General features: G+C 51.9%; 39 protein-coding genes and 10 tRNA genes. 6 read left to right on the forward strand and 43 right to left on the reverse strand.

Features of this window, described 5'->3' with window-relative positions:
• Positions 1 to 371 precede the first annotated feature (371 nt).
• From BMX45_RS22770 to BMX45_RS22790, 5 genes are all read right to left on the reverse strand, one after another.
• Positions 372 to 1,439 carry an AI-2E family transporter gene (locus tag BMX45_RS22770; RefSeq protein ID WP_090912087.1) on the reverse strand — a complete coding sequence of 356 codons (1,068 nt, stop codon included), beginning with the start codon at positions 1,437 to 1,439 and terminating at the stop codon, positions 372 to 374.
• A gap of 159 nt (positions 1,440 to 1,598) precedes the next feature.
• Positions 1,599 to 1,808 carry a hypothetical protein gene (locus tag BMX45_RS22775; RefSeq protein ID WP_015734058.1) on the reverse strand — a complete coding sequence of 70 codons (210 nt, stop codon included), beginning with the start codon at positions 1,806 to 1,808 and terminating at the stop codon, positions 1,599 to 1,601.
• Between the two features lie 11 nt (positions 1,809 to 1,819).
• On the reverse strand, positions 1,820 to 2,341 hold the full coding sequence (locus BMX45_RS22780) for a PRC-barrel domain-containing protein (protein WP_009592754.1): 522 nt from the start codon (positions 2,339 to 2,341) through the stop codon (positions 1,820 to 1,822).
• A gap of 138 nt (positions 2,342 to 2,479) precedes the next feature.
• Positions 2,480 to 3,625 (reverse strand): cysteine desulfurase family protein, encoded by a 1,146-nt coding sequence (locus BMX45_RS22785; RefSeq protein WP_090912089.1) that lies wholly within the window; start codon positions 3,623 to 3,625, stop codon positions 2,480 to 2,482.
• Positions 3,626 to 3,642: 17 nt separating this feature from the next.
• Positions 3,643 to 4,062, reverse strand: coding sequence for a cysteine metabolism transcriptional regulator CymR (locus BMX45_RS22790; protein ID WP_015734056.1), 420 nt, complete (start codon positions 4,060 to 4,062; stop codon positions 3,643 to 3,645).
• Between the two features lie 299 nt (positions 4,063 to 4,361).
• Between BMX45_RS22790 and mnmA the strand changes: the two genes are divergently transcribed.
• Positions 4,362 to 5,471 carry a tRNA 2-thiouridine(34) synthase MnmA gene (gene mnmA / locus BMX45_RS22795; protein WP_139212486.1) on the forward strand — a complete coding sequence of 370 codons (1,110 nt, stop codon included), beginning with the start codon at positions 4,362 to 4,364 and terminating at the stop codon, positions 5,469 to 5,471.
• A gap of 74 nt (positions 5,472 to 5,545) precedes the next feature.
• On the opposite strand, the gene nrdG is transcribed toward mnmA, so the two are convergent.
• Both nrdG and BMX45_RS22805 read right to left on the reverse strand, forming a co-directional pair.
• Positions 5,546 to 6,049 (reverse strand): anaerobic ribonucleoside-triphosphate reductase activating protein, encoded by a 504-nt coding sequence (nrdG, locus tag BMX45_RS22800; RefSeq protein ID WP_090912091.1) that lies wholly within the window; start codon positions 6,047 to 6,049, stop codon positions 5,546 to 5,548.
• On the reverse strand, positions 6,046 to 8,280 hold the full coding sequence (locus tag BMX45_RS22805) for an anaerobic ribonucleoside triphosphate reductase (RefSeq protein ID WP_254778193.1): 2,235 nt from the start codon (positions 8,278 to 8,280) through the stop codon (positions 6,046 to 6,048). Before BMX45_RS22805 ends, nrdG begins: the two co-directional genes overlap by 4 nt.
• 184 nt (positions 8,281 to 8,464) lie before the next feature.
• Between BMX45_RS22805 and BMX45_RS22810 the strand changes: the two genes are divergently transcribed.
• Positions 8,465 to 8,872 (forward strand): nuclear transport factor 2 family protein, encoded by a 408-nt coding sequence (locus tag BMX45_RS22810; RefSeq protein ID WP_254778194.1) that lies wholly within the window; start codon positions 8,465 to 8,467, stop codon positions 8,870 to 8,872.
• 103 nt (positions 8,873 to 8,975) lie between these two features.
• Here the strand turns inward: BMX45_RS22810 and BMX45_RS22815 are convergent, their stop codons facing one another.
• Positions 8,976 to 9,512 carry a PCYCGC domain-containing protein gene (locus BMX45_RS22815; protein ID WP_175495183.1) on the reverse strand — a complete coding sequence of 179 codons (537 nt, stop codon included), beginning with the start codon at positions 9,510 to 9,512 and terminating at the stop codon, positions 8,976 to 8,978.
• 62 nt (positions 9,513 to 9,574) lie between these two features.
• Complete coding sequence (locus BMX45_RS22820) at positions 9,575 to 10,882, reverse strand: replication-associated recombination protein A (RefSeq protein ID WP_090912095.1); 1,308 nt, start codon at positions 10,880 to 10,882, stop codon at positions 9,575 to 9,577.
• A gap of 235 nt (positions 10,883 to 11,117) precedes the next feature.
• On the opposite strand from BMX45_RS22820, the gene BMX45_RS22825 reads away from it, so the two are divergent.
• A complete protein-coding gene (locus tag BMX45_RS22825; RefSeq protein WP_090912097.1) occupies positions 11,118 to 11,399 on the forward strand; it encodes a hypothetical protein in 282 nt (93 codons plus the stop codon).
• A 304-nt stretch (positions 11,400 to 11,703) separates the two neighbouring features.
• Here the strand turns inward: BMX45_RS22825 and BMX45_RS22830 are convergent, their stop codons facing one another.
• The 9 genes from BMX45_RS22830 to BMX45_RS22865 form a co-directional block, all read right to left on the reverse strand.
• Entirely contained in the window at positions 11,704 to 13,881 is a 2,178-nt protein-coding gene (locus BMX45_RS22830; protein ID WP_090912099.1) for a HelD family protein, read from the reverse strand.
• A gap of 305 nt (positions 13,882 to 14,186) precedes the next feature.
• On the reverse strand, positions 14,187 to 14,942 hold the full coding sequence (locus BMX45_RS22835) for a tRNA threonylcarbamoyladenosine dehydratase (RefSeq protein ID WP_009592791.1): 756 nt from the start codon (positions 14,940 to 14,942) through the stop codon (positions 14,187 to 14,189).
• Between the two features lie 35 nt (positions 14,943 to 14,977).
• Entirely contained in the window at positions 14,978 to 16,756 is a 1,779-nt protein-coding gene (gene aspS, locus BMX45_RS22840; RefSeq protein ID WP_090912101.1) for an aspartate--tRNA ligase, read from the reverse strand.
• Between the two features lie 44 nt (positions 16,757 to 16,800).
• Positions 16,801 to 18,054 (reverse strand): histidine--tRNA ligase, encoded by a 1,254-nt coding sequence (gene hisS, locus BMX45_RS22845; RefSeq protein ID WP_090912103.1) that lies wholly within the window; start codon positions 18,052 to 18,054, stop codon positions 16,801 to 16,803.
• A gap of 786 nt (positions 18,055 to 18,840) precedes the next feature.
• Positions 18,841 to 19,290 (reverse strand): hypothetical protein, encoded by a 450-nt coding sequence (locus tag BMX45_RS22850; RefSeq protein WP_009592790.1) that lies wholly within the window; start codon positions 19,288 to 19,290, stop codon positions 18,841 to 18,843.
• Positions 19,291 to 19,367: 77 nt separating this feature from the next.
• Positions 19,368 to 19,874, reverse strand: coding sequence for a type 1 glutamine amidotransferase domain-containing protein (locus BMX45_RS22855; protein ID WP_009592768.1), 507 nt, complete (start codon positions 19,872 to 19,874; stop codon positions 19,368 to 19,370).
• 216 nt (positions 19,875 to 20,090) lie between these two features.
• The gene (locus tag BMX45_RS31420) at positions 20,091 to 20,258 is read right to left on the reverse strand and encodes a hypothetical protein (protein ID WP_009592793.1); all 168 of its coding nucleotides are present in this window, start codon (positions 20,256 to 20,258) and stop codon (positions 20,091 to 20,093) included.
• A gap of 100 nt (positions 20,259 to 20,358) precedes the next feature.
• The gene (gene dtd / locus BMX45_RS22860) at positions 20,359 to 20,802 is read right to left on the reverse strand and encodes a D-aminoacyl-tRNA deacylase (protein ID WP_090912105.1); all 444 of its coding nucleotides are present in this window, start codon (positions 20,800 to 20,802) and stop codon (positions 20,359 to 20,361) included.
• A gap of 122 nt (positions 20,803 to 20,924) precedes the next feature.
• Positions 20,925 to 23,102 (reverse strand): RelA/SpoT family protein, encoded by a 2,178-nt coding sequence (locus BMX45_RS22865; RefSeq protein ID WP_009592739.1) that lies wholly within the window; start codon positions 23,100 to 23,102, stop codon positions 20,925 to 20,927.
• Between the two features lie 302 nt (positions 23,103 to 23,404).
• Between BMX45_RS22865 and uraA the strand changes: the two genes are divergently transcribed.
• Positions 23,405 to 24,703: a uracil permease gene (gene uraA, locus BMX45_RS22870; protein WP_090912107.1), complete on the forward strand. Its 1,299-nt coding sequence runs from the start codon at positions 23,405 to 23,407 to the stop codon at positions 24,701 to 24,703.
• Between the two features lie 94 nt (positions 24,704 to 24,797).
• Here the strand turns inward: uraA and BMX45_RS22875 are convergent, their stop codons facing one another.
• The 6 genes from BMX45_RS22875 to BMX45_RS22900 form a co-directional block, all read right to left on the reverse strand.
• A complete protein-coding gene (locus BMX45_RS22875) occupies positions 24,798 to 25,313 on the reverse strand; it encodes an adenine phosphoribosyltransferase (protein WP_090912109.1) in 516 nt (171 codons plus the stop codon).
• Positions 25,314 to 25,339: 26 nt separating this feature from the next.
• Positions 25,340 to 27,742: a single-stranded-DNA-specific exonuclease RecJ gene (gene recJ / locus BMX45_RS22880; protein WP_090912111.1), complete on the reverse strand. Its 2,403-nt coding sequence runs from the start codon at positions 27,740 to 27,742 to the stop codon at positions 25,340 to 25,342.
• A 55-nt stretch (positions 27,743 to 27,797) separates the two neighbouring features.
• Positions 27,798 to 28,763, reverse strand: coding sequence for a cation diffusion facilitator family transporter (locus BMX45_RS22885; protein ID WP_090912112.1), 966 nt, complete (start codon positions 28,761 to 28,763; stop codon positions 27,798 to 27,800).
• A gap of 146 nt (positions 28,764 to 28,909) precedes the next feature.
• Positions 28,910 to 29,827: a protein translocase subunit SecF gene (gene secF / locus BMX45_RS22890; protein WP_090912114.1), complete on the reverse strand. Its 918-nt coding sequence runs from the start codon at positions 29,825 to 29,827 to the stop codon at positions 28,910 to 28,912.
• A complete protein-coding gene (gene secD, locus BMX45_RS22895; RefSeq protein ID WP_090912116.1) occupies positions 29,817 to 31,067 on the reverse strand; it encodes a protein translocase subunit SecD in 1,251 nt (416 codons plus the stop codon). Before secD ends, secF begins: the two co-directional genes overlap by 11 nt.
• Before the next feature lie 131 nt (positions 31,068 to 31,198).
• Positions 31,199 to 31,456 carry a post-transcriptional regulator gene (locus BMX45_RS22900; protein WP_090912118.1) on the reverse strand — a complete coding sequence of 86 codons (258 nt, stop codon included), beginning with the start codon at positions 31,454 to 31,456 and terminating at the stop codon, positions 31,199 to 31,201.
• A gap of 188 nt (positions 31,457 to 31,644) precedes the next feature.
• Between BMX45_RS22900 and spoVB the strand changes: the two genes are divergently transcribed.
• Positions 31,645 to 33,246, forward strand: coding sequence for a stage V sporulation protein B (spoVB, locus tag BMX45_RS22905; RefSeq protein ID WP_090912120.1), 1,602 nt, complete (start codon positions 31,645 to 31,647; stop codon positions 33,244 to 33,246).
• On the opposite strand, the gene BMX45_RS22910 is transcribed toward spoVB, so the two are convergent.
• A complete protein-coding gene (locus tag BMX45_RS22910) occupies positions 33,243 to 34,028 on the reverse strand; it encodes a YetF domain-containing protein (protein ID WP_090912122.1) in 786 nt (261 codons plus the stop codon). The genes spoVB and BMX45_RS22910 overlap by 4 nt on opposite strands.
• A gap of 193 nt (positions 34,029 to 34,221) precedes the next feature.
• On the opposite strand from BMX45_RS22910, the gene BMX45_RS22915 reads away from it, so the two are divergent.
• Positions 34,222 to 34,611, forward strand: coding sequence for a TIGR04086 family membrane protein (locus tag BMX45_RS22915; RefSeq protein WP_090912124.1), 390 nt, complete (start codon positions 34,222 to 34,224; stop codon positions 34,609 to 34,611).
• A gap of 122 nt (positions 34,612 to 34,733) precedes the next feature.
• On the opposite strand, the gene yajC is transcribed toward BMX45_RS22915, so the two are convergent.
• From yajC to BMX45_RS23005, 18 genes are all read right to left on the reverse strand, one after another.
• Complete coding sequence (gene yajC, locus BMX45_RS22920) at positions 34,734 to 35,042, reverse strand: preprotein translocase subunit YajC (RefSeq protein WP_015734037.1); 309 nt, start codon at positions 35,040 to 35,042, stop codon at positions 34,734 to 34,736.
• Between the two features lie 47 nt (positions 35,043 to 35,089).
• Positions 35,090 to 36,229 carry a tRNA guanosine(34) transglycosylase Tgt gene (gene tgt, locus BMX45_RS22925; RefSeq protein ID WP_090912126.1) on the reverse strand — a complete coding sequence of 380 codons (1,140 nt, stop codon included), beginning with the start codon at positions 36,227 to 36,229 and terminating at the stop codon, positions 35,090 to 35,092.
• A gap of 21 nt (positions 36,230 to 36,250) precedes the next feature.
• Positions 36,251 to 37,282 carry a tRNA preQ1(34) S-adenosylmethionine ribosyltransferase-isomerase QueA gene (gene queA / locus BMX45_RS22930; protein ID WP_090912128.1) on the reverse strand — a complete coding sequence of 344 codons (1,032 nt, stop codon included), beginning with the start codon at positions 37,280 to 37,282 and terminating at the stop codon, positions 36,251 to 36,253.
• A gap of 5 nt (positions 37,283 to 37,287) precedes the next feature.
• A complete protein-coding gene (locus BMX45_RS22935; protein WP_090912131.1) occupies positions 37,288 to 39,378 on the reverse strand; it encodes a SpoIID/LytB domain-containing protein in 2,091 nt (696 codons plus the stop codon).
• Between the two features lie 63 nt (positions 39,379 to 39,441).
• On the reverse strand, positions 39,442 to 40,449 hold the full coding sequence (gene ruvB, locus BMX45_RS22940; RefSeq protein ID WP_009592741.1) for a Holliday junction branch migration DNA helicase RuvB: 1,008 nt from the start codon (positions 40,447 to 40,449) through the stop codon (positions 39,442 to 39,444).
• 33 nt (positions 40,450 to 40,482) lie between these two features.
• Positions 40,483 to 41,100: a Holliday junction branch migration protein RuvA gene (gene ruvA / locus BMX45_RS22945; RefSeq protein ID WP_009592777.1), complete on the reverse strand. Its 618-nt coding sequence runs from the start codon at positions 41,098 to 41,100 to the stop codon at positions 40,483 to 40,485.
• On the reverse strand, positions 41,097 to 41,600 hold the full coding sequence (gene ruvC, locus BMX45_RS22950) for a crossover junction endodeoxyribonuclease RuvC (RefSeq protein WP_009592782.1): 504 nt from the start codon (positions 41,598 to 41,600) through the stop codon (positions 41,097 to 41,099). Before ruvC ends, ruvA begins: the two co-directional genes overlap by 4 nt.
• 214 nt (positions 41,601 to 41,814) lie before the next feature.
• Positions 41,815 to 42,528: a BofC C-terminal domain-containing protein gene (locus BMX45_RS22955; RefSeq protein ID WP_090912133.1), complete on the reverse strand. Its 714-nt coding sequence runs from the start codon at positions 42,526 to 42,528 to the stop codon at positions 41,815 to 41,817.
• A 147-nt stretch (positions 42,529 to 42,675) separates the two neighbouring features.
• A tRNA-Pro gene (locus BMX45_RS22960) sits at positions 42,676 to 42,749 on the reverse strand.
• Positions 42,750 to 42,757: 8 nt separating this feature from the next.
• A tRNA-Leu gene (locus tag BMX45_RS22965) sits at positions 42,758 to 42,837 on the reverse strand.
• 39 nt (positions 42,838 to 42,876) lie between these two features.
• Positions 42,877 to 42,953, reverse strand: a tRNA-Arg gene (locus BMX45_RS22970).
• 4 nt (positions 42,954 to 42,957) lie between these two features.
• Positions 42,958 to 43,032 (reverse strand) — tRNA-Gly (locus BMX45_RS22975).
• A gap of 41 nt (positions 43,033 to 43,073) precedes the next feature.
• Positions 43,074 to 43,149, reverse strand: a tRNA-Lys gene (locus BMX45_RS22980).
• A 132-nt stretch (positions 43,150 to 43,281) separates the two neighbouring features.
• Positions 43,282 to 43,358: transfer RNA gene (locus tag BMX45_RS22985), tRNA-Asp, on the reverse strand.
• A gap of 30 nt (positions 43,359 to 43,388) precedes the next feature.
• Positions 43,389 to 43,465 (reverse strand) — tRNA-Met (locus tag BMX45_RS22990).
• Positions 43,466 to 43,552: 87 nt separating this feature from the next.
• Positions 43,553 to 43,628: transfer RNA gene (locus BMX45_RS22995), tRNA-Val, on the reverse strand.
• A gap of 141 nt (positions 43,629 to 43,769) precedes the next feature.
• Positions 43,770 to 43,844: transfer RNA gene (locus BMX45_RS23000), tRNA-Glu, on the reverse strand.
• 17 nt (positions 43,845 to 43,861) lie between these two features.
• A tRNA-Ser gene (locus BMX45_RS23005) sits at positions 43,862 to 43,953 on the reverse strand.

Genomic DNA, 43,953 nt, shown 5'->3' on the forward strand with positions numbered 1-43,953 from the left:
AACACAAAAAACGCCCCTGAATTTAATTCAGGGACGAATGTTCTCGCGGTACCACCCTGGTTATCGTCCATTCATCCTCCAGCATGTCTTCCTGGGATAACGAATACGACGATCGCCTCGTAAGAGCTTGATAACGGGAGCTGCCCGGTGAATTTGAATCACACTCGAAAATTAGCATTCGGCTAGGGACGCTTCAAGGTTCTCGCAGCCAGCCGGAAATTCTCACGGCAGGAACCTGTTCTCTGGGCAAGGTGCACAAAGCCTACTCGATTTTGTCATCGATTTTACGGTTATAGGTTGATCATTTCAAGTATATATAGGGGGAATCCATCTGTCAATGCAGGAACATGCCTGGTTATCGACCGAAGGGGTCAACCGGATTTCTTCCTGACATAATAAGCGAACACATGCTGCAGAAGCACTTTGATGACGGCAAAGACCGGAACAGCCAGAATAAGGCCCACGGTTCCTGCCACCTGTCCGCCGACAAGGAGCGCAAATATGATCAGAAGCGGATGCATATGCAGCTTCTTGCCCACCACTTGCGGTGAGATGACATTGCTCTCCAGCGTCTGGCAGACCATATTGACCGCCGCCACCAGCAGCACCATCCTCCAGGAAATCGTGGATGCCATCACGAGCGCTGGAGCCGCCCCGAGAAATGGGCCTAGATACGGGATGATGTTAAACACCGCCACGATGCTGGCCAGCAGCAGCGCGTACGGCATGCCCACGATTATGTATCCCACGTAAGCGAGAACGCCGATGATCAGGCATACCAGAAATTGTCCGCGGACATAATTCCCGAGGGCCGTGTCGATCTCTTTCAGCAGCGTGACAATCGACTTGCGGCGGCTCCGCGGCAGATAGGATACGGCGGTTCGCTGGAACACCTCAAAATCTTTTAATATGTAGAAGATCAGGAACGGAACGATTAACACATTAAACAGGATGTTGATGGTGTTGCCGATATTGTCCATGAAATCCGAAATTCCACCGGCCAGCCTCGACTCCATCTGCAGGAACCAGCTGTTGACGCCTGTCCTTACTCCCGGGGGCAGCAGCCTGCTGTCCAGATTGGTCATCAAGCTTTGGGCGTTCATCGATAATTCAGGCAAGTGCTCGTTGAGCTCCTCCAACTGCCGGATCAGCATCGGAATCATATTGATCAGAATGACGGCCAGCGAAGTCAGGAAGACGGCATAAATGAGCAGCACTGCAATGCTCCGCGGAACTTTGCGGTCAGAGAGCGTGCATACAATCGGATTCAACACATACGATATGATCATGGCAACCAAAAATGGAGCCAGGACGGCCTTAAGAAAACGATAGACATCCAGAAACAGCGGGCGCAGCAGCCAGACAAAATAAAGGGAGATGAGTCCAAGCATCAACCAAACCAACAACCGAAACCATTTGTTCTCGGTCAGCTGTTCCACACAGGCACCCTCCTTTTTTCGAAAGCTACCCTGTAGTATATGTACAAGCTTCCAGAAATAAACTAACATTTCCGCCGGCCAACATGAAAAAGACTCCTGCCATTCAGCCGCACAGGCTTTAAGCAAGGAGTCGTTGAGCTTATGCTATGTACGCGTTCTTCAGGAAGACGCGTGCATCTGTGGAAAATCCGGCTGCATGTCATCGCCGAAGAACAAATCATCCAGCGAGCTGAGCGTGCCGTCCTCTTCTACCTGGTATACGGACATTTTCTCTCCGTTAACCGTCAATTCGATAAAGCAACCCCAGCAATAAAACTGGTGGGAGCCGATTTTTCCGATATCTTTGGAACTACAGTTTGGACATTTCATCCTACCTCACCCTATCCGTTCACAGAATTAATGGCTTTTTCCAGACGCTGTTCGCTCATCGGGGGTACCATGACGGCACTCTCGCCGATAGCCATTTCCGCTGTGCAAGGCAGCCATTTGCGACCTTCGATCAAATCCGAGACAAATCCATCGGATATTTCCAACCCTAGTATTGTATTGCCCTGTTCCTGCTCAAAATAAACATCCGATATACGACCGAGCAGGACACCATCCTCTGTCAGGACCTGCATCTCTTTCAATTTGCGCTTGCCCAAAAGGTACGTAAGCGGTATATCGTTGGCGCCCAATTTGCGGACAGCCTCTTGGCTCCGGATCATGACGGCATCTTCCCCGTAGGCTACGATATCTTCCCATGAGACGCTTTTCACATGCGAGGAAAACAAAGCCTTGCCTTCAAGCTCCAATCCGGTAATCAACCAGTTCTCATCTAGTATAAAATCGTGGATTTTGCCGATTTCCTTACCGTTCTCCACGTCGAATACAGCCAGTCCGATCATTTCTTGAAGTTTCATAACCGTGGACACCTCCTCATCCTTCATGGTTTGAAATCAACCGCGGTTCCCAAAAAACGCTGACCGACGGGCAATTTCCAAGGATGAAATGGACGAACGCATACCCCCTATTCCGTAGAAGGAGAAATCCCTTAACATCTATTTACGTAACCGATTAAGGATGGTTCCAATTTTTTGGGCAGTGTACTCCATTTCTTGAGTAGTATTACCCAAACCGAAACTAAAACGAATCGCGGAGCGCAAAACAGGGTCAGAAAGTTTCATTGCTCGGAGTACATGGGATATTTCCAGGGATCCCGACGTACAAGCCGAGCCGCTTGCCGCCGCAATTCCTTCCATATCGAGGTTCATCAGCATCGTCTCCGTATCGGCACCGGGAAAGCTGATATTCAGGATGTGAGGTAGGTAATGTTCCGGGTTTCCATTGATCACAAAAGAATTCTCGCCAATCTCCTGACGAAGCCCCTCAAGGAGGGTCGATCTCAGTTCGGAATAATGCTGGATTCGCGTCTCCATATTCTGCACGGTCCATTCCACTGCCGCCGCAAAACCGGCGATTCCGGCCATATTCTCTGTTCCGGCCCGGCGCTTCTTCTCCTGCAGCCCTCCGAACAGACGGGGAGAGACGCTGAGTCCCCTACGGACGACCAAAGCGCCAACGCCCTGCGGCCCGTTGATTTTGTGGGCGGAAAAGCTCCACATATCCACCGGCAGCTCGCGGCAGTTGATCGCCTCCGAGCCCAATGCCTGAACGGCATCGGTATGGAATACGATTCCGCGGCTCCGGCATAACTCGCCGATTTCGGCGATCGGCTGAACGGTGCCTACTTCATTGTTCCCGTACATGATGGTCACCAGCGCCGTGTTGTCCTGAATCGCGCCCGCAATGTCCTCTACAGAAACACGCCCTGTAGGGTCCACCGGGACATAGGTAACCTGGCAGCCCCGCCGTTCCAGCTCATGGCAAGTGTGGAGCACCGCATGGTGCTCCACCGCTGACGTAATCACATGTCTGCCGTCCACGCCCAAGGACCCCAGCAGCCCCAGAACAGCCAGGTTATCGCTCTCGGTCCCGCCTGCGGTAAACACCAGCTCGTCCGAATGGCATCCTAACCAAGAAGCTATCCGATCACGCGCCCCGTTCACGATCTTCTTCGCTTCCCGTCCAAAAGCATGGACGCTCGAAGCATTGCCGTATTGGCTCGTCATGACATTCATCATCCGCTTGGCAACCTCCGGATGAACCGGGGTTGATGCGGCATGATCCAAGTATACTGATTTCATCTCCGTCGTCACCCTTATTAAATATAAAACATATAGTTGTCTGCAGCAGACTGTTCATGGTAATTGATCAGATAGTCCAGCGTGGTGGAATCTAACACTTCAGCGATGCTGTCGCGGATCCGGAGCCAGAGATCACGCTTCGCCGGATCGTCCTCTTCCGTAAAATCGACGGGGGATATCGGCCCTTCCAGCACGCGGATGACGTCGCCTGCCGTGATGGATGCAGGGTCCCGGGAAAGGATGTATCCGCCATATGCACCGCGGATGCTCTTAACCAAGCCCGCATTCCGCAGCGGCGCGATCAGCTGCTCAAGATAATGTTCCGACAGCTGGTTCTTCTCGGCTATGCTCTTCAGCGAGGTCGGCCCTTCACCGAACTTGGCGGCCAGCTCCATCATAATCGTTAATCCGTATCTTCCTTTTGTTGATATCTTCAAAGGTGACACCTCTTTCGGCAATTTGTATATTATGTCCATCCTGTACATGAGTTGTAGGTGGCGGGCAAGCGATAAATACGTCGTAATCCATGAGTAAAGCAGCTTATCCTGTATTTTTCTCCGTATTCCGATCATTACCCTCAGCTTATCGTAACATATCCTGGACCCTAATGGGTAATATTCCAGCTGGAAACTCGAAAAATGTTCACCCTGAGTGGACAAAATGAAGCGTGTGAACCTTGTTCCAATATGTTAAAATACCTCCATGGGCACAATTCAATATGAAAATGGTGATAACGATGTCAAAAGAAAAACATAACACTCGTATCGTTGTCGGCATGTCGGGAGGAGTCGACTCCTCCGTAACAGCGCTCCTGCTCAAACAGCAGGGCTATGAAGTGATCGGCATCTTTATGAAAAACTGGGATGATACCGATGAGCTTGGCTACTGCACAGCCGAAGCGGACGCTGAAGACGTGCGCCGCGTGTGCGAGCAGCTCGACATTCCCTACTATACCGTCAATTTCGAGAAGGAATACTTCGATAAAGTATTTTCCTATTTCCTCGATGAATATAAAGCCGGGAGAACGCCGAACCCCGATGTCATGTGCAACCGCGAGATCAAATTCGGCGAATTTCTGAACAAGGCCATGGACCTGGGAGCCGACTACGTCGCTACAGGCCATTACGCCCGCGTCATCGAGGAGGACGGACAGTACCGGCTGCTGCGGGGTGTGGACAGCAACAAAGACCAAACCTACTTCCTCAATGCGCTGAGCCAAGAGCAGCTTTCCAAGGCGATGTTCCCGATCGGGCATCTGCCGAAACCGGAAGTCCGCCGACTAGCTGAGGAGGCCGGGCTATATACCGCTAAGAAAAAAGACAGCACCGGCGTTTGCTTCATCGGCGAGCGGAATTTCAAAGAGTTTCTCGGACAATATCTCCCCGCCCAATCCGGCGATATGGTGGACATTGTCACCGGTGAAGTAAAGGGCCGCCATGACGGCTTGATGTACTACACGCTGGGGCAACGCCAAGGCCTCGGGATCGGCGGATCCGGCTCCGGGGAGCCTTGGTTCGTAGCCGACAAAGATTTGACCAACAATATTTTGTACGTTGTTCAAGGCGATCATCCGAGCTTGTATTCGACCGGACTCGTTGCCTCCGGAATGAATTGGATTGCAGGACAAGACGCTATGCCCAAAGACGCCTACACCTGCACCGCCAAATTCCGCTACCGTCAGCCGGACCAGGAAGTAACCATAACCCCGCGCGAAGACGGAACCGTTCATGTCGCGTTTGCGAAGCCTCAAAAAGCGATCACGCCGGGACAAGCCGTCGTCTTCTATCAAGGGGACGAATGCCTTGGCGGGGGAACGATCGAAACGGCGGATAAAGTTCCTTATTAATCCGCTGAATGATACGCGAAGAGCACACACTTGATACGGAATGTTCCGTAAAGCGTGTGCTCTTTTTTTGCGTGCTAGCGAAGAATATACTCCACGGTCACTCCCTGCTCCATGCTGGCGGCTACATCGATGAAACGCTGATTCGAGCTGCCCCGGAAAGGAAGCGAGACATCCCTGCGCTCCAACTCGAATTTGCCGTCAACGATGACATCGCACAGCAGGGCCAATTTGTGCAGCTTCGGCTGCCTCATCAGCGCTTCGAAGGTGAACCCCGTGTAGGCCCATACGTTTTTGGCGGGACAGAGGGTCTTGAGCCTGCGTACGAATGCCGCACATTCTTCCGGGGAGAAGAAGGGGTCTCCACCGCATAAAGTCACGCCATCCAGCAAAGGGTTGTCTTGGATATCCTGCAGTATCGCCGCTGACATTTCTTCGGTAAAGGGCTCCCCGGCTTCAAAGTCCCAGGAATCCGTATTAAAACATCCGGCGCAGGCATGGCGGCAGCCGCTCACGAATAGAACCGCACGAAGTCCAGGGCCTTCATTGATGCTCTCGGGGATGTATCCGCACACATTCACAGATGTTTCACCCGATCCCGAACCTCGGCCTGCTTGGCGGAATTGAAGCGCTCCGTATAATTGCCCGTTAAATACCCCGTTACCCTCCGCAGCCGCTGGAAGTTTCCATCCGCCTCCAAGGCGCCGCATCCAGGGCACGCACTTCCGATAATGCCTTCGTAGTTGCATGCCGGGCACCGGTCGACGGGATGGTTAACGGAGAAATATCCGATGTTCTGCTGCAGGGCAAACTGCACGATGTCCCGGAAAGCAGCCGTATTCTGCCTTGCGTTGCCGTCCAGCTCCACATACGAAATCGCTCCGGCATTGCACAGCTCATGGAAAGGTGCTTCGGAACGGATTTTGCGGTAGGCGGCCATCGGATAGTACACGGGTATATGAAAAGAATTCGTGTAATATTCACGGTCCGTCACACCCTCGATCACCCCGAAGGTTTGCCGGTCCAGCTTCGTGAATTTTCCGGATAACCCTTCTGCCGGCGTGGCAAACAGCGTAATGTTCAGGTTATACCTTTCACCGGCTGCATCACAAAACCGGCGCATATGCCGGATGATCTCGATCCCCAGCCCACGGCTGTCCTCATCCTCGCCGTGATGCCGTCCGGTCATCGCCTTCAGGCATTCGGCCAGCCCGATAAATCCAAGCGCCAGGGTGCCGTGCTTGATCAGCTCGCGCACCTTGTCCTCCGGCGCCAGCGCCTCTCCGCCTTCCCACACGCCCTCCCGCATCATGAAATCGGACGCTTTGGCCGGTTGGTCGGCCTGCAGCTCGTAACGGTGAATCAAGCCCTCCACCGCAATTCTCATATAATGATCCAACTGTTGATAGAAACGGTTCAGGTCCGGCACTTCCCGCTTCCCTTGGACGATGCCATGTTCAATCCCGAGCCGGACCAAATTGATCGTATTAAAGGACAGGTTGCCCTTGCCGCTCAGGCGGTTTCGCCCAAAGCGATCCGAAATCGTGCGGGTCCTGCAGCCCATGGTGGCAATAATCGTGTCCGGATCCCCCGGGTTATAATAGACGAGATTAAACGACGCGTCCACGTTGACGAAATTCGGGTAGAGCCTGCGGCTGGAGCACTCGACGGCTTTCAGGAACAGATCGTAGTTCGGCTCGCCTTCCGCCTGGTTGACCCCCTGCTTGCACTGGAAAATATGCTGCGGAAATATCGGTGTCTCTCCCCCGCCGAGCCCCTTCATCGTGGCATCCAGCAGGGCGTGGGATACCAGCCTTCCTTCGGTTGACGTGCACATGCCGTAATTCAGCGAAGTGAAAGGAATTTGTCCGCCGGCCCGGCTGCTCATCGTATTCAAATTATGGATCAAGGATTCCGCGGCCTGTTTTGCTTCATTCACCGTTTCTTGATAGGCGTAATGATATACTCGCGGGTATATGTCCTTCAGCTGCTCATTGTCTATGTATATTTCGTGATCCTCAAGGGCTCGTTCATACGGCTGATCCTCTCCCAGCCCCGCTTCTCCGAAGTAGGCCAGCCCTTTGCGAAAATGCCGACGAAACGATTTGCCGACATACGGAGCGAGATCCCAATCGATTTTGCTGCCGGACACGCCGCCGAATTGGCTGTTCTGCTGGGATTGAAAGATGATGGCTACCAGCGCCATGGCGGTCATGATGCTCTGCGGCGGCCTGACCGATCCGTTACCGGTATTGAAGCCCTTGGCCAGCAGCCGGCCGAACGGGATGAAGATGCAGTTCGTGGTTCCCAGCGCATACTGGTCCAGATCATGAACGTATACATACCCATCCCTCACCGCTCTCGTGAGCTCTGTGGGGAGGATGAATTTGCTTGCCATCCATTTGGCGTATTCGGAGCCGATCCGGCTCATTTTTCCGCTGAAGGATTCCCCGTTCAGATTCGCGTTCTCCCGCAGCAGTTCCAGATTCGTTACCCCAATCACATCCCTGCTGATCTTGTAGAGCTCTCCCCGCCGCATCCGCTCCAGGTCACGGGCTTCCCTGTAATGTTGATAAGCTGCCGCGGCCTCTGCATAACCGGTGCTGCGCAAATGCTCCACAACGATATCTTGGATTTCCTCCACACTCACCTGCTCCATCCCCGCGGTGGCGCGGGCAACCGCCTCACCAATCTGCAGGGAAGCCTCCTTGTAGGACGCACCCTCAACCGCTATAAAAGCTTTATCCACTGCCTTCACAATCCGGCTTATCTCAAAATCCACCAAGCATCCATCTCTCTTCATCACTTTCACGAACTCGATCAGCTCCTTGTGATTTCATAAAACTATTTCACTATATATAGATTTATAATGTAAATTTATATCAATATATAGTGTTTATCTGTGAGAATAATCACAATTTAATAAATATTGCAGGACATATGGGGAGTTTGATCGAATCGTTATTTATGAATCTTAGAAAGGATGTAGATGCTGCTTGACAGAAACATTGGAATATGCCGTCGCTGCCTTTACCGACATGCATGACAGTTACATTGCCGATTGGAACGAGGCTATGATCTCAGGAGACACTTCAAAGCTAGAACGTATGGGTGTGAATTACTACGTTACTTTTTTCGGCAGTGCCAAGGACAAGCCTGTCTTCTACTCTAAAGACGAGGCCATTTCAGGAATGAAGCTATCGGTAGAACAATTGCTCGGCGCCCAGAAAAAATTTGAGAACCGGGTGATTAGGCTCAGAGATAATAAAAATGCAGTTGTGTTCTTCGAGTTAGTGATCGAGAAGGATGGGCAGGCGCTGGCCAGGCTATTCACCACGGAATATTGGGAACGAGTCGATAACCAGTGGCTGCTTGCCAGGGAAACGGAACAGCCCATTAGCTAACTCAGTACATAAAGGCAATGTTTGATCGAAAATTGAAAAGGGTATAGCTCAGGTTACCGAACAGTAACTTAAGCTATACCCTCTTCTCCATTCATATCAATGCTTAGCTCCCCACTGGCGGCATCGGAGTCGGTGTTGGCTTCGCATAATCCGTGCCGTACTTCTCATCAATCGCGGTCCGGATATCCGTTAAGCTCATGCCCTCGCTGCTCATTTTGGCAGATTCCACGGCAATGTCCAAACAAACCCCGCAGCGGGTGCCGTGATCGTCCCACACTACCGTGCCGTCCTCCTGAATCTCATCGATAAAACAGTTCAGGTTGCTCTCATGACCGGCGCTTTCCCCACAGCCGCAATAACAAGGAATGTATTTCAGGACATCACTCACCTGCGCGGACAAAGCATAAATCGTTTGGAGCTCGCTGGTCTGGCTCTTCAAAAAGGTCGGCAGCTCATCGATCGATGACGTCGCCTCCTGGATATCCCCGTTGGACAGCTGCGTCTGATGTCCGTGCTCATGCGCCGCCTCGGCTGCCTGTCCACTTGCGCCCTGCTCCTGGGCGCTTTTTCCCGAACAGCCGCTCAGCATAAGGCCGGCGGACAACAGCAGGATGACAAACAATTGTTTCCCTAATTTCATCATTCATTTCCTCCAATTAACTTAACTAAAGGCCTTGATGAACCCCGTTATCGCTAATTTCCTTATTCTTCGCGCCGCAATCGCTGGTTGTGTGCGATCTTGGCTTCGTTCCCCTGCTCCGTGGCCTGATAGAACACCCGGCGGGAAAGCTCCTTCGGCAAATACTCCTGTTTCACGTAATGGCCCGGATAATCGTGCGGGTACTTGTAGCCGACATGTCCCAGCTTCACCGCCCCCGAGTAATGCGCATCGCGCAGATGCAGCGGAACCTCCGCCGATTTCATCTCATCCATGGCGGACATCGCACGGGATATGGCGGATACAACGCCATCGGATTTCGGGCTCTCCACGGCGAACAGGATCGCCTGGGCGATGTTCAGCTTGGCTTCCGGCCAGCCGTTGTTCCGGTAGGCATCCAATGCGCTTACCGCCTGCACCATCGCTTGCGGATTGGCCAGCCCAATATCCTCGCTGCTGGCAGCAATCAGCCGGCGGATGAACACCATCGGGTCCATGCCCAGCTTTTCGACCGCATACAAAAACCAGAACAGCGCCGCATCGCTGGAGCCCCGAATGCTCTTGTGAAAGGCGGACAGCACATCGTACTGCGTAGACTCGTCCGCACGCACAGTAGGCCGGCGAATCGATTCCTCCGCCACCTCGAGCGTGATATGGACCGTACCGCTTGCGTCCGGCGGCGTCGTCATCGCTGCCAGCTCCAACGCATTGAGTGCACGCCGGATATCCCCGTTCGCCATGGCGGCAATGTGCTCCAGCGCTTCCTCATCGGCCTTGAGATCCATGAATCCAAGGCCTTTGTCTTGATCGGTCAGCGCGCGCCGCATCGCGATCATGGAGTGGTCCTTGGTCAGCGGCTGTAGCTGGAACAAAGTGGACCGGCTCATTAGAGCCCCGTTGACATAATGAAAGGGGTTCTCGGTCGTCGCGCCGATAAATATGATCGTGCCGTTCTCCACGGCAGGCAGCAGCGCATCCTGTCTGGAGCTGTTGAAGCGGTGCACCTCATCCAGGAACAGGATCGTTTTGGTGCCGTACAGGCTGCGGTTGCTCTGGGCTTGCTCAATGACTTCCCTAACGTCCTTGACCGTGGCTTCCACCGCGTTCAGCCGAACGAAATGCCCCTTCGTTTGCTGGGAGATGATATGCGCAAGCGTTGTTTTGCCGCATCCAGGCGGGCCGTACAATAAAATCGACGAGACCTGGTCTGCCTCTATGGCCCGCCGGAGCAATTTGCCCGGTCCGATAATATGCTCTTGTCCTATATATTCATCCAGCGACGAAGGGCGCATCCGATCGGCCAGCAGCCGGGAGTCCCGGTCCCCTTCACGCCCGATACTGAATAAATCCATGGCTACACTTCCTTGTCTGATATCGATGCAAAAATAAGTCGTTTCAATCCATCACGCTCTATCATATCATATTCGAATTCGCCGTGCCTGCGCTGCGGCAACTTCCTGTCCTACGCTTCAATCGTCCCACCGTTCGGATATTGCAGCTTATTTTGATCATATCCAACTTTTATCGAACCCAACGCGTTTTATATAATAGGGAAACGTTTGAAAAACCTGATCTGGGGAGAATGTTATGACGACTCGCAAAAAATCCGTACGCAAAATGTATAACGCGGTTATCCATATGACGTTCAGTATACTGGGGCTCTACCTTCATGCCAGTACCTATCATCTTTTACAAGAAACATTCGGCCCCGGTTACCTCGACGATGAGAGACTGGCGATGTACCTGCTGTATGCCGTTCTCATCCTGCAGTTCCTGCTCGGCTTGTACGTATTCATACGTTCAGCCATCATCCTTTACGAGTACAGGCAGGGAATCCGGAGCGAGGACGACGACGAGGTCTTGTTATGAAGGTGTCGCATAAACACTATGCACGAAGGGAGACTATGGAATTGAAAAAACGAAAGCCTAAGCGAAAAATGTCCCTCTACATCCTACTGGCAGCTGCCTGTTCCATCCTCGCTGTCTGGACTTTGATCCGGTTTATCGAAAATCTGGGCTCCTCCTACCAAATGCTTGGTTAAGCCCCTAGCAAGCCCCTGTGCCACAAAAAGTCCCGCAGAGGCTAACACATGCTGCCATGTGAATCCCTGCGGGACTTCCGTTTCTCTCTATTGACATTCCGGGAACCGACAGCAGCTGCGCAATCGAACGATTACTCCGCTGGCCAACCGCTAGCCATGATCTCTGAAGTCTCTGCCATGATATACGAAGGCAGCGGCTCCCCATGCAGCAGCCACAGCTCATGCAGTGCACGCGTACAGCCTACATACATTAACTTGGCATCCCAAGCTTTCTCCGCGTAATGAACCCGGTCCGCATCTGCCACCACAACGGCATCGAACTCAAGCCCTTTGGACAAGTACACGGGGAGCACGGAATATCCGCCCTGATACGTTCCCTTGCTGCCATCGATCAGATTCAGCATCGGCCAGGACGGGCTTAACTCCTCATGCAGCTCTTTCGCTTCCCGCAAGGTGCGGGTGAGAATGGCTACCGTCCGGTATTCCTTCGCAATGAGCGCACTCATGGCCCGCTCCAAATCCTTCCTTCTGTCGTTCCTGGCATCATAAGGAATGAGGCGAACGGCATCGCCGCTACGGAATACGGGCACGGCGAGCAGGTCGCTTGCGACCCCCTTCTCCAGTATCCCATTGGCAAATTCAATGATCTCCATCGTGGAACGGTAACTGCGCGTCAGCGCAAAATAAGCCGTTTCCTCTTCCTTGAACAGGGAGCTCATTTCTTCCCACGCATGCACGCCGCGATACGCATGAATGCCCTGCGACAGATCGCCTAGTATGGTGAAGGAATGTCCTCTTACGAACAGATCCAGCACAGCCACCTGAAACGGAGAAAAATCCTGGGCTTCATCGATGACGATGTGGTCAAACCGCTGCTCTGAGGAAATATCGTTCAGCAAGCAGTGGAAATACAGCAGGGCTGGCAGATCCTCTTCCCGGACCACATTCTTCTTCAGATCTTTACGCGTTGCCGCCAGTACCTCCGGCGGAATAAGTCCGGAGAGCTCTTCGACCCAGGAGCCGGCCGCCTTTACCGCTCCAAACAATTGCTTATATAGGGAAATCGGCTCAAATTTCGGCCAGCGATTGGCATAAGCCTTTTCGCGTTGTGCCGCTTTTTTCTTCCGTTCTTTCAGCACGGCCGGCGATGGCGATTTCTTCAGCTCCATCTCGACCCAGCGATGCAATCTGGCGAGCAGCCGTTCCTTCCGTTTCGCCAGCGGATAGGGCTTATATTCCTGGTAAAACCAATCCGCCATCGTCTCCTGCTTCAGCACGGCTCCATCCCATGGAGAGAAATCCCCGTCCGGTAGGGCCTCGGCTTCGATGGACTCCACGCAGCGCCGCACGATATCCATCAGCCTTAAGGAGCCTTTATAGCGTCCGCTTACATTATCGTTGATATCCGGCGTCCCTTGACCCGGTTCCGTCTCGAACCACTGATGAAGCGTCTGCGCATGATCCTCCGAGGACAGCTGAATATCAAGCAGCTTTGCCGCCCAATCGCCAAAGGTCCGCTGCTGAATATCACCAACTCCGAGCTCGGGCAGCACATCGGATATGTAATCCAGGAACATGAGGTTTGGCGCGAATATGATCATTTTCTCGGCCGTTACCTGCTCCTTGTACTGGTAGAGCAGATAAGCCAGCCGATGCAGCGCCACCGTCGTTTTTCCGCTTCCCGCCACCCCTTGGATGATGAGGGCGGTGTTCTTGGCCGCCCGGATGATTTTATCCTGCTCCGCTTGGATCGTGGACACGATATCCCGCAGCCGGTTATCCTTGTTCTCACCGAGACGGTAGACCAAAAACTCATCGGATACGGCAGGTCCGCCGCTTTCCCGATTGTACGTGTCCGATACCCGCTCCAAAATTTGCTTGCGGATCACGACGTTACGTTTTAAATACACAAGCCCCTCGATAATTCCTTCGGGCGCTTCGAATGAAGCCGGATCGGTACCGCCCGTAAAGGAGTAGAATAGACTCGCGACCGGAGCCCGCCAATCAATCACCATCGGGTGATCACCAGCGTCCGCCTTGTCGAAGCCTATCTTCCCGATATAGAGCGGTTTCTTTGCCCCCGTTCCGTTCTCTTGAAAATCCAGCCTTCCGAAATAAGGCTCCGGTAAGCTTTTGGCGAGGGCCTGCCGTTTCTCTTCCCTGCCTGCCTCAAGCACCTGCTCCGTAAAATCATGGCCCGTGTATACCGGAATACCGCGCAGCCGTTCAAGCTGACGGTCAATTTCAACGATAACCTCGTTTAGCCTTGACTCTTCTTCTTGATAGGCACTTTGAAAAGATTCTGACACTTTCAGTTACCTCCTAAGAACATATTTTTTCGTATCGAAAGTCTGGCTTTAGGGCCGTGACACAAAAAGGAGTTCCATTGTAGCACAACTCGCCGGGATATACTAGCAAAGCGCTGCCACAGGAAATTTTATTGTTTGGGTTTGCTGTTTCGAATCGCTTTGTCCACGGCAGCAAAAAACGCAGCGTCCTTTGCCGGACACTGCGTTTGGTTAACCACGCTCAACTTTGCCGAAAGACTATTCTTTCTGCCTTCCGTTTGTCTATCGTTTTCTCGATCCGGGTTTAAAATGGTCCGGACACTCCGTTACAACGAGACGCCGCCTTTTTCGAGCAGCTCTTTCACCGTCACGCTGACCATGATCAGGCCGGCCACAGGCGGCACGAATGCATTGCTTGCCGGCGGCTGCTTCGCCTTCCGGATTTCCGGAGCATTCTCGGGCACGATTTTCTCCGTTACGTCCTGGCGGGGCTTCATCGGCTCTTCCAGAGAGAACACGACCTTGACCCCTTTCTTGATGCCGTCCTTGCGCAGCTTGGTGCGCACGATTCGGGCAATCGGGTCCATGGAGGTTTTGGAGATGTCGGCCACCTGGAACTTCGTCGGGTCCATTTTGTTGGCCGCGCCCATGCTGGAGATGATCGGAATGCCCCGACGCAGGCACTCCTTGATTAAATGCACTTTATAAATAATCGTATCCGAGGCATCGATCACATAATCCAGCTCGTATTTAAACAGCTCTTCATACGTTTCTTCGGTGTAGAACATGTTTAGGGCGATCGCTTCACATTCCGGATTGATCAGTTTGACTCGGTCGACCATCAAATCCGCTTTCTTCTGACCCACCGTCGTCGTTAACGCGTGGATCTGCCGATTGATGTTCGTGATGTCCACCACGTCTTTGTCGATTAGAATGATGCGGCCTACTCCGGTTCGGGCGAGGGCCTCCACCGCAATGGAACCCACGCCGCCGATACCGAGCACCGCCACGGTGCTGTTCTTCATCACTTCAAGGCCTTCGGGACCGATGGCTAATTCCGTTCGGGAAAATTGGTGCAGCATAATTCAGGCAACCTCCTTTATCAAGAACAACAGGCTTATTTTTTCTCGTCGCCCGGCTTCTTGGCGAGTTTGATATGGAGCTGCTCCAGCTGTCCTCCGTCCACCTGGGAAGGAGCGTCCATCAACAGATCCGTTGCGCTTGCCGTTTTCGGGAACGCAATCGTTTCACGCAGATTGGTGCGTCCGGCAAGCAGCATGACCAAACGGTCCAACCCGAAGGCGATTCCTCCGTGCGGAGGCGTGCCGTACTCAAAGGCGTCCATAAGATAGCCGAATTTATCGTGCGCCACTTCCGGCGACATGCCTAGAGCCGCAAACATCTTTTCTTGGATCTCGCGTTTGTAAATCCGCATGGAACCGCCGCCTACTTCGTATCCATTCAGAACGATGTCGTAAGCTTCAGCGCGTACGGCAAGCGGATCCGTATCCATCAATTCCAGATCCTCGTCTTTTGGACGGGTGAACGGATGATGCTCGGCCACATAGCGCTTCGCCTCTTCGTCATAGCTGAACAGCGGGAAGTCCAGCACCCAAGCAAATTTGTATTCGTTGTCGTTGATCAGGCCAAGCTGGCGTCCGATTTTCAAACGGAGCGCGCCAAGCACGTCGGCAACCACTTTTTTGTTGTCTGCGGAGAACAGCAGCAGGTCGCCGTCTTCGGCTCCCGTGCGTTCTCTTACCGCTTCAATCTCCTGATCGCTGAAGAATTTCACGATTGGCCCTTTGAATTCGCCCTCTTTCACTTGAATCCAGGCAAGACCCTTCGCTCCGTAACGGGCTGCATACGGTCCCAGATCGTCAATTTCCTTACGGGTCCAGGTGCCGCAGCCTTTAGCGTTCAAACACTTCACTTCGCCGCCTTTTTCAATGACGGAAGAGAATACTTTGACGCCGCTGCTTGCAACGATGTCGTTCATTTCGATCAGTTCCATGCCGAAACGGAGATCCGGCTTATCGGAGCCGTATTTGCCCATGGCGTCGGCATAGCTAATACGCTGGAACGGCGTCGCCAGCTCAACGCCGATGGTTTCCTTGAACAGCTTCACCATCAGCTGCTCCATCATGTTCAACAGGTCTTCCCGATCCATGAAGGATGTCTCGATGTCGACCTGGGTAAACTCCGGCTGACGGTCGGCCCGCAAGTCTTCGTCACGGAAGCAGCGCGCAATTTGGTAGTAACGCTCAAGCCCGCTCACCATAAGGAGCTGCTTGTAGATTTGCGGGGATTGCGGAAGCGCAAAGAATTCGCCTGCGTGTACGCGGCTCGGCACGAGATAGTCGCGCGCGCCTTCCGGCGAGCTCTTGGTCAGAATTGGCGTCTCCACATCCACGAAGCCCTCATCATCGAGGAAGTCGCGGAATACTTTCGATGCTTTGGAGCGCAGCATCAGCGTTTTTTGCATCTCCGGACGGCGAAGGTCCAGATAACGGTACTTCAGGCGGAGCTGCTCATCCACTTCCACGCCGTCTTCGATAAAGAACGGAGGCGTTTTGGCTGCGTTCAGCACTTCGATGCTGGTTACTTGTACTTCGATTTCGCCTGTCGGCAGGTTCGGGTTGAACGTTTCCGGATCACGCTTTACGACTTTCCCGGATACGGCCACCACGAATTCGCTGCGGACTTTATCGGCAACGGCCAATGCCTCGCCGGAGAAATCCGGGTTAAATACGATTTGCATGATGCCGCTGCGATCGCGCAGATCGATGAACAGCACGCCGCCCAAGTCGCGGCGGGTTTGTACCCATCCGTTCAGTGTTACAGTTTCTCCAATGTTCGCGGTTGTCAGGTGACCGCAATGATGCGTCCTTTTCATCGGTTATCATTCCCCTTTAGTATAATTAAGCCGCTTTACGGCGATTAAACAAATTCCTGTACCAGGCTATCCAGCCTAACGGTTCGCTGCTCGCCGGTCTCCATCGACTTCAACGCGATTTCGCCGCGTTCCAGCTCGTCGTCGCCCAGAATGGCGGTATAACGGGCTTGCAGACGATCGGCCGATTTCATCTGGGCTTTCATTTTCCGGCCGAGATAATCGCGTTCCGCGGACACGCCTTTGCTGCGGAGATCGTAGATCAATTTCGCCATTTCCCGTTCGGCGGCTTCACCCAGCGCCACCAGATAAACGTCCAACGGTTTCGAGGCCGACAGATTGACGCCTTGATGCTCCAGAATCAATTGAATACGCTCAAGGCCGATGCCGAATCCGATGCCCGGCTGATCCGGTCCGCCGATCTGGCCGACGAGACCGTTGAAGCGTCCGCCGCCGCCTACCGTATCAATCGCGCCGATGCCCTGGGCCTTGAATTCGAAGGCGGTATGCGTGTAGTAGTCCAATCCCCGAACCAGTCTTGGATTGATTTCATACTCGATGCCCATGGCGTCCAGGTACCCTTTGACTTTCTCGAAATGCGTGCTGCACTCCTCGTCCAGGCTGTCCAGGATCGAAGGCGCATCACCGAACTTCCCTTGGTCCTTCTTACAATCCAGCACGCGGAGCGGGTTGCGTTCCATGCGCGACTGGCAGTCCGAGCAAAGGCTGTCTTTCATCGGTTCTAGGAAAGCAAGCAGCGCGCTGCGGTAAGCTGCCCTTACCTCGGACGTTCCCACGGAGTTAATCTCTGCTTTTACCCCGTTCAGTCCAAGTTCCTTGTAGAAGCTGTACCCCAGCGCAATGACCTCGGCGTCGATAGCCGGATCCGCGGTGCCGAACACCTCTACGCCGAACTGGTGGAACTGGCGGTATCGGCCCGCCTGCGGCCGCTCATAGCGGAACATGGGCCCCATATAGTACAGCTTCGTGACATCGGGCTCTCCATACAGCTTGTTTTGCACGTAAGCCCGAACGACGCCTGCCGTCCCTTCCGGACGAAGGGTCATGCTGCGATCCCCTTTGTCCTTGAACGTGTACATTTCCTTCTCTACGATATCCGTCGTTTCCCCGACTCCGCGTTCGAACAATTCGGTCTGTTCGAAGATCGGTGTGCGAATTTCGCGGTAATTGTACCTCCGGCATAGATCCCGTGCCTTCTCCTCGATAAACTGCCATTTCTCGACGGCTCCTGGCAGGATGTCCTGCGTGCCCGTCGGTTTCTCGAATTTCTCGTTTGCCATCTTCATCCCTCCGCGTCCTATGACATACTCACCTATTGAACATGTCCCTTGCCTAGATCTGTTTAACTATGGAAAAACTCCTAGGGAGTCATTTCTCAACAAGCCGTGAAACTAAAAAATCTCCCGTCCCGCTGTCCTAAGACAACAGGGACGAGAGATGTTTAATTTATCACCCGTGGTACCACCCACATTCCGGCGGCGACACATCCTAACGTGTGTTCAACCATCCGCTTCATCCGTATAACGCCCGGCTGCGCAGTACGGCTACTGTCTATCCCACCGGTTAACCGGTGCTTGCTTCGCCGTCTGTTCTCGGGGAGGTCATTCGTCCACTCATCAAGCGAATCCTTACAGCCAAGGGATTCTTCTCTGGTCTTGTGGGGATGGAGTACTTGTTCCCGTCATGAAATCCGTTATTCATAAATATAGTATACCCAAAACATTATATTTTTAGATTCTAATGAACCGCCGCACTAAAGTCAAGAAACTTTGTAGAAATTTCCCGAAAAAAGAAAAAGACCTACAAACCACTGTTGTAGGTCCAAAACATATATTATATAAAAAAGGGGGTCATGCTGTTATTATAAACAGGGAATATTAAAGAAACATTGAACAAACATTACAGTTATATTACAAGCAAGAAAGCGCTTTTATATCATGGAGTTGAAAAGGGCCGCTCCCCCAAAGGAACAGCCCTTTTTTTGCATTTCGTTGGGTAAGCCCTGAAAATGATAAGCTCCTTCTTGGCAGCTCATCGCCTGCCGCGTCTCTTTCGCTAATCAGACATTAATCAAATCGCTCCACATAAGCGTTATTCGCCCGCAAATCATGCACGATCTGATCGTAGTCCTCGTCCCTTACCTTAACGGACAGGGTATATCTGAGATCGTCATAATCCCCGTCGGTCACGTCCGCTTCGCGCCATCCGTCGCCGGGCAGATCATCGCTGTCCGGCCGATCCTGGGCGATGTCGCGGCTGGTATCCCTTGCGCCCACAATCACCCCGGGAGCCCCGACTACGCCGCCGGGGGCCCCCATCGTTGTGGCCCCTGCGGTAGCTCCGCCCGTGCCGGCATTGCCCCATGGCACCAGCGGCACCAGGATATTCCCTCCGCTTCGGACCGAATCCTGAAGCTGTCCTACCTCGAGCTGTTCCGTGTTGTACGTCAGCAGCCTCGTCCTTGCGCCTTCAGCGTCGTCTTCCGTCCTGAAATAAGCCTGAATTTGTCTAGACATGTCCATTCCTCCTTTTTTTCAACCCGTGTGTTTGAAAGATCGGTATTACATGGACAACCATACAGCTAATTTAGCGCCTACAGCGCTTTTAACAGCTCGCGCACGAAGGCCGGCTCGTCTTTCGGAGTCCGGGACGTAATGAAATTTCGATCCACGACGACTTCCTCATCCTTAAAGTTGGCGCCGGCGTTTACCATATCATCCTGAAGCGGAGGATAGGAAGTGATCGTGCGTCCCTTCAGCAGGTCGGCGCTTGCCAAAATTTGCGGCCCGTGGCATATCGAGGCAATCGGTTTGCCCGCCTTGTCCGCTGCTGCAACAAACTGCAATATATGGGAATCCAGTCGCAAGTTTTCCGGAGAAGAACCGCCTGGAATAACCACCGCATCATAATCGTTTATGTTGACGTCCGCAATGGCTTTATCGGTTGTGTAGGAAGCCTTGCCCTGTTTGCCCTTTACCTCTTGTCCTTGTTTCAATCCAATAATATCAGCCTGATGCCCCGCTTCCTTCACGGCATCGTAAGGAGTTTTCATCTCGGAATCTTCGAATTGGTCGGCTAGTAGAAATGCTACTTTACTCATCTGGCATGTCTCCTTCCTGAAATGTCCTCGATTTGTTATTACCCTGGAATCTCTTTTTTATAACAGTGGAATTTATGAAAAAGGCCTAAGAACGCGCTTGCCAGCAACAGATGTCTGTCCCGAAGGAAGCTTGGACGAACGCCAAAAAGGAGCCTAAGATCATCTCAGGCTCCGCCTATAAAAATCCGCTCTATGACACGCGACGCTGTGCTGAATCTACGATCGGGGCAGCTGTTTCCGCATATTTCCCTTGATGCTGATGAGCTGTGCCGATTCTTCCGGCGCCGAAACCATGCGTTCCGTGCTAGCTGCTTCCCTGACGCCTCCGGTCCCGACCGTCGCAGGCAAACTGCTCCATATCGAAAATTTGGGGGATTGACGCATATCGTACGGCTCCTTTGCTTGCGAATAACAACCTTCGATTATTCACTCAGGATGCCCCATCCCTCCAATTTGATGCATGCTGCCGTCCTTTATAGGCAGGTTAGGATCGGCTGTCGATAATTAGCGTCACCGGTCCCCAGTTGGTCAACGACACGTCCATCATCGCTCCGAACACCCCGGTCTCCACCTGCAATCCCTTCGCCGAAAGCTCGCGGTTAAACGACTCATACAATGCATTCGCTTCATCCGGTTTTGCGGCAGCCATAAAGTTCGGCCGCTTTCCTTTGCGGGTGTCTCCATAGAGGGTAAATTGGGACACCGACAGAATCGCTCCGCCCACGTCCTGGACGCTGAAATTCATTTTTCCCTCCTCATCCTCAAAAATCCGCAGCCCTGCTACCTTTTCGGCAAGGTATTTGGCATCCTTCTCTTCATCCTCATGCGTCACGCCGACCAGTACCATCAATCCCGCTTCAATCTTGCCGACGATTTCATGATCCACTGCGACTTGCGCATTCTTGCATCGTTGAATGACCACTCTCATAGGGTTAGCTCCTTCATCTTAAAAATAAAACGGCCTGTCTCCCGCAGGATAACAGACCGCATTCGTATCATCCACCGGGATCGTCATAAACCCCGGGACCATTCCCTTAGCGCATCATGCCGTCACTGCATGATCCGATGAACGGTGTACACATCCTTCACCCGCTTGATTCGTTCCACAACGGATTGGAGATGATCCGTATTGCGAATCAGGATGGTCATGTGGATCATGGCCATTTTGTTCTTGTCGGATCGACCCGTGACGGCGGAAATGTTCGTCTTGCTCTCGGAGACGGCCTGAAGGACTTCGTTCAACAATCCGTTTCGATCGTGTCCCGTCACTTCAATATCGACGCTGTAATTCGCCTCGACGGCCGTTTCCCATTCCACCTCAATTACGCGTGCCGCATCCTCGCCCTCATCCGTTGTCGGCAAATTCGCACAATCTGAACGATGGACCGATACGCCGCGGCCGCGGGTTACATAGCCTACAATATCATCGCCGGGTACGGGATTGCAGCATCTTGCGAAACGCACGAGCAGGTTATCAATCCCTTTGACGCGGACGCCGTTGGTCGGACGGCTGCGCTTCTCGGCCGGCTTGATTTCCTTCATCTCGGAGGTTAATTCAAGCTGGTTGGCTTCCTCCTGCTCCTTGCGCAGCTTCTCGGTCACCTTCGTACAGATCTGCGCGGCAGTGATCCCGCCAAAGCCGACCGCCGATAGCATATCCTCGATATCATTGAAAGCGAATTTCTTGGCCGCTTCCATTAATTTATCGTCCGTCGTCCACTCGGACACGTCAAGACCGAGGCGCTTGATTTCACGCTCCAGCATCTCGCGGCCCTTCTCGACATTCTCTTCGCGCTTCTCTTTCTTGAACCACTGCTTGATTTTACTTCGGGCATGCGAGGATTGGGCAATCTTCAGCCAGTCCTGGCTCGGACCGTAGGAATGCTTCGACGTCAATATTTCCACGATATCGCCGGTTTTGAGCTGATGATCCAGCGGAACGATTCTTCCGTTGACCTTGGCACCAATGGTGCGGTTTCCTACTTCGGTATGAATTCGGTAAGCAAAATCGAGGGGAACGGAGCCGGAAGGCAGCTCGATCACCTCGCCTTTTGGCGTAAACACAAACACCAAATCCGAGAAAAAGTCCATTTTCAAAGATTCTACAAATTCCGACGCATCCTTGGTTTCATGCTGCAGCTCCAATATCTCGCGGAAAAACGTCATCTTGTTGTCGAAGCTGCCCCCGTTGCCTGCGGAGCCTTCTTTATACGCCCAGTGTGCCGCGATACCGAACTCCGCCGTACGATGCATCTCCCAGGTGCGGATCTGAACCTCCGTCGGCTCCCCGTTAGGCCCTACCACCGTCGTGTGGAGGGACTGGTACATATTCGTTTTGGGCATGGCGATATAATCTTTGAAGCGGCCAGGCATCGGCTTCCACAGGGTGTGGATGATGCCGAGCGTGGCATAACAATCCTTGATATTGTCCACAATAATGCGGATTGCAAGGAGATCATAAATTTCGTTAAACTGCTTGTTTTTCACCGTCATTTTCTTGAACACGCTGTAGATATGCTTGGGTCGGCCCGACAAATCGGCTTGAATGCCCATCTCGTCAAGCTTCTCGCGGATGCAGACGATGACGTTGTCGATGTACTGCTCCCGCTCCGCACGCTTCTTGTGCATCAAATTCGCAATGCGGTAATACTGCTGCGGATTCAAGTAACGAAGCGCAATGTCCTCCATCTCCCATTTGATCGCGGAAATACCGAGACGATGGGCTATGGGACAAAAGATTTCCAAGGTTTCATAGGAAATGCGGCGCTGGCTCTCCTCGGACTGGTACTTAAGCGTGCGCATATTATGAAGCCGGTCCGCCAGCTTGATGACGATTACGCGGATATCCCGTGCCATGGCGATAAACATCTTGCGATAATTTTCGTTTTGCTGCTCTTCTTTGGATCGGAATTGGATGCGCTCCAACTTCGTTAAACCATCCACCAGCATTGCGCAGGTATCCCCGAAACGCTCGCGGATCTGCTCGAGCGATACGGTTGTATCCTCAACGACATCGTGAAGCAATGCAGCAATAATCGACAATGTGTCCATCTGCATGTTCACCACGATGTCTGCAACCGCAAGCGGATGAAGAATATAAGGTTCTCCCGATTTCCGCACTTGTCCGTGGTGGGCTTGCTCCGCAAATTCATAAGCTTCCTGGATGCGGAGAAGATCGGGTTCTTTTATATAGGCGCTGGCCTTTTCGAGTAATCGCTCTATGCCCATTTTGGAGTCCTTCTCTTCCCTTTCTATATAAAATGGAACCCGCCCTTGTCAAAACGTGCAGGTTCCCTCGTGATTGTTTTCCTATCATTATGACGCTTGCGGCGTTATACGTCAACATGTGGAGCGTTCGGTCACTTATAGTATGCCCTTTTCCTGCACGGGGACAACAAAACATGACATGAATTGGATATTTTGACGAACTGTAAAAATTATTGTTGAAAAAACGAACGATTGTATTTAATCTATTAAAGATCGTACGCGAACGGTCCTATATTTAAAGTCCTATAGAGGAGTGAAATGGTTTGCAACGTGAAATTCAAGTAGATGAGAAGCTTCCGTTTGGTCCCGGGTTCCTTCTGAGCCTGCAGCATTTGTTTGCCATGTTCGGAAGCACGGTGCTTGTACCAAACATATTCGGTGTGGATCCCGGCATGATCCTGCTGATGAACGGTATCGGCACGCTGCTCTACATTTTTTTATGTAAAGGAAAGATTCCGGCCTACCTCGGCTCCAGCTTCGCCTTTATCGCCCCGGTGCTGATCGTACTGGACGGCGACCCGGAAGCCAACTACGGCAAAGCCTTGGGCGCCTTTATCGTGACGGGGATCATCTTCTGTCTTGTGGCGCTCATCGTTAAATATGCGGGAACCAAATGGATCGACTTCGTATTCCCTCCTGCGGTTATGGGGGCCATCATTGCGATGATCGGGCTTGAGCTGGTTCCGGTTGCCGCAGGCATGGCTGGTTTTTTGCCGGAAGAAGGGCAATCTATCGATCCTAAAATCATTACCATCTCGCTCGTTACCCTCGGAGTTACGGTGTTGGGTTCCATCTTGTTCCGCGGCTTCGCCAAAATTATCCACATCCTGATCGGGATCGTTGTCGGATATGCGCTTTCCTTCGCGCTTGGGGTCGTGGACACGGAGAAAATTGCGAACGCAAAGTTCCTGTCGGCTCCGGAGCTGACAACCCCGGTTTTCGATAGCGGGGCGATCTGGACCATCATTCTGGTTTCGCTCGTAGTTATCGTCGAGCACATCGGCCACCTGCTGGTAACCAGCAATATCGTGGGCAAAGACCTTTCCAAGGACCCTGGCCTTCACCGCTCCCTGCTCGGCAACGGTATTTCCACCATCTTGTCCGGATTTGTTGGTTCCACGCCGAATACAACGTACGGTGAAAATATCGGGGTCATGGCTTTGACGAAGGTGTACTCCGTGTTTGTCATCGGAGGCGCCGCCATTATTGCCATCATTCTTTCCTTCTCAGGAACATTTTCCGCCGTTGTAGCGAACATTCCAACACCGGTTATGGGCGGCGTGTCTCTGTTGCTGTTCGGGGTAATCGCAGCTTCCGGCCTTCGGATCTTCGTGGAGCAGAAGGTGGATTTCTCCAAAGCAAGCAACATGATCTTGGCTACAATTGTACTGGTAACAGGAATCAGCGGCGTAACTTTGAAGATTAACACGGTCGAGCTGAAGGGTATGGCATTGGCGACCATCGTAGGTGTCATAATGGCTGTCCTCTTCAAACTCTTCGAAATTACCGGGCTCTCCAATGAAAAGAATGATGAGCCGCTCGTGGAAAAAACGCCGGATTGAACCGACAACTTTATGGCCAAACAGAAAAATGCCCTGAGCTGATTGCTTAGGGCATTTTATTATTTCCCGGGAAAATCAGGAAGAATAGTGTCGTTTACTCGTACTGCATCAGCGTAAATACATCGATTCCATCCAGCTTCGAGCGGCCGTTCAAATCCGTCAGCTCGATCATGAAAGCAGCGCCAACAACGTTCCCGCCCAATTGACGGATGAGGTTAACCGAAGTCGCAATCGTACCGCCTGTTGCAAGAAGATCATCCGCAATCAATACATTTTGCCCTTTCTCGATTGCATCGGTATGCATCGCCAAGCGATCTTTACCGTATTCGAGGTCATATCCCACTTCAATCGTTTCGTAAGGCAGCTTGCCGCTTTTGCGAATGGGCGCGAATCCCACGCCAAGCGCGTAAGCCAGCGGAGCACCCACGACAAATCCACGGGCTTCGGGACCAGCTATCACATCAATTTTGAGATCGGAAACCAAGACCTTCAGTTCCTCGATGGCTTTGCGATATACCTCACCGTTCTTCAGCAGTGTGGTAATATCCTTGAAGCTGATCCCCGCTTGCGGAAAATCGGGAATGACACGAATATAATCTTTAAAATCCAAAATAATCTCCTCCTGTATAGTTGCGGTTAAGATACGCCTTTTGCACGGGACGTCATCCACTGGGTTAACTGTTCGGTACTGGCATGCAGCAGATGCTGCTCCATATCCGCCAAGTCGCTTAATTCGCGGAAGTGACGGGAAGCGTCGAGCGGTTTTTTCTCCGGCTTCGGTACAAAGGTAATTTGTCCCTGGTCACGCTGAATGAATGCCAATTCCTCAAAGACATCCAGTACTTTGACCAGCATACGCGATGATAACGAAGTCTGCTTCTGTAGACGTGTTACGACCTCTTTCTCCGGCATGGGAGCGGAAGTCAGTCCAGCGAGTGATACGTACAGCTTCTTAAACTGTTCCCGGTCCGGAATTTGCAGCCGTTCGCGAAGGTTCCGGGTCGGATGTAACATAAATATATTGGGAACGGAATGGAAGGCTGACATGAATGCAGCGAGTTGCTCAGCCGTCTCCGGTACATCCAGTACGAACAAAACGGAAATATCTTCTTGATTGCCGCTCGCGGCGATTTCATTATCCGGCACGATGCCAGCATTCCTATCATATACCCAAAGGCACATATCATACAATTGACTTTTTATTTCCGGATGTGAATCTTTTGCGTACACCGCCGCGGAACGGACAGCCGGGCACTTCAGATGCGGCTCCAGTTCAGCTCTCCACCTCTGGATCTCCCGGATCGGCTCTTTGATCCCGCGGTAATCAAACACCTGCTGATATGGGGCGCAGATATCCTGAATCATGAGCTGCACTTTACGGCTCCCGTTCCATTCATTGACGGAAAGCTCGCCAAGGACATCCACAACCGAACCCACCGGCAGAATATCGGCAAGATGGCCCCAGCCGAATGAGATCGCATCGATAACCTCCCGCTTTTGCTGCAAACGAAGCTTCAGATGTTTCCCCTCTTTGCCGATCTTGCGGACGTCCTTGATGACAACGTCCCGAAAAACAATTTTCGGTACGGCATTCGCCATGCCGAACGGGCCTAACTGTTCCATCTGTTCCAGAATGGGTACAGATACCTCTGACAAGCTGGCTTCCAGGTCCGCTTCGCAAACGGCAATCAGATGCTCTGCTTCGAGCGCATCCTCCGCATATCGATGAAGCCCCTGTTCGAATGCCGCCAAGCGGTCTCGATGAAGGCTCATGCCGGCTGCCGAAGGATGGCCGCCAAAATGGTCCATGACGTCTTTGCAAGAAAGTAAAGCCGCATAGATATCGAATCCCGGAATCGAACGGGCAGAACCTTTACAGTTTCCCGTTTCGGGATCAATTCCGAGTATTACAACGGGGCGGTAAAAACGCTCCAGGATTTTGGAAGCCACGATGCCAACCACGCCGACATTCCAGCCCTCGCCCGCCAATACGATAACAGGCGGGATCTCCTGCCCTCCCCAGCGGTTTTGAACCATTCCCAGCGCTTCCTGGACGATGTTTTCAACCACTTGCTGCCGATCCTTGTTCAGCCCGTCCAGCTCCCAAGCAAGGCGCTCTGCCTCTTCCTTGTGTTCCGTAGTAAGCAGCGTAACGGCACGGCCTGCATGATCCAGACGGCCGCTGGCGTTAATCCGTGGAGCCATGGAGAAGGCCACGTTAACGGCCGTCACCTGCTCTACATGAATTCCCGATACCTCAAGCAAGCTGCGGATACCTTCATACCGCGTTTTTCGCATCGATTCGATCCCGTGCTTCACAAGCACCCGATTCTCTCCCGTAAGCGGCATCAAGTCAGCGATCGTTCCGATCGAAACGATCTGGAGCCATTCCTCCGGCGGTTCACCCACGAGAGCCTGTGCCAATTTGTACGCCACGCCTACGCCTGCCAGCCCCTTAAAGGGATACGGGCATGTCGGGATCTTCGGATTGATCAATGCATATGCCTCAGGCAGCACCTCAGGCGGCTCATGATGGTCGGTGACGATGACGTCGATGCCAAGGCCGTTGGCATACGCGATTTGCTCGACCGCACTAATCCCGGTATCTACGGTAATCACCAGACTGACCCCTTGCTGATGGGCCCAATCCAGCGCATGATTATGTAAGCCATAACCTTCATTGGATCGATGAGGGATATAAATATCATAAGATGCTCCCAAGTAACGCATCAGATGAATCATCAATGACGTGCTGGAAACCCCGTCCGCGTCATAATCGCCATAGATCAGAATATGCTCCCGATCCTCCAGCGCTTTGCGGATACGCGGCACGGCCTCCCGCATTCCCTGCATGAGATAAGGGTCGTGCGTCAGCTCAAACGTTCCATATAAAAATTTCCGGCCATCCTCGGCTGATTGTATCCCCCGGGATGCCATGAGTGAAGCCACGATGGGTGGCAGCGACAAATCGTGGGCCAGCCGTTCGGTGATCGTTGACGCTGCCTCTCGTATTCTCCATTCATATTTGGAATACAGCACAGGGGTTCACCTTCCTTTTCCTGCCTATTTCCTGCTGTCTTAAAAGCTCCGGCCCTTATTGCGGCAGTGTCGGCATATCGTTGTCCATCAAGTCATAGTTCGATTTATACGGGTAACCGGGTTCATAAGGCACAACGTGAACCTTGGCATCCGTAACCTGAATAAATCGATGGGTCAACAGCTTCCGGATTCGCTCGGCAATTTCCTGAGCTTCCAATACGGACGTTCTCGGGTTGACGGTGATTTTCACTTCGATGTGCACGTGTCGAATCTGTCCGTATTCCTGAACCTTCAGCTCCTCAATCGTGATCACGCCGTGCACCCGCTGAATTGTATCCATGAATTCGGCTTCGTGTTCATGGCGTTTCTCCTCCGCAAGTGTTCCGTAAACGGAATGAACGATGAGTATATACCCTTTCCGCACCACGAGACAAGCCACGATAAGAGCCGCTATGGAATCCATGTAGAATAGAGGCGACCATTCAAAATAGGAGCCAGCCATGGATAGCGACACGCCGATCAATACCGTTAGTGATGAATATAAGGCAAACCGATGATCAGCCAACAGCATTTCGTACCGGGGATCATGCAGTCTTTTCATCTGCCAGCTTTGATATTGGAATACCGCTTCGTTCACCGCCATCGATATGAAAATCGCAAGGAGCGCCGGTGTGGCCGGCGGCTCGAGGTTATCCGATGCCATGGTCTGGATTGCGGATACCGCAATTTGAATGCCCCCCATGATCAATAACACGGCAAACAAAATCGAAATGACGGGCTCTGTCGTACTCGAAACGTTCCGTTTGTCCCGCATCGGACTTTTCGTGCCGAATATGCCAAGGCTTGGCAACCGATCCATCAATAAAGTTACGGCATTCGCCGCAGAATGCAGGGCATCTCCGATGAGAGCCTTGCTGCCGGATAAGTAACCGGCTATCCCTTTGCACAAGGCTAATGCCAAATCCGTTACAATGCCTGTCCATAGGACAGTCTCCGTATGATTCAAGCGTTCATTGCTCACTTGAGGCCCCCCTCAATGTCACTGTCGATCCTGTACTCGTCATGCTGCCTGCTGCTAACTTTAGAAAGCCGCGTCGCCTGCGACGCGGCTTTCACTTGTATAGGATCTTCTGATATCTGGACTGCAAACGCCCTACAGCGGTTTAATTAAATTTCGATTTTATCTTTGCTTGGCTTCGGCGAGTTCGGCTTATTGCTCACATTGCGGCCTTTAAGAAGGAGCCACAACGGACTTGCGATAAAGATCGATGAATACGCGCCGAATGCCAAACCGATACAAATGGCCAGCGAGAACATCTGGATCGACTCGCCGCCCAAGAGAAGCATGAAGAATGCAGCGATGAATACGGACAAGGCCGTATAGATCGAGCGTCCGATCGTCTGCGACAAACTTTTGTTAACCAGATCCTTGAGATCCGAGACTCTTTTAATCTTCGTAAACCGCAGGTTCTCCCGGATCCTGTCAAAGATAACGATGGTATCGTTAATCGAATAACCAATGATGGTCAGGACGGCGATGATGAATGTCAGGTCTACCTCTAATCCAAGGATGGAGAAGATACTGATGACAACGAAGGCATCATGCAGGAGCGCTACGATCGCTGCAATCGCAAACCGCCATTCAAAGCGGATGCTGACATAAATGATAATCCCGATACAGGAAATCAATACGGCATAAATGGCGTTTCGTCCCAGCTCTTTGGCCATCTCGGGATCAACCGTATTAATTTCGAAGGTTGCCTTCTCGTCCAGCTTCTCGATGCCAGAACGAAGCTTCTGATCCTGATCTTCGGTCAGCACCTCGCTGAATCGGATGTTGACGCGGTCATTACCCGGTGTAACGCTCGCATCCTCCCCGATTCCGGCTTCCTCTAATACCGTATTGATTTGCTCCGTGGTCAACGGTTTGGAGAGTGAAATATCCACGTTCGAGCCGGATTGGAAATCAACTCCGTAGTTAAGTCCGCGAGTCAGGAGAAAAACCAAGCCCAAAATCGTAATTACAATGGATAGTACGTAGAAAATTCTGCTTTTGCCTACGAAATCGAAGTTCTTAAAGCTCACGAATGTCACGCTCCTTTACGCCATAATGGCTCGGTTTGCGGGCCCAACCGATATTCACAAGCAGATTGAGCAGGAAACGGGAGAAATAAACGTTCGTGGCAATACTAACGATGATCTCCAAAATCAATACAAGGGCAAAACCTTTTACCGCACCGGTACCGAATCCGAACATGACAGCGGCAACGAGAATCGTCGTCAAGTTGGAGTCCATAATGGCGCGCAGGGAGGATTTACCGCCTGATTTCACTGCAGATGGCACACTTTTGCCTGTCTTAATCTCTTCCCGGATGCGTTCATAGGTGATGATGTTGGCATCCACCGCCATACCAATACCTAATATAAATGCCGCAATACCTGGAAGCGTCAACGTAAAGTCAGCCCAAACGAAAATAAGGATCAGCAGCCATGTGTGCAAAATAAGTGCGAAACTTGCCAGCAAGCCCGGTACGCGATATCGGATAATCATGAACAGCAAAATCGCGATGGAAGCAATCAGACCAGCTTCTAAAGTTTTTGTAAGAGATTGCATGCCAAGCGTAGCGCCTACGCTTTGCGAATATTTCTCGACCAGTTTCAGCGGCAGGGCGCCGAGATTGATCGTATCCCGGATCTGCTTCGCTTCATCCAGCGAGTAGTTCCCCGTAATTTGCGCGGTACCGTCCGTTAATACGGCTCGTACCGTCGGAGCTGACAGCAATTGGTCGTCCATGAAGATAGCCAGCTCTTGACCGAGAAGACGTTCCGTAATTTCAGCAAACTTCCCTTTGTCCTTCACTTTAATATCTATCATAGGCTGATTAAGCTGGTCATAGGCTACCGATGCGCCGTTCTCGACGAAATCGTCGCCGCGGAGCTCTATTTTACAGAACTCCTCGCCTTCTTTACAGCCATCATTGCTTCGGAATGTGAGGTTCGCAGGTTCTTTCATTGTTTTTCGAACTTCGGCCTCATCCGTTACGCCCGCCACCTTCAAGCGAATCCGGTTCGCCCCTTCCGGCGTGACCTCTGGCTCCGATGTTCCCATCGCATCCGCACGCTTTTGCAAGCTCTTTGCGGTTTCCTGCAGCGCTTCTTTGGTAACCTGCTGCCCTTCCATCAACGGTTCTGCTTCATAAAGGATTTCGAATCCACCCTTTAGATCCAAACCTAGACGGACGTCTTTCAGCAAGCCTGGAGTTGTAACGGCCATTAAAATAGTGATCACGAGCACGGTTCCGACGAAACTGATAATTCTCTTCATGCCGTCCTTTGTTCCCCCTTTTTACTCAATATTCCTATTATAGCGATGTCATAAAACCCAGTCAATTTATCAAAATTTGTCGGGCTTATGGATGAACCCTTATATCCGCAAGGCAAAAGGGACCTCTTCGATTAATCGAAAGAAGATCCCTTATATGCTGATATTGTCATATAGTTCATTAAAGCTGTTGCTTTCAAGGACAGAATGTCGTTGACCAATTGGTGGAGGGATGGAATGCCTTCCTTTTGGTACTTGCTGCTGACACAGTTCCAAATATCGTCGCTCGTCACATACTCGTACCCAATCAAATGCATTTCCTCAACCTTGCTCAAGCATACCATCTCAATGGTGCTCATCAATTCTTCCTCGCTCATTTGCTCGAGTTCCATGCATATGGCCTCCTCACTGACTCCCTGTTGTCCCTAAGTTACATTCGACATGACATATGGCTTTCCTTCTATTCCTACCATGTCCAGAAAAAAAAGTAAAGTCATCAGATGGGACAGGTAGGGCATATCCATAAGAATAGCCATGTCGTGTCAACGTATTCAGCCTTAACCAGGGAGTGGGATGGACAGTGAACAAGCAATCGTTTATTAAAGGAACGCTGATTCTACTTGCAGCCGGCATATTAAACCGCCTACTCGGTTTTATTCCCCGGATCGCCCTCCCCCGGATCATCGGGCCCGAGGGTGTCGGAATTTACCAATTGGGGTACCCCTTCTTTATCGTGCTCGTGACCATCATCACGGGCGGTATTCCGCTAGCTATTGCCAAAATGGTCGCCGAAGCGGAAGGTGCCGGGAAGCCTGATGCTTCCAAGCAAATTCTGCATGTCAGCCTGATGCTGACAATTACGGCAGGAGCCCTCTTCACGGGACTCAGTCTGCTGCTTGCTCCTTGGGTAACCGGTGTCCTTTTGCCGGACGAGCGTGTATATCAAACCTTCATCAGCATGACGCCCATGATGATCATCATTGCCGTTTCGTCGGTGTACCGGGGATATTTCCAGGGCAAACAAAATATGATCCCCTCTGCAAGCTCCTCCGTTATCGAGACGATAGTCCGAATTATATGCATGTTGTGGTTTGCGCATCTCCTGATGCCCAAAGGCATCGCTTACGGGGCAGCCGGGGCCATGCTTGGAACAGCCGTGGGCGAGCTGATTGGCATGATCGCGCTGCTGCTGCAATATTCCGGCGAGGGCCGAAGAACGAACAAACTTTTGCCTAAACCACAAGAAGCCGTATCTGAAAAAAAAGCGCCGGAAGACGCTCCTTCGAATAAAGGCATCCTGAAGCGGTTATTCGGCATTGCATTGCCTGTAACGGGCGGAAAGATGGTGGGGTCCTTCTCCTACCTGCTGGAAACGATACTGACCAATCGCAGCCTCGCCATGGCAGGTATCGCAACCTCCGTGGCCACCGCCCAATACGGCGCTCTGCAAGGCATGATCATCCCGCTTCTGCTATTGCCCGGTGCTTTGACCGTTTCCCTTGCCATCTCCCTGGTGCCTTCCCTATCGGAGGCAGCGGCCCGCAACGACCGGCCTACCATCCATAAGCGAATGAATCAATCCCTTCGGCTGGCTCTTGTCTCGGGAGCTCCGTTTGCCATCATTATGTTTGTCCTGGCCGAGCCGCTGTGCCTGCTGCTTTACGACAACGCCGAGATTAGCGATTTGCTCAAAATCATGGCGCCCTTTGCCTTGTTTCTGTATGTGCAGTCCCCGCTTCAAGCTGCCTTGCAAGCATTGGACCGTCCGGGACGGGCTTTGTTGAATACCTTATTCGGTGCGGTCATCAAGATGAGCCTTATCGTTTATTTGGCATCCAATCCCGCCTTCGGCATCAAAGGGGCCGTCATTGCCATCATCGTTAACAGCATCGCGGTAACATTGCTTCACGGTTTCAGTCTCTCCAAGCTGATCGGCTTTCGGTTCCGCCTGCTCGATTATGTCAAAATCGCTGCCGTGATGATTATTATGGGTGCCTGCGTTCTTTACGGGTACAGACATCTTCCGTTCTCGACGACCCCCTGGCTGCAATTTTGGGCCTCTATCGTGGTTGGCATTCTGGTCTATTTCATCATGATTTTCATGACCAAGCTGGTAACGCCCCGGGATCTGGAACGCGTCCCTGTCGTCGGTACCTGGTTCAACAAGTTTAGTCGCCGCTAGTCCCTGTCTTTGCGGTCGATGTAAATTCGTCCTTTATGGTCGATGGAGCATAGGAAGATATCCTTAAAATCTTTGGCTCCGTGGTTTTGAATCTCGTTTTTTAGCCAGAACCGTGTTTTTTCAATTAGTTCAAGGTTCTCGTCCTGTACCTTTCCATCCAAAATAAGCGGAATGGGCAGTCCTTCATACGTAATTTTATCGTATGGAATATCAACAACGGTAGGGTTTCCTGTTTCGGATTTGGCCTTGGATAAAGTGCCTGAAGAATCAGCGGAGCTTGAGGCGTTGGAAGAACTGGATGAACTATTCGAGCGGTTCGAACCGTTATCCGCATCTTTTGGAATAACGGTGAGCTGGCCGGAAGTTTCGAGAATCGCAAATTCCACGTCCGCCAAACTGTCGATATCCTTCCCCCTTAATTGCTGCATCAGATCATCCAGATTGTAGCGAAGCTTTGACATCTCCTTGCGGTGAAGCTTGCCTCGGGATACCAGTACGCTGGGTTTTCCGTCCGCAAACAGCCGTATGCTTCGATTTTTCAGGCCGATAAAGGCAAGTCCTACCTGAATGGCAACCAACACGGCGATAGGAGCTAGTCCGTCCCAAATCGGTTTATGGACATCTTCGAGGACAAAAACGGCGATCTCTGCGATCATGACGGATATGACCAAATCGAAGATAGACAGCTTTCCGATTTCCCGTTTGCCCATGATTCTCATAGTAACAAAGATGACCACATACATCAGAACGGTCCGCAGAATCAGAATAGTCATATGAGACATAAACAATCCCTCCCTAGCTTGTCGAACATTCTCATGTACAGCTATTCTGGCCTGCCGCAGCTCTTCCCATTCGATTACAACTGATTAATTAATGGTAATCCTGCAAAACCCGATGCAAAATGTTCAGTTTGTACTATATGTACAGGCTTGGCCATACAATGAAATTATCAAGATTTGTTAAGGGGGATGATTCATGGAACCGATCCGGCGAGTATTCACCTTCAGGATCAACAATCCGATTCTTTCAGGACTATTGTATTCTTATTTCTGGATGTTTCTTGGCGCATTAGCGCTATCCCTGCTGCTATGGGGCAGCGGACTGGCCGAGGATGATTTATCGTTCTACACGTTTCTGGTACATGCCGTCGCGGCCTTTATTGGGGGCTGTGTGAGCGGTAAACGCGCAGGCAACAAAGGGTGGTATTATGGCTGCCTGACCGGGCTGGTATATGGGATTACGCTGCTCGTCATCGGCTTTCTAGCCTTGGATAGTTCCTTGTCTCTCGGAGATTTGACGCTGATAGCCACGGTTTTTGCTGCCGGCGCCATCGGTGGAATGTTTGGGGTTAACTTAAAAAAATAAAACCTTACAGCGAATACTCTTTGGTGCACTTCACGCCCATTGCTAAAAAAACAAAGGCCGGTTCCTAAAAGGAGTCGGCCTTTGTTTGTAGCGATGACTTTCCATATGTAGGTGAAACGAGATTATGCATCCGTATTCACGCTATGGCTTACCGAGTTGCGGTCGAACGTCAACTTCGTTACGTCGTTCACTTTCAATACCACGATGTCGTCGGTAATCTCCACGATCGTCCCGTGAAGGCCTCCGATCGTTACCACTTTATCGCCTTTGGACAAGGCGCTAAGCATTGCGTTTCTTGTTTTCTGTTTCTTCTGCTGTGGACGGATAAGCAGAAAATAAAAGATGACGAACATCAGAACGAAAGGCAAAATCAATCCCAAAATGCCTCCGCCCTGACCTTGCGCTGCTGCGAGTTCAAATGAACCAAACATTTCTTTCCCCCCTTTCACAAACTTATCATGATGGCCATGATCTTGCTTTAGAACCCTTTTTCATTATCATGTAGGCCGTACTTATCAAAAAACTCATCGCGGAAATCAAGCAGACGGTCATCCATAATACTCTGACGCACGTTACGCATCAAATTGAGCAGGAAATGAAGGTTATGATACGTTGTCAATCTTAATCCGAACGTTTCATCACTCTTGATCAAATGACGTAAATAAGCACGCGAGTAGTTACGGCAAGTGTAGCAGTCGCATTCCGGATCCAGCGGTCCGTAATCCCTGGCATATTGAGCATTTCGAACGACAAGACGGCCTTGACTTGTCATCGTTGTCCCGTTGCGGGCGATCCGCGTCGGAAGCACGCAATCGAACATATCCACACCACGAATCGAGCCCTCAATCAACGCATCCGGTGATCCGACTCCCATCAAATAGCGAGGCTTATTGTTCGGCAGCAGGGGCACCGTGTAATCCAGCACTTCATACATAAGCTGCTTCGATTCTCCCACACTAAGTCCACCAATAGCATAACCCGGGAAATCCATGGAAGTCAAATCACGGGCGCTCTGACGGCGAAGATCCTCATGCATGCCTCCCTGCACGATGCCGAACAGGGCTTGGTCCTCCGGTCTGGCATGACTCTTCAGGCAGCGTTCAGCCCAGCGGGAAGTCCGCTCGGTGGATTGTTTGACGTACTCATACTCCGCAGGAAAAGGCGGGCATTCATCAAAGGCCATCATAATATCAGATCCCAGCGCGTTCTGAATCTCCATTGCGACCTCCGGAGAGATGAACAGTTTATCTCCGTTCAAATGCGAACGGAAATGTACGCCCTCTTCCGATATTTTTCTCATTTCCGCCAAGCTGAATACCTGGAAACCGCCGCTATCGGTCAAAATCGGCCGATCCCAGTTCATGAATTTGTGCAGTCCGCCTGCTTCCTTCACAATATCATGTCCCGGTCGCAGGAAGAGGTGATAGGTGTTGCTCAAAATAATGTGGGCATCCATCGCTTTAAGCTCTTCCGGGCTCATCGTTTTTACGGTTGCCAACGTTCCTACAGGCATGAATGTCGGCGTATCGATTACCCCGTGGGGGGTGTGCACTCTGCCGAGCCTGGCGCCCGATTGTTTGCACGTTTTAATATGTTCATAAGTAACAGCTCCTGCCATTGTAATAACCAACCTCCGAAATTAATAGATAAACATCGCGTCGCCAAAGCTGAAGAAACGGTATTCTTTGTCAACGGCTTCCTTGTACGCATGCAGGATGTGATCGCGTCCGGCCAGCGCGCTGACCAGCATGACCAGCGTGGATTTCGGCAGATGAAAATTCGTAATCAGCGCATCCACCACGGTAAAAGAGTATCCCGGATAAATAAAAATGCTTGTCCAGCCGCTGCTCTCGCGCAGAGGCTCGCCCTTTAACTGTGAGCCTACCGTCTCCAGCGTTCTGCAGGAGGTCGTTCCTACGGCGATAATCCGGCCGCCGCGCCGTTTCGTTTCATTCAACAGGTCTGCCGTTTCTTGGGATAAGGAATAGTACTCTTCATGCATGACATGGTCCTCCACCTGGTCCACGGACATCGGGCGGAATGTTCCCAGTCCCACATGTAAAGTGATGAAGGCGATGTCCACTCCCTTGGCCCGGATTTGTTCCAGGAGAGCCTCCGTGAAATGAAGGCCGGCCGTCGGCGCTGCTGCGGATCCTTCATGCTTCGCGTATACGGTCTGATAACGATCGCGATCATCCAGCTTTTCCTTAATATAGGGCGGGAGCGGCATTTGGCCCAGTTCATCCAGGATTTCTTGGAAAATCCCCTTATACGAGAAGGACAAGGTGCGAGCACCCATTTCTCCTTCCTCCTCAATGACCGCCTTTAGTTTCCCATCGCCAAAGGAAATCACGTTTCCCTTTTTCAGCTTCTTGCCGGGTTTTACGAGTGCTTCCCAGCGGTCTTCTCCCATATTCTTCAGCAGAAGGACTTCGGCTTTCGCGCCGGTATCCTCCTTTTCGCCGAACAATCGGGCCGGGATCACCTTCGTGTCGTTTAATACGAGCGTGTCGCCCGGATTCAAGCTGTCTATGATATCCGCAAACGTCTGATGGCTAATCTGTCCGCTCTCTTTGTTCAGCGTGAGAAGCCTGGAAGAACTTCGATCCAGCAGCGGCGTCTGCGCAATTAAGTGTTCAGGTAATTCAAAATCATACAAATCCACATTCATGTCGGTCAGTCCTTCGTTATAGTCGTGTTGCGGTAATAGTGTTGGAGTATCTGCTTATAATCATACCCTTCGTCAGCCATTCCTTTGGCACCCCATTGCGACATGCCCAGTCCGTGGCCGAAGCCTTTACCGGTAAATTTAAAGCCCGGAGAGCTTTCGATTACGCGTGCTGTCCCCGTTCCATTCATCACGACGGTGCCGGAGCCTTTGACGTTACCGTTTCCGCTTCCGGAAATGACGGATACCGTTTGACCGCTCGAAATCGTTGATACCGCACCATTCGCGCTCAATACAGTATAACTTCCGGTCGATTCAATATCAAACAATGTGCTTGGAAGACCGTTAAAAGCCGACCGGAACATATCCGGATATTTTACGTCCAGCACTTGGCCGTTGGCTTTCACCGTAAGAGCCCGCCCCGATGGGCCTCGTTCCGTTACATCCAGCGAAGCAATGGAGGCCGGCAGGCTATTGGCGGTTTTTCCTTTTAAAGTGGCCAGCAATTGATCCGAAGTATAAGGGCCTCGAACCCACTCGAAGCTGTTGGATTCCGCGACTTTGTCCAGGACGACGGCCGTTTCTCCCGGATTCATCTTGCTTACGGGCTCAACGTTCGATTGGATCAGCGGCAGCGGGCGCACGTTGGTATCTTTCGCGGTAACAGTCATATAAGGAAGACCTGCCGATGTTGCATTGCCGGTTTCCTTTACATTATCCTCACGCACATAACCCGTAATGCCACTCGGAAGAAGCACATAATACCAAGCTTTAAGCGCGGCCTGCGACGAGGAGTCGCCAGGGCTTTCCACCGCGGCAAACAGATCGTTACGATTGCCCCAGACTTCGGTGGAGTCCGCCGTCATCCCGCCGCTGTTGGAGGAAAACACGGTTTCCACGATTTTACCGTCTTTCATGACGACTTCGCCATCGGTTGCATCCACTGCCTGAATAATGCTCGGATACTCATAAGCTGTCCCATAATAAGCCTGGCTCAGCGTGGTGTCCACGACATGAGCTACTTCGAACTTATTTCCTTGGAAGAGCGCATAGCTGCGCGCTGCCACGGCCTGTGCTTTTAGAGCCTCGGTTCCCCAAGAAGACGGCACCTCCGCCCCCACGACGGAGTATAAGTACTGTTGGAACGGCAATTCGTTGACGAGGTATAATTGACCGTTCTTTTGCCCGATCTCCAAAGCGCCTCGATATGAGCGATCGGATCGTTCCTTCACATTCGTTCCCGCACCAGATTTCCCGTCAACCCGCAGAACGGATTGATTACCTGACAGCATGTAATGCGCCACCCCTTGGGGAGCCGCCAGATTCAGGCTTACGTCACTTCTTATGATAAGCCCCGGCGTTTTGGCGTTCTGTTCAACCAGGCCGCCGGATACTTTGGCAGCTTCTGTCTTGACAGCGGCGAGATCGGCCGTGTTTGCCGCTTCGCCTACCCACACTTCATAAGCCGAAGTTCCCCCGGTCGGCACCATAACATTGAATGCATCCAGACCGGCATCGGCGTACGCCTTACGCACGGTCTCTGCCTCCGTCTCCGATCCGTACGATCCGGCAGACAAATGCAGGGCGCCTTTAACGGCTGGCGTTTGCCCATTCAGATATGCAGCCGCTGTCTTCGCTATCCGAGCAGCCGCATCCGCGGCCGCTTTTTCTGTACCGTACATCCCGGCGTACAGCTTGTACACCTTGCCATCCGCAAACAGCATCGGCTGGTCACTTGTCGCCTGCAGCTTTTTCGCTGCTTCCGAAGCGGCTTTCCAATCCGTTGTCTCAAGCACCTTAACGCGGTATGTATCCACGCTCATCCGGACCTGCTGGTTCGCAGGGATACTCATCAGGGTCTGATGAGTACCGGAAGCAAGCAGCGATGCGGTCAGTGCCTCGGCGGATTTCAGCGTCACGGCATTGGTCGTCGATTTATACTGGCTTCCCAGATCCAGGAACATCGCAACCCGTATCGTATCTAACGAAGGAGCGGCTGCTTGCACGGCGGGCGCGCTCCATATGCTTCCGGCAACAGCCAGCGACAAGAGTCCTTTGGTGGTCCAACCGAATAATGATTTCGTCCAGTTCCTATCCATGTATGTTTTCCTCCTGTAACTAATTGGATATGGTTTAAGGCATAAATGTCATGATTCCTTCAGCTAGCGGCGATCCTCCGGAAAGGGAATGCCTAAATGCTGATAAGCTGTAGGCGTTACGACGCGTCCCCGCGGCGTTCGCTGCAAATAACCGATCTGCAGAAGATACGGTTCATAAACATCCTCAATGGTTTGGCTTTCTTCCCCGATGGTTGCGGCAATGGTATCCAGTCCCACAGGTCCCCCGCGGAAGCTCTTGATCATGGCGTTCAGCATTTTGTGATCGATAAAATCCAGGCCCATCGGATCGATTTGGAGCATCTTCAGCGCTTCCTGCGCGATGCTTGGCGTAATCATGCCGTCGCCCCGAACCTGCGCATAATCGCGGACCCGTTTCAAGAGGCGGTTCGCAATGCGCGGGGTCCCCCGGGATCTTAGGGCAATCTCTTCTGCGGCCTCTCCCAATATCTCGATCCCCAAAAGATCGGCATTGCGTGACACAATGTAGCTCAGCTCATCTACCGTATAGAATTCCAGACGGCTTACCACACCGAAACGGTCCCTCAGCGGCGCTGAGAGCAAGCCAGCCCGGGTTGTGGCGCCAATCAGGGTGAACGGCGGGAGATCCAGGCGAACGGAGCGTGCGCTCGGTCCTTTCCCGATCATAATATCCAGGGCAAAATCCTCCATGGCCGGATACATCACTTCCTCTACCGTCCGGTGCAGCCGGTGGATCTCGTCAATAAACAGGACGTCTCCTTCCTGCAGATTGGTCAGAAGCGCCGCCAAATCGCCAGGTCGTTCGATGGCCGGGCCTGACGTCGTCCGCAGATTAACGCCAAGCTCATTGGCGATAATATTGGCCAGCGTCGTTTTGCCAAGTCCCGGAGGACCGTACAGCAGCACGTGGTCAAGCGCCTCGTTGCGCATTTTTGCAGCCTCGATATATACCTTCAAATTTTCCTTTACTTGATTCTGTCCTATATATTCAGCCAAATAACGCGGACGCAGACTAAGTTCGACAGCCTGTTCGTCCATCATCAGATTGGCGGAAATAATTCGATCGTCCATCTATATAACTCCTCTCTTGCAGCGATTCTCTATCTATCCAGCGAAAAGCTGCTGCAGTGCCCGTTTCATGAGCACATCGACGGATTCGCCGCTTGCGCCGGAATCCTTGATCTTCAGCCATACTTTGTCCAGCTCGCTATCCGTATAACCCAGCGCCTTCAAGCCCTCGCGGGCCTCGGACCATGCCGAGCCGCCATCATCCGATTCCGGCTCCTGGATGGCAAAAAGACCGGTCATCATGCTCGCATTCCCGAATCCTTCAAGCTTATCTTTAAGATCCAGAATCATGCGCTGCGCTGTTTTCTTGCCGATTCCCGGAAGTTTGATCAAGAAGGATATATTCTCTTGATAAATCGCGGAAACCACATGATCCGGGGAGCCTCCGCCGAGTATGCCGAGCGCCACGCGCGGGCCGATTCCCGAGACCTCGATCAGCTTACGGAACAGCTTCTGCTCTTCCCTTGTCGGGAACCCAAACAGCAGAATGGCATCCTCACGGACGTGATGATGGGTGAAGACCGTCACGGTTCCTTCCGTTTTGGCGAAAGCATACGGATTCGGACAAAACACCCGGTATCCTACGCCTTGAACATCCAGCACAATATATTCACTCTCTAAATGGACAACCTGTCCCCGTAAAAAATCGATCATTTTCGCAATACCTCATTTAATTTGGAATTAAGTGTGTAGGAATGGGCGTGGCAGATTGCCACGGCCAGAGCATCCGCCACATCATCGGGCTTGGGGATGCTCTGCAGCTTCAGGAACATCCTGACCATTTCCTGTACCTGCTTCTTCTCCGCCTTGCCATAACCGACGATGGCCTGCTTAACCTGCATAGGCGTATATTCTGCAATCGGGAGTCCGCGCTGGACCGCCGCCAATATGAGGACTCCTCTCGCCTGGGATACGGACATCGCGGTGGTGACGTTGCGGTTAAAAAACAATTTCTCGAACGCAACGGCCTCCGGCTCGTATTTATCGATAAGCTGCAGCATGCCTTCATACACGTGGTGCAGCCTCTCTTCATCCGGTGTATGAGCTTCCGTCTGGATGCAGCCATACTGGACCGGCGTAACTTTGCTTCCAACCTTATCGACAAACCCGAAACCCACAATCGCAATCCCCGGGTCGATTCCTAAAATGCGCAAACCAATCTCTCCTCTGATGAAGCGAACATATGTATCGTTCTCCCATTATAACAAAAGTTCGGCCTCAGTTGAGGAAAAACTTTGATCCCATAAGCCACAGTTCTATGTCCTCCATGACGGCACCGCCAATGGAACGGCGAAACACCAAAAAAAACCGCCCGGAAAAATTCCGGGCAGCTGCGACTTCGGTGATGAAGCGACAAGCATAGACGTTTCAAGGGCTAGGGCTCATGACATTTTCGGCCATATCCCGTGCATAGTCGCTAAAGGTTGACAGTACACTGTTGTACTCTTCCATGTCTTGAATCCGAATACCTTCTTCAAGCTGTTGAATCACGTCTTTAGGCAAAGAGGATTCCATCGAGCCGACATCCAGTTGGAAGAAGGTGCGCATGACCTTCTCTTCTTCCGGCGGGCCGTCAAACAACGTCAAGTTCCCGTTGGCATCGATGCTCATATAGGCTTGCCGCTTGCAGGCGGGTGAAAGGTCGGATACGGTTTGCTCGAGCCAGACATTTCCTCTATTATCCAATCGCCCCTGCCATAAAGGATTTTTATTCATCAGTTCATAAATGCCGTCCGCCGTGAGCTTTCCCATATCCTGCTCTTCAATGCCGCAGACATACGTGATGCGGACATGAACATGCTTCTTTCCCTTCGAGGTATTCAGCTTCTGCATGAATTCCCTCTGATCCTGCCTGCGTTCCTCCTGCTTATCATCCTCGATTTGCAAGTATTGCATCGTTTCCACAGCCAGCGGCGTTTCATCGAAAGGAGCGGTGAGCAGCCTCTTCATCTGATCGGTTATATTCTGGCCGGACCATACCATGACACCTACGAGCACTACGATCGAACTAGACCAAATCGCGCGTCTCCAACGTCTCCAACGTTTTCTGAACAGTTTCTTGAAGAAATGAAAAACACTCAAGGTTATCCCCTTCTATTCAATGTTTTTCATATTGTGACCGGGATGCTGTCAAAATATTCAGTTCCGCTCTTACCGTTGGTATCATTTTCTATCCATAACAAAGAAAGACCGCCTTCAGATATACTGAAAGCGATCTTTCGGTTCGAATCGGGATGACACGATTTGAACATGCGACCCCCTGGTCCCAAACCAGGTGCTCTACCAAGCTGAGCTACATCCCGTTAATTAATGCCGGTGAAGGGACTCGAACCCCCACGGTTTCCCTCACGATTTTGAGTCGCGCGCGTCTGCCAATTCCGCCACACCGGCACAAAGAAATTTCATAAGTTAAGCATATGTTTGTAAAAATGGCACGCCCTGAGAGATTCGAACTCCCGACCTTTTGATTCGTAGTCAAACGCTCTATCCAGCTGAGCTAAGGGCGCAAAATGGAGCGGACGACGGGAATCGAACCCGCGACCCTCGCCTTGGCAAGGCGATGCTCTACCGCTGAGCCACGTCCGCAAATATGATATGTATTCCAATTCCAGCTCTCTTGGTAAAGATGGTGAGCCATGAAGGACTCGAACCTTCGACACCCTGATTAAAAGTCAGGTGCTCTACCAACTGAGCTAATGGCTCTTATCACTAAGAGTTAAAGAATGGCGGAACTGACGGGATACTCTCTCTTCGTTCGAGACTGCGAAGTCTATGCTAACGAAGCTAAGCTCCGACGAACCCAATATGGATTCTCATCCCTGAAGCTAATAAGAATGGCGGAACTGACGGGATTCGAACCCGCGATCTCCTGCGTGACAGGCAGGCATGTTAGGCCTCTACACCACAGTTCCAAGAGGCATTATCGCTATTGCGATATAATTTGGTTGCGGGGGCAGGATTTGAACCTACGACCTTCGGGTTATGAGCCCGACGAGCTACCGAACTGCTCCACCCCGCGTCATTAAAAGGATTGCTTGTATGAGATCCCCGAAAAGTAATCGGAATTACCTGCGAAGCGTGAGCTTCACTTTATGGGGATGAATTATGGTGGAGGCTGAGGGGATCGAACCCCCGACCCTCTGCTTGTAAGGCAGATGCTCTCCCAGCTGAGCTAAGCCTCCATCTGGATTGTTACATGCATTAAAGAAAGTGGTGACCCGTAGGGGATACTCTCGCTTCGTTCGAGACTGCGAAGTCTATGCTTACGAAGTTATCCTCCGACGAACCGACGGGTTTCTCATCCCCTGATGCATGAAAGAAAGTGGTGACCCGTAGGGGATTCGAACCCCTGTTACCTCCGTGAAAGGGAGGTGTCTTAACCCCTTGACCAACGGGCCGTATATAAAGTCCTTGCTGGCGGAGAGAGAGGGATTCGAACCCTCGAGACGCTTTTGGCGCCTACACGATTTCCAATCGTGCTCCTTCGGCCAACTCGGACACCTCTCC

The organism is Paenibacillus sp. cl141a (genome assembly GCF_900109305.1).
GTDB lineage: Bacteria > Bacillota > Bacilli > Paenibacillales > Paenibacillaceae > Paenibacillus_AQ > Paenibacillus_AQ lautus_A.

Bases quoted from the DNA above. Each gene is read 5' to 3' on its own strand.
- BMX45_RS22780 (WP_009592754.1), bottom strand. From the start codon at position 2,341: ATGAAACTTCAAGAAATGATCGGACTGGCTGTATTCGACGTGGAGAAC.
- BMX45_RS22835 (WP_009592791.1), bottom strand. From the start codon at position 14,942: ATGCTGCACCAATTTTCCCGAACGGAATTAGCCATCGGTCCCGAAGGC.
- hisS (WP_090912103.1), bottom strand. From the start codon at position 18,054: ATGGCAAACGAGAAATTCGAGAAACCGACGGGCACGCAGGACATCCTG.
- queA (WP_090912128.1), bottom strand. From the start codon at position 37,282: ATGAATGTGGATTTGTATGATTTTGAATTACCTGAACACTTAATTGCG.
- BMX45_RS22820 (WP_090912095.1), bottom strand. From the start codon at position 10,882: ATGGATTTATTCAGTATCGGGCGTGAAGGGGACCGGGACTCCCGGCTG.
- aspS (WP_090912101.1), bottom strand. From the start codon at position 16,756: ATGAAAAGGACGCATCATTGCGGTCACCTGACAACCGCGAACATTGGA.
- ruvA (WP_009592777.1), bottom strand. From the start codon at position 41,100: ATGATCGATTTTTTACGGGGACAGGTTGTCCATTTAGAGAGTGAATAT.
- BMX45_RS22910 (WP_090912122.1), bottom strand. From the start codon at position 34,028: ATGTCTCATATGACTATTCTGATTCTGCGGACCGTTCTGATGTATGTG.
- mnmA (WP_139212486.1), top strand. From the start codon at position 4,362: ATGTCAAAAGAAAAACATAACACTCGTATCGTTGTCGGCATGTCGGGA.
- dtd (WP_090912105.1), bottom strand. From the start codon at position 20,802: ATGAGAGTGGTCATTCAACGATGCAAGAATGCGCAAGTCGCAGTGGAT.
- tgt (WP_090912126.1), bottom strand. From the start codon at position 36,229: ATGGCAGGAGCTGTTACTTATGAACATATTAAAACGTGCAAACAATCG.
- BMX45_RS31420 (WP_009592793.1), bottom strand. From the start codon at position 20,258: ATGCGTCAATCCCCCAAATTTTCGATATGGAGCAGTTTGCCTGCGACG.
- BMX45_RS22785 (WP_090912089.1), bottom strand. From the start codon at position 3,625: ATGAAATCAGTATACTTGGATCATGCCGCATCAACCCCGGTTCATCCG.
- BMX45_RS22900 (WP_090912118.1), bottom strand. From the start codon at position 31,456: ATGGAACTCGAGCAAATGAGCGAGGAAGAATTGATGAGCACCATTGAG.
- BMX45_RS22935 (WP_090912131.1), bottom strand. From the start codon at position 39,378: ATGGATAGGAACTGGACGAAATCATTATTCGGTTGGACCACCAAAGGA.
- BMX45_RS22850 (WP_009592790.1), bottom strand. From the start codon at position 19,290: ATGTCTAGACAAATTCAGGCTTATTTCAGGACGGAAGACGACGCTGAA.
- ruvB (WP_009592741.1), bottom strand. From the start codon at position 40,449: ATGGACGATCGAATTATTTCCGCCAATCTGATGATGGACGAACAGGCT.
- yajC (WP_015734037.1), bottom strand. From the start codon at position 35,042: ATGTTTGGTTCATTTGAACTCGCAGCAGCGCAAGGTCAGGGCGGAGGC.
- BMX45_RS22775 (WP_015734058.1), bottom strand. From the start codon at position 1,808: ATGAAATGTCCAAACTGTAGTTCCAAAGATATCGGAAAAATCGGCTCC.
- BMX45_RS22855 (WP_009592768.1), bottom strand. From the start codon at position 19,874: ATGAGTAAAGTAGCATTTCTACTAGCCGACCAATTCGAAGATTCCGAG.
- secD (WP_090912116.1), bottom strand. From the start codon at position 31,067: ATGAAGAGAATTATCAGTTTCGTCGGAACCGTGCTCGTGATCACTATT.
- BMX45_RS22865 (WP_009592739.1), bottom strand. From the start codon at position 23,102: ATGGGCATAGAGCGATTACTCGAAAAGGCCAGCGCCTATATAAAAGAA.
- BMX45_RS22825 (WP_090912097.1), top strand. From the start codon at position 11,118: ATGACGACTCGCAAAAAATCCGTACGCAAAATGTATAACGCGGTTATC.
- BMX45_RS22915 (WP_090912124.1), top strand. From the start codon at position 34,222: ATGGAACCGATCCGGCGAGTATTCACCTTCAGGATCAACAATCCGATT.
- BMX45_RS22815 (WP_175495183.1), bottom strand. From the start codon at position 9,512: ATGAAATTAGGGAAACAATTGTTTGTCATCCTGCTGTTGTCCGCCGGC.